At 54.8% G+C, this 48,754-nt stretch carries 46 protein-coding genes and 1 pseudogene; 15 read left to right on the top strand and 32 right to left on the bottom strand.

Features of this window, described 5'->3' with window-relative positions; all coding sequences use genetic code 11:
- Both Q363_RS38450 and Q363_RS40740 read right to left on the bottom strand, forming a co-directional pair.
- Positions 1-252 (bottom strand): phage integrase N-terminal SAM-like domain-containing protein (locus Q363_RS38450; RefSeq protein WP_211256241.1); only part of this gene is annotated, 252 nt, incomplete at its 3' end.
- A complete protein-coding gene (locus Q363_RS40740) occupies positions 242-379 on the bottom strand; it encodes a hypothetical protein (RefSeq protein ID WP_157467120.1) in 138 nt (45 codons plus the stop codon). The genes Q363_RS38450 and Q363_RS40740, both read right to left, overlap by 11 nt.
- Positions 380-915: 536 nt before the next feature.
- On the opposite strand from Q363_RS40740, the gene Q363_RS18335 reads away from it, so the two are divergent.
- Together Q363_RS18335 and Q363_RS40735 are read left to right on the top strand one after the other, a co-directional pair.
- On the top strand, positions 916-2,076 hold the full coding sequence (locus Q363_RS18335) for a carboxypeptidase-like regulatory domain-containing protein (RefSeq protein ID WP_157467117.1): 1,161 nt from the start codon (positions 916-918) through the stop codon (positions 2,074-2,076).
- Between the two features lie 191 nt (positions 2,077-2,267).
- Positions 2,268-2,453: a hypothetical protein gene (locus Q363_RS40735; protein WP_157467114.1), complete on the top strand. Its 186-nt coding sequence runs from the start codon at positions 2,268-2,270 to the stop codon at positions 2,451-2,453.
- A 309-nt stretch (positions 2,454-2,762) separates the two neighbouring features.
- On the opposite strand, the gene Q363_RS18330 is transcribed toward Q363_RS40735, so the two are convergent.
- Positions 2,763-3,992: an alkaline phosphatase family protein gene (locus Q363_RS18330; RefSeq protein ID WP_281176027.1), complete on the bottom strand. Its 1,230-nt coding sequence runs from the start codon at positions 3,990-3,992 to the stop codon at positions 2,763-2,765.
- An 846-nt stretch (positions 3,993-4,838) separates the two neighbouring features.
- Here Q363_RS18330 and Q363_RS18320 point away from each other — a divergent pair.
- Positions 4,839-5,234 carry a hypothetical protein gene (locus tag Q363_RS18320; RefSeq protein ID WP_157467111.1) on the top strand — a complete coding sequence of 132 codons (396 nt, stop codon included), beginning with the start codon at positions 4,839-4,841 and terminating at the stop codon, positions 5,232-5,234.
- Positions 5,235-5,627: 393 nt separating this feature from the next.
- Here Q363_RS18320 and mobF read toward each other — a convergent pair whose 3' ends face one another.
- The 16 genes from mobF to Q363_RS18245 form a co-directional block, all read right to left on the bottom strand.
- A complete protein-coding gene (mobF, locus tag Q363_RS18315) occupies positions 5,628-9,197 on the bottom strand; it encodes a MobF family relaxase (protein WP_035353043.1) in 3,570 nt (1,189 codons plus the stop codon).
- Between the two features lie 6 nt (positions 9,198-9,203).
- A complete protein-coding gene (locus Q363_RS18310; RefSeq protein ID WP_035353040.1) occupies positions 9,204-11,237 on the bottom strand; it encodes a type IV secretion system DNA-binding domain-containing protein in 2,034 nt (677 codons plus the stop codon).
- Positions 11,234-11,626, bottom strand: coding sequence for a plasmid mobilization protein (locus tag Q363_RS18305; RefSeq protein WP_035353037.1), 393 nt, complete (start codon positions 11,624-11,626; stop codon positions 11,234-11,236). Before Q363_RS18305 ends, Q363_RS18310 begins: the two co-directional genes overlap by 4 nt.
- A gap of 183 nt (positions 11,627-11,809) precedes the next feature.
- Positions 11,810-12,130, bottom strand: a complete 321-nt coding sequence (locus Q363_RS18300; protein WP_051978961.1) for a hypothetical protein — start codon at positions 12,128-12,130, stop codon at positions 11,810-11,812.
- 23 nt (positions 12,131-12,153) lie between these two features.
- Positions 12,154-13,185: a TadA family conjugal transfer-associated ATPase gene (locus Q363_RS18295; protein ID WP_084080507.1), complete on the bottom strand. Its 1,032-nt coding sequence runs from the start codon at positions 13,183-13,185 to the stop codon at positions 12,154-12,156.
- Entirely contained in the window at positions 13,182-14,027 is an 846-nt protein-coding gene (locus Q363_RS18290) for a VirB8/TrbF family protein (RefSeq protein ID WP_051978960.1), read from the bottom strand. The genes Q363_RS18295 and Q363_RS18290 overlap by 4 nt, the downstream gene beginning before the upstream one ends.
- A gap of 58 nt (positions 14,028-14,085) precedes the next feature.
- Positions 14,086-14,316 carry a hypothetical protein gene (locus tag Q363_RS18285; RefSeq protein ID WP_035353034.1) on the bottom strand — a complete coding sequence of 77 codons (231 nt, stop codon included), beginning with the start codon at positions 14,314-14,316 and terminating at the stop codon, positions 14,086-14,088.
- Positions 14,313-14,978: a type IV secretion system protein gene (locus tag Q363_RS18280; RefSeq protein ID WP_245632304.1), complete on the bottom strand. Its 666-nt coding sequence runs from the start codon at positions 14,976-14,978 to the stop codon at positions 14,313-14,315. Before Q363_RS18280 ends, Q363_RS18285 begins: the two co-directional genes overlap by 4 nt.
- A 13-nt stretch (positions 14,979-14,991) precedes the next feature.
- Positions 14,992-15,189 (bottom strand): hypothetical protein, encoded by a 198-nt coding sequence (locus Q363_RS44290; RefSeq protein WP_245632303.1) that lies wholly within the window; start codon positions 15,187-15,189, stop codon positions 14,992-14,994.
- A gap of 27 nt (positions 15,190-15,216) precedes the next feature.
- Complete coding sequence (locus tag Q363_RS18275) at positions 15,217-15,477, bottom strand: hypothetical protein (RefSeq protein ID WP_035353031.1); 261 nt, start codon at positions 15,475-15,477, stop codon at positions 15,217-15,219.
- A 62-nt stretch (positions 15,478-15,539) separates the two neighbouring features.
- On the bottom strand, positions 15,540-16,346 hold the full coding sequence (locus Q363_RS18270) for a hypothetical protein (RefSeq protein ID WP_035353028.1): 807 nt from the start codon (positions 16,344-16,346) through the stop codon (positions 15,540-15,542).
- A 21-nt stretch (positions 16,347-16,367) separates the two neighbouring features.
- Positions 16,368-17,666, bottom strand: coding sequence for a TraB/TrbI/VirB10 family type IV secretion system protein (locus tag Q363_RS18265; RefSeq protein ID WP_035353024.1), 1,299 nt, complete (start codon positions 17,664-17,666; stop codon positions 16,368-16,370).
- 4 nt (positions 17,667-17,670) lie between these two features.
- Positions 17,671-18,498, bottom strand: a complete 828-nt coding sequence (locus Q363_RS18260; protein WP_035353074.1) for a TrbG/VirB9 family P-type conjugative transfer protein — start codon at positions 18,496-18,498, stop codon at positions 17,671-17,673.
- A gap of 212 nt (positions 18,499-18,710) precedes the next feature.
- Positions 18,711-21,080: a VirB4 family type IV secretion system protein gene (locus Q363_RS18255; RefSeq protein ID WP_035353022.1), complete on the bottom strand. Its 2,370-nt coding sequence runs from the start codon at positions 21,078-21,080 to the stop codon at positions 18,711-18,713.
- Entirely contained in the window at positions 21,061-21,324 is a 264-nt protein-coding gene (locus Q363_RS18250; RefSeq protein ID WP_035353020.1) for a VirB3 family type IV secretion system protein, read from the bottom strand. Before Q363_RS18250 ends, Q363_RS18255 begins: the two co-directional genes overlap by 20 nt.
- A gap of 11 nt (positions 21,325-21,335) precedes the next feature.
- Positions 21,336-21,719 (bottom strand): hypothetical protein, encoded by a 384-nt coding sequence (locus Q363_RS18245; protein ID WP_157467105.1) that lies wholly within the window; start codon positions 21,717-21,719, stop codon positions 21,336-21,338.
- 354 nt (positions 21,720-22,073) lie between these two features.
- Between Q363_RS18245 and Q363_RS18240 the strand changes: the two genes are divergently transcribed.
- The 3 genes from Q363_RS18240 to Q363_RS18230 all read left to right on the top strand — a co-directional run bounded on the left by Q363_RS18240 (position 22,074) and on the right by Q363_RS18230 (position 23,855).
- Positions 22,074-22,382, top strand: coding sequence for a helix-turn-helix domain-containing protein (locus tag Q363_RS18240; RefSeq protein ID WP_169747032.1), 309 nt, complete (start codon positions 22,074-22,076; stop codon positions 22,380-22,382).
- Between the two features lie 125 nt (positions 22,383-22,507).
- Entirely contained in the window at positions 22,508-23,095 is a 588-nt protein-coding gene (locus tag Q363_RS18235; RefSeq protein WP_035353016.1) for a sigma factor-like helix-turn-helix DNA-binding protein, read from the top strand.
- 223 nt (positions 23,096-23,318) lie between these two features.
- A complete protein-coding gene (locus Q363_RS18230; protein WP_035353013.1) occupies positions 23,319-23,855 on the top strand; it encodes a hypothetical protein in 537 nt (178 codons plus the stop codon).
- Between the two features lie 124 nt (positions 23,856-23,979).
- Here the strand turns inward: Q363_RS18230 and Q363_RS18225 are convergent, their stop codons facing one another.
- The 3 genes from Q363_RS18225 to Q363_RS18215 form a co-directional block, all read right to left on the bottom strand.
- Positions 23,980-25,215, bottom strand: coding sequence for a S41 family peptidase (locus Q363_RS18225; RefSeq protein ID WP_035353010.1), 1,236 nt, complete (start codon positions 25,213-25,215; stop codon positions 23,980-23,982).
- 10 nt (positions 25,216-25,225) lie between these two features.
- Positions 25,226-27,814, bottom strand: a complete 2,589-nt coding sequence (locus Q363_RS18220; protein WP_035353007.1) for a CHAT domain-containing protein — start codon at positions 27,812-27,814, stop codon at positions 25,226-25,228.
- A gap of 441 nt (positions 27,815-28,255) precedes the next feature.
- Positions 28,256-29,797: a replication initiator protein A gene (locus Q363_RS18215; protein WP_035353004.1), complete on the bottom strand. Its 1,542-nt coding sequence runs from the start codon at positions 29,795-29,797 to the stop codon at positions 28,256-28,258.
- 1,471 nt (positions 29,798-31,268) lie between these two features.
- Here Q363_RS18215 and Q363_RS36290 point away from each other — a divergent pair.
- Both Q363_RS36290 and Q363_RS18205 read left to right on the top strand, forming a co-directional pair.
- Positions 31,269-32,003 (top strand): ParA family protein, encoded by a 735-nt coding sequence (locus Q363_RS36290; protein ID WP_084080505.1) that lies wholly within the window; start codon positions 31,269-31,271, stop codon positions 32,001-32,003.
- Positions 32,000-32,386 (top strand): hypothetical protein, encoded by a 387-nt coding sequence (locus Q363_RS18205; protein ID WP_035353001.1) that lies wholly within the window; start codon positions 32,000-32,002, stop codon positions 32,384-32,386. The genes Q363_RS36290 and Q363_RS18205 overlap by 4 nt, the downstream gene beginning before the upstream one ends.
- 92 nt (positions 32,387-32,478) lie before the next feature.
- On the opposite strand, the gene Q363_RS18200 is transcribed toward Q363_RS18205, so the two are convergent.
- Positions 32,479-33,069 carry a hypothetical protein gene (locus Q363_RS18200; RefSeq protein WP_035352997.1) on the bottom strand — a complete coding sequence of 197 codons (591 nt, stop codon included), beginning with the start codon at positions 33,067-33,069 and terminating at the stop codon, positions 32,479-32,481.
- 329 nt (positions 33,070-33,398) lie between these two features.
- Here Q363_RS18200 and Q363_RS44285 point away from each other — a divergent pair, with 329 nt between their 5' ends.
- The 4 genes from Q363_RS44285 to Q363_RS18185 all read left to right on the top strand — a co-directional run bounded on the left by Q363_RS44285 (position 33,399) and on the right by Q363_RS18185 (position 35,407).
- Positions 33,399-33,548 (top strand): hypothetical protein, encoded by a 150-nt coding sequence (locus Q363_RS44285; RefSeq protein WP_245632306.1) that lies wholly within the window; start codon positions 33,399-33,401, stop codon positions 33,546-33,548.
- Positions 33,488-34,114 carry a tyrosine-type recombinase/integrase gene (locus tag Q363_RS18195; RefSeq protein WP_245632305.1) on the top strand — a complete coding sequence of 209 codons (627 nt, stop codon included), beginning with the start codon at positions 33,488-33,490 and terminating at the stop codon, positions 34,112-34,114. The genes Q363_RS44285 and Q363_RS18195 overlap by 61 nt, the downstream gene beginning before the upstream one ends.
- 165 nt (positions 34,115-34,279) lie before the next feature.
- Positions 34,280-34,480: a cold-shock protein gene (locus tag Q363_RS18190; RefSeq protein ID WP_020711995.1), complete on the top strand. Its 201-nt coding sequence runs from the start codon at positions 34,280-34,282 to the stop codon at positions 34,478-34,480.
- A 324-nt stretch (positions 34,481-34,804) separates the two neighbouring features.
- Positions 34,805-35,407: a hypothetical protein gene (locus Q363_RS18185; RefSeq protein ID WP_035352996.1), complete on the top strand. Its 603-nt coding sequence runs from the start codon at positions 34,805-34,807 to the stop codon at positions 35,405-35,407.
- 55 nt (positions 35,408-35,462) lie between these two features.
- On the opposite strand, the pseudogene Q363_RS40730 reads toward Q363_RS18185, so the two are convergent.
- From Q363_RS40730 to Q363_RS44280, 5 genes and pseudogenes are all read right to left on the bottom strand, one after another.
- Positions 35,463-36,049: pseudogene (locus Q363_RS40730) on the bottom strand (IS3 family transposase); the annotation flags it as partial.
- Between the two features lie 26 nt (positions 36,050-36,075).
- Positions 36,076-36,288 carry a hypothetical protein gene (locus tag Q363_RS18170; protein ID WP_035352990.1) on the bottom strand — a complete coding sequence of 71 codons (213 nt, stop codon included), beginning with the start codon at positions 36,286-36,288 and terminating at the stop codon, positions 36,076-36,078.
- Positions 36,289-36,498: 210 nt separating this feature from the next.
- Positions 36,499-37,098, bottom strand: coding sequence for an ATP-binding protein (locus Q363_RS18165; protein ID WP_051978956.1), 600 nt, complete (start codon positions 37,096-37,098; stop codon positions 36,499-36,501).
- The gene (locus Q363_RS18160) at positions 37,095-37,532 is read right to left on the bottom strand and encodes a hypothetical protein (RefSeq protein ID WP_035352987.1); all 438 of its coding nucleotides are present in this window, start codon (positions 37,530-37,532) and stop codon (positions 37,095-37,097) included. Before Q363_RS18160 ends, Q363_RS18165 begins: the two co-directional genes overlap by 4 nt.
- Positions 37,533-37,741: 209 nt before the next feature.
- On the bottom strand, positions 37,742-38,746 hold the full coding sequence (locus Q363_RS44280; protein ID WP_245632302.1) for a DUF2130 domain-containing protein: 1,005 nt from the start codon (positions 38,744-38,746) through the stop codon (positions 37,742-37,744).
- Positions 38,747-38,986: 240 nt separating this feature from the next.
- On the opposite strand from Q363_RS44280, the gene Q363_RS44275 reads away from it, so the two are divergent.
- Entirely contained in the window at positions 38,987-39,487 is a 501-nt protein-coding gene (locus Q363_RS44275) for a hypothetical protein (RefSeq protein WP_245632301.1), read from the top strand.
- On the opposite strand, the gene Q363_RS18150 is transcribed toward Q363_RS44275, so the two are convergent.
- The 4 genes from Q363_RS18150 to Q363_RS18125 all read right to left on the bottom strand — a co-directional run bounded on the left by Q363_RS18150 (position 39,474) and on the right by Q363_RS18125 (position 45,815).
- Positions 39,474-41,210 (bottom strand): UvrD-helicase domain-containing protein, encoded by a 1,737-nt coding sequence (locus Q363_RS18150; RefSeq protein ID WP_035352984.1) that lies wholly within the window; start codon positions 41,208-41,210, stop codon positions 39,474-39,476. The genes Q363_RS44275 and Q363_RS18150 overlap by 14 nt on opposite strands.
- On the bottom strand, positions 41,211-43,283 hold the full coding sequence (locus tag Q363_RS18145; RefSeq protein WP_051978955.1) for an ATP-dependent nuclease: 2,073 nt from the start codon (positions 43,281-43,283) through the stop codon (positions 41,211-41,213).
- Between the two features lie 584 nt (positions 43,284-43,867).
- Entirely contained in the window at positions 43,868-44,320 is a 453-nt protein-coding gene (locus Q363_RS18140; protein ID WP_245632300.1) for a VOC family protein, read from the bottom strand.
- A gap of 1,000 nt (positions 44,321-45,320) precedes the next feature.
- Positions 45,321-45,815, bottom strand: a complete 495-nt coding sequence (locus Q363_RS18125) for a hypothetical protein (protein ID WP_035352972.1) — start codon at positions 45,813-45,815, stop codon at positions 45,321-45,323.
- A gap of 51 nt (positions 45,816-45,866) precedes the next feature.
- On the opposite strand from Q363_RS18125, the gene Q363_RS18120 reads away from it, so the two are divergent.
- Both Q363_RS18120 and Q363_RS18115 read left to right on the top strand, forming a co-directional pair.
- Positions 45,867-48,116, top strand: a complete 2,250-nt coding sequence (locus tag Q363_RS18120; RefSeq protein ID WP_051978954.1) for a Tn3 family transposase — start codon at positions 45,867-45,869, stop codon at positions 48,114-48,116.
- 350 nt (positions 48,117-48,466) lie between these two features.
- Positions 48,467-48,754, top strand: a 288-nt coding sequence (locus Q363_RS18115) for a hypothetical protein (RefSeq protein WP_035352969.1), incomplete at its 3' end; no start/stop codon positions are given.

Below are 48,754 nucleotides of genomic sequence, written 5' to 3'. Positions count from 1 at the left end.
TGTCATCACCATGGTGCGGCGCATCAGGTTCTCTGCTGAATCAATCAGCCGCTGGACCTCTTCTGGACTGAGTACAACGGGCAATTGCCTGGGGCGCTTGGGAAATGGGATGTGCTCGGGGAGATACGGGCGTCGCAGCGTCTTGACGTAGAGGAAACGCAAAGCTGCTGTGCAGCATGCAATCGTCCCTGCTTGGAGCTTGCGCTCTCGAAACAGATAGGCCTGATACTGCCGGATATGATCAGGTCCCAACCTGTCTGGCGAGCGGTGAAAATACCTGGAAAAAGTCTTCTACCGCGTGCAGGTAGGTGTAGACCGTGTTCTGTGAGTAGTTGCGACGCTGGAGCTCATCCAGCATCTTCTGCCGAAGATGGGTCACAAAAGCCTCCTTGTGACCCAAACCTTACACGGCCTAAAAGGCTGGGGGACACCAATGCCGCAGCGTCCGCCGCGACAGCGGCTTAGTTCAAACGGGGATTTCGGAAAGTTCGCAGGTTCAGACAGCCCGAACTTGCCGAACTTGCCGATAAGCTGACTTGCCCTAAGACTTTACGGGCGCGTCAGACCGATTGGTAAACAGAAGAGTTGCTGAAGGGAAGCTGAACCAGCAGGTTCCTGAAAGCGGGCTTGGGAAGCGATAAGGCCGTAGTTTCCCAAAACCCGACTTTCGAGGAACTTCGGTCGCAGCGCAATCACAGATCAGTGAAGCGCGTTCATGAGGACCAATCCGATATGCGCTTTCGAAGAAACAATCTGGCTTATGAAGTTTTCACCTTAAACTGATTGCCCGCCCCCGGCGCTCGGGTCATACTTGCACCTATGTTCTCGTCCAGATTCCTTTTCGCCGCTACTTTTGTCTTCTTGTGCTCCAATCGGGCGGCAGTCGCGCAGGAGATCACCCCGGGGAGCGGAACGGTGCAAGGCACGATTACGCTGGCCGATACTCAGAAGCCGGCACGGTTAGTGAAGGTCGTCCTTACTCCTGTAAAGAACGATAACGAACCGACTTTGAAAGCGCTGGGGAAGGCCGGCGCAGCGAATGACCCCGGCGCAGCGCTGGGCGCGCTGATGGGTAGCATGACAATGCTGTCGGCTCAGACGGACCTTGATGGCCACTATGAGCTGGCAGGCGTGACACCGGGTGACTACTACGTGCTCGCAAACATCTCGGGTTACATTTCGCCAGCTGCGGCTGCGGCGCTTAGTAAGGGCGCTACCTCGCTGGAAGGAGCTCCGAAGGTACACGTGGACGCAAACAAGGTTGCGCGCGGCGATCAAACCCTCGAGCGAGGCGCGGTGATCACCGGCACCGCAACCTATGACGACGGAACGCCGATACCGGATGCCGCCATAACGGTCGAAGCGTGGTCGAAGAGCGATGCTCCAAACGATCCGACCAAGGTGAACATCGGGCAGGCGATGACGATGGCCATGGCCGGCGGTGTGAAGGTAGCGGCTACTGACGATCTCGGCCACTATAGGGTCGCGGGGCTACCGGCGGGCGAGTACCGGGTTCATCTTGTACTGTCGACAGGAGGCTCCGTACGCATGCGCAACGGCGTAATGGACCTGAATAGCATGAAGGGCGTGTCTCCCATCATGATCTACTCTCCAGCTGCGATGCACGAGAGGGATGCCGAGAAGGTTGCTGTCAAGAGCGGCGATGATCGGAATGACGTAGACCTGCGGGTCGGTCTGACAGGCCTGCCTATCGTCAGCGGGCGCGTCACCTCCGCGACCGATCACCACGCTGTGAACTCAGGCCGTATCACCTTGACGGATACGTCGGACAAGAATCTTAAGCGAACCGGCGCTATCGCACCGGACGGGAGCTTCACAATTGCCTATGTACCAAGTGGCAGCTACACATTGACGGTCGCAGGCGCTGCCGACACGGAAGCAGGGCCGAAGCAGCAGGCATCGGGCCTGCTCAACTTTCAGCGTGAGAACGTGGTGCGTCGTTACGCAGAGTTCAGTCAGCCAGAGATCGTCGAAGCGAGTGACCTAAGCGGGCTAAACCTTGAGCTTAAAGAGATCCAGCCTGAGACGAAGTCAACCAGCCGCGGAAACCAGTAGCGGACGGCGTCGTCCCGCGGCTTACCTTAAGACATCTTCATGCTTGTTCAGTTGCGCCAGCCAGCCACCTCAGCCGGTATTCTTGAGGAGGCAAACGGCTCGATATTCCGTTGTCAGACGGCTGGGCGGTTCCCGCAAAAACGGGGCTATGGGCAACTTGGCCCCAATCTGGACGTCCGAGCACCCCGAAGTTGCCGCAAACGAGACTTCGCGGGAACTTTAGGGTAAGTACGCTGCGCTCACTATTTCGCCTCCGTGTTCTCGTCCAAGCGCGGTTCAAAAGCTTTGAGTTCAACCCCGACCCATCGAACTACGGCTACAACTCCAAGCTCACCACCGATGATGTCCCGTTCTCGGCGCAGACCCCGCGCCGCTGACCTTCGACCCCGCAGCGCACAACCCGCCCGTGGCTGGCTACCCTACTGGCTATCCGTCGGCGGCGGGTTCGGTGTACACAGGCAACACCCCCACAGAGGAAGCCCCCGCCACAACCGGAGAGGAGGAGTGATGCGCAACCCGCTCTGGAACCGCCCATCGCTCGTGCCGCGTTTTCATCCGCCCGTGCGGCCTGAGCTTGCCTACGAGGCACGCACCCGCGACAGCGTGGTCTGCGAGAGCAACACGCTCTATCGCCGACCGCTGAAGAACTGCACCGTCACCCCCAATGCAGCCGGCGCAAACCCAGTTCACTCGGAAACCGAGACATCGCATGGAGACTTCGCCCTTGGAACTACGACCGGAAGTACAGGCGACTCAGTTCGCGAACGTGCAAAATCAAGCGCGACAGCAAGGTTCCCGATTTCGGGTGAAGCATCTCGCGCTGTGAGGGGCGACAGATTCCAGCGCCATTCGATGAGCTTAAGCACCGAGGTATGGTCAAAAACCGTACTATTCACGCGAGGGAAAAGCGATGATCCCACGCTGAATGGAGACGCGATCACAGTTGGCACTCGAAGGCCTAAAAGAACGCGGCCGTCGATGACGTCGTTATCAGTTGTGTTCGGCGCAACGACTCTGGGCGGCGCCACATGATCAAAGAAGCCGCCCCACTCGTCAAAGGTAATGATCAGAACTGAGTTGCGCCAGCAGGGACTATTCACCAGAGCGTGATAAGTCTGCGACAAGAAGGCGTCCCCGTTTCGAATATCCGCGAATGGATGATCGTCGGTTGATCCTGTCACCGGAGAATACTGTGGATCGACGAATGATACCGCGGGCAACTGCCCGGCCGCAGCGTCATTGAGATAATCGTCGTAGCTGTACGTGTTGTCCGCATATTCCGAACCCCAGAGCGCTAACCATGGAGAGTAGCAGCGAGCGCTGACCCCCGCCTCCGAGAGACTGTCCCAAATCGTTTCCAGATGACATACGTCTGACGTATTACTGGTCCTGTCTGTCTGCCCTGAGTGCAGGAAGATGCGATTCGGGAATGTGGGCCCCTGGAAGGAGCAGAAGTATCGGTCTAGCGTCGTGTACTGACGCGCCAGTGCGCCGAAAAATGTCAAATCCTCTTCTTGGTAGTAGCCAAGCGAATAGGTGTCGTTTCCTGAACGCAGAAAACCATCCATCTTCCCTGCGTTGTATTGGATCCTTCCGCCTTCATAGGAATGATCGGGTTGAATGTGCCCGCAACCGGTGAAGTCGCCTGCCAGATGGTATGTCGAGCGAGTGACGCCAGTTTGGTCCACGTAACTCAGTCCTGCCTGCTTCCCGTCTGCGGTCGGCAACCAACCGAGAAAGTGGTCGAAACTGCGATTCTCCATCATGACAACAACAACATGCTCGATGCCGGAACGCTCCGGTGATGGTAGATCCCGAGTGACGGCAGATTGGAAGGAGCTATTGCAGGATGAAAGAAAAGTGGCTGCGCACGCACCAAAGGCGGAGCGAAGGAAGGTCCTTCGTTGAATCTTCAAGTATTCTCCAGGCGAGCAGGTTTAATGACTTGCGTCGTCAGCGCTCGCAACAACCGGGGAACTTTTCAAGGCTCTTCCCCTAGAGCTCAGGTTTTCATTGAATGCGAATTCAGTCGTTGTTCAATGGGGGGTATGTACTTGTTCTGAAGCAAGTAGTATCCTCCTAAATGCCTTATCCTGCTGGGATGCGAGAAGAAGAGCTTCGGCGGTACTTCTTAGGCCAGCGATCTGCCGCTGAGTTGAGCGAAGACTTGCGTGGTTCGGTTCTACAGATAGATCAGGTCCGCTCCTCAGTTCAGATTGTCGACATGCGAGAGTCATTCTCGGTGACACGGCCTCATCTCGTCAGCCTCTGTGACGCTTTCATCGAGGGAGCACTTCCCCCCGACGCTCTGAACACAGTCGCGTTCGCACTGATGGCTTCTGATGCTTTCGAGTGGGATGACGATGTGACCAGTGAGGTTCTATCGGACTGGTCAGCTCCCGAAATCAATTATGAGTTGAATGCGGAGACGATCAGCATGCATCGTGAATGGCTCCTTGGGACCGCAGAACCGCCTCGCCGAGAGTTCAGGGACGCCAAGGCGAGAACCGGTCATCTCATCTCAGTGAGAACGAAAACACCCTCCTAAATACTCGTTCCCGCAAAACGGGTTTGCGGCAACTTCGACCACCAGGCACCCGATCAGTCTCGAACTTGCCGGAAAGCCGGAACTTTTCGGGAGTCTGCCTCGGATAGGTAATAAGCTGGTGTGCATGAGCAAAGCACCACCCCCGATGCCACACCTCGATCCCTTCTTGCTTGCTTCACGTTGGACGTGTGGGGACCTTCTTCCAGAGAACATCGTGCAAACCGCTGTCGGACTCATCGAGGCGGGATATGAAGAGCCATCCGTGTACCGCCTTGCGGCTGAGGACAAGGTCTACAGCCGAGATCAGGTCGAAATTCTTGTGCAACGGATGTTCTCTGCGCTCAGAGTGCCGTACCCAATGTCACAAGAGGACGCTCGTCAGACCGTTGCACGGCAGATCGCAAGAGAAGTTACGGCGGGACTGAAGGACCCGTGGACCGCCGCAAAGCAATTAGACAGGGTAGTTCCGCATTGGGAGACAAAGGACGAAAGTATCTGGGCCATCTACGGCATTACAGATGAAGCTGAATGGGACCCCGGTGAAGGACGCATCGTCGCAACGCTAGAGCCGGAACTGATAAACGCTTTTGAGCAGCTCGCTTGCTTATAGGCGTCGACTTTTGTATTAGGACTGTGAAACGGGGTTTTCGGCAACTTCGCCTGACGGTCGTAGGCGTTGCGCAAACGAAGATTATTGCAACGGTGCTCCAATTTCAGAAAAGCCCCGTATTTTGCATTGCATAAAGGTATTGCGATTGGCTTCCTAAAGGCGATAGGTTTTCGCAACAAACCTAAACGTACGATTTTTTACTTTTGGTGTGGTGACCCCTTATTGCTAGGCCGTGGAAATGGCGTGACTATGGAAAGCTTGGAACGGTGAGGCTGTCCCACCCTTCCCACAGTCCCTTGGAAGACGCCGGTACTGCCGGCGTCTCCCACATTCCCACCGCCCTCGACGGCGACATTCTATTTATGTAAATACACAAAGACGTAAAGGAAGAGGCTAGAAGCCGATGCCAAAGTCGTTCTGCTGCTTGGCTGGTTGCGTGATTTCGGGTGCTGTAATTTCCTTGGAAGCTGTGAAGTCCTGTTGCGGCGAATTGGTGTATACAGTGAGATCCGCTTTACTGGAAATTGCCTGGAAGGTCTGCGGCGTAAGGCCGTCACCGGTCGCAATGACGCGTTCCGCATGGATGTTCTTCAATCCATCGACGGCGTAACCGTAGTCGATGTGACGGGCTTTCTCTGGAGAGAGTTCGGCGGTTCTGCCTGAATCCATCTTCACGGTCATGGAGTTGTTCTGGCCGATGCGGGTTACGGTGCCGAGGTCACCGGACCGCACGCCTAACTCTTTGTCGGAGGTGGTGAAGCGGATGCGCTCACCCTGCGCGACTTCGCGGGTTTCCTCTTGGAAAACTCTGCTTTCGCGCGTCTGGGTGCGAAGCTGGGCCGGATTGTAGGAAACCTCCTCGCGGCTGGTATCGAGCTGCACGGAAAGGACGTTGCCGCGCGGCTTAGTGGAAACAACGGTCGCTTGGCTATCGTGGGGAATACCGTCAAGGTTGGGGCTGCCGGTCTTGTACTGGATCTTGTCTCCCGGTTGGTAGCTCTCGACGCGCATCTTGCTTCTGCTCTCCTTCTCGATGAGGACGGGAATAGCGTGGGCGTCGCGGCCGAGTTTGCCTTGCGCGAAAAGGTCTACCCGAATGAGCTGTGTCAGTTCATCGCGTTCTGCGCGATCGGGCGCGACGATCACGGAGCGCTCTGGGCGGTTGACGAATTCGCTGGCGACGGCGGCAAGGCGGGAGTCCTGGTTGTTGTACTCGTGAATCTGAACGGGCTTTGATGCCTTGGTAGCTTGAGCGGGGGCGGCTTGTGCGGCCTGTTCTGACTTCGCAGTGAAGTCCAGCGCGGCGGTCTTGGTCACATCCGTCGCGAGGCGCTGGCCGAGTGTTTCAGCGTTGTTCGTGTAAATCCTCGCGTCTTGAGAGGCGCGGGAGATGGCGACATACGCGAGCCGGTTGTTGATGAGGCTGCGCGACGAATCGGTGTCGATATTGGCGATCACGCGATCTGCGGTGAGTCCTTGGGAGCTGTGAGACGTGACGGCGTAGCCGTGGTCGAACTGCCGGAACTCTGAAGGGTTGAAGCTGACAGAACGCTTCTCCTTCCCATCCATGAGGACGGTGAGGCGGTCGGCCTCCATCTTCGTGATGGTTCCCATGTCTCGGTTGGAAATTCCTAGTTCCTTATTCAGTGCTGAGAATTGGAGCCTGTCACCTGTGGCAAACTCGCGGCTCGTCTCGCGGTAGACATTCACGCCATAGATCCTCTTGGGGTCGTATTCGACGCGGGAGCCGTCGGCAAGCTCCACGGTCACGCGGTTGGTGGTCGCATCGCTGGAACGCACTACGCCGACGCTGCCGCGCTCGATGCCCTCGGCCTTGCTGCCTCGTTCATACTGGACAACATCTCCGGGGCGGTACATCGCCGCCCAGGTACGATCCGGGCCAGTCATATCGGAGCGGTGAGACAGCGTGAGGAAATGCTGGCCGTCTTGGGCCAACGTGCCTACTTTCAGCAGCTCTCCGCGCACTGCTTCATTGATCTGCTGACGGCTGCGATTGTCTGGAGAAACAATGATCGTGTTCTCTGGCTTGGAGGCGTAGTCTCGCGCGATGGCTGCGATGCGCTCTGGCGCACTGGCAAGCTGGGTGACGCGGCCCTGCTCGGAAAGTAGCGCAATTCCCTTCTCTGTTTCATTGGTGGCGAGATGCTGCACGGCACGCAACAGCTCAGGGTCTTTTTGCCGCATGATGGTTTCGAGCTTGGAAGTCTGCATGCCCGCTTCCTGCATCTGCTGGAACGGTCGGCCTGCGTCCACGCCCTGATGCTGGCGGGTGTCACCGATCACTAAGACGCGATCCTCTGGCCGTATCTTTTCAAGGAAGGCCCGCATCTGCCTGGTGCTGGCAAGACTCGACTCGTCCAGCATGTAGAGATGTTTGCTGGTAGGGTCTGCCTCTTTTTGTCGGGCGAGGAAGCTCTGAAGCGTGTTGGCCTCTATCCCCGCTTCGCGGAGCTGGCCTGCGGCTTTGGAAGTTGGGGCGAAGCCTTCGACCTTGTAACCGCCCTGCTCGGCACCTTCGCGGATAGCGGCAAGGGTCGTCGTTTTTCCGGTTCCCGCAAGCCCCTGGAATCCATGAACACGGTCGCTACTGGTCAGCACTTCACGAATCGCTGTGCGTTGTGCCTCATTCAGAAACTCGCGCGATTGTGACTGACGTTCGGCGGCCGCTTCACTCAACATAGGTGTAGCGGCTCCGCGTCCATTCAGAACGTGTTGGACGTTCGCGCGCTCGGCCGCAATCGTCTCCGGTGTCGTGAAGCTGCGGCCTGAGCTGTGTTTCTGGCCCTGGACGGAACGGAACTCGCCTTCTTCTCGTCTCCGCTGGAACTCGCTCTGAACTTCGGAAAAGCTGACTTCGCCCATGCCTCGGCGTAGCGCCTCGCGCATAATGACCCGCTCATCGGCGACGGCCTCTCGTTCGAAAACCTTCTCTTTCGCGAAGGCAACCGCTCCACGAGAATCCGGCCGCAGGCCGGTTCCCTGCACGTGGCTCAAGGCGCGTTCGCGTGCCGCGGCGATCACCCGTTCTGGCTGGTTTCCGAAGTCCGCGGCCATCGCCTTATGCGCGGCCAACCCTTCGGAAGGGGTGAGAGTCTGTTTGCGGTCGCGAGTGGAGTGCGCGGCAATCTGCGCGGCTTCCGGTCCTTGGAAACCGGCACGCTCCATCTGCTCTTTGATCTGTTGTGAGCGGGGGCTGGAAGCATCGAGGTACGCCTGTGAGTAGCCTTTGATTTCGGGTGCGCCGCTCTGTCCTGGCTCGATCTCATAACCCAGCTTGCGGAGCTGATGCGTGAGCACCGATTGGTATACGGCTGTGGCGTAGTTCTGCGATTCGAAGAAAGTCCGCTCCTGAATGGCGCGTGTAGAACCATCTTCCCGTTCCGTGACGTTGAAGATGATTGCGTGCGTGTGGAGCTGGGGTGCGGCGTAGCCGTCCACAGGGCGCGCCGTGTCATGTTCGAACTTGGCGGCGATCATCTTTCCGGTCTGCTCTGCGGGGTTGTTGCCGCCGATCCGCGCGTGAGTGTACTTCTCCAGCTCGTTCAAAGCCGTCGTGACGGCGGCGCGGTGTGCTTCTTTTACTCGGTCGTCGCCACCTACCAGGGCCGTCAAGGAAACAGACTTGGGCGCTGAGAAAGTTGCGTCCCATCCTGCCCGGTGCTCGACGGGCTTCGTCACGGAGCCGTCCGCATTGGTGTACTCCTTGCCTTCTCGATGCTTCACCATCTGAGCCTCGGTCTGCGGGTGCTTGCCCTCGGTCAGACGGGAGAACTCCAGCGGCGCAACCTCACCGGACAGACCCAAGGAAGCAGCAAGTTTTCCTTGCCACTCCCCTTTCACCGTGTCGTCCTGTTTGTAGTAGCTCTGCGCATCACTGGTGTATTCCAGCTTGTGATACGTCTGCGCCTGCGCGGGACTGATGGCTTTGGAAATAGTGAGCATGGCCGCCTATAGGTTGTGCGAGAGTGGGGGAGTCTGCGCCGCGAGAACAACCACCTTGGGCAGCTCCGGCTCTGGCTTCGGCACGATGGCTTCGGCTTCCTTGATAGGAGCGCCCTTGCTGGGTTTCTTCCGCGTGGTGGCTGCGTCGGGTTTCGGCTCGGTAGCATCACTGCCTACCGGCGCCAGTGGGTTGAACCACATCTTGTGTTCCGGTATCGCGCGGACCTTCAGAGCCTCTGCAATCTTTGGAAGATTCATGGGCGGGAACGAAAAGCGCGAGACATAGTTGTTGATCTTGACGAAGGTATGCAGGTCGGGCAAACCCTCCACCTCGGACTTCATGACAAGCGGCTCAATCTGCCGGTCAAGGGTGAAGCTCTTGCCCTGCCGCTTGCCGTCTGCAACCGTCTCGCGCAGACGCTCAATCTCAATCTCGCCGATCATCTCCGCTGCCCACTTTGCAGCGTTGGGCTCGGCGGTGCGGAGAATGAATTTGGTGGAAGGCTGAGACAACATTACCTCGGCGAGATGGCCGTAGATGGTTTCAAGCTGGGCCTTGCCCTGGTAGCCGAAGACGATGGGGTTGTCACTCTTGCGGCCTTTGGTCAGCGCCGTATGGAACTGCGGGAGCCGTTGCAGGCTGGCTAGCTCGTCGATCACAAGCCACACTTTTGTCTGTCCCGGCTTCGGCTTCGTCAGTAGGCGCAACACGAGCAGGTCGATCCATAGGGAGTGCAGCGGTCGCAACGCTTCCTGCTGTGCTTCCGTGGACGTAAGGAAGATCCATCCCTCGCGCTTCTCGGCCCAATCTGTGGCGCACCACTCGCGACCGTCTGCCTCTTCGCGGGTCGGTAGCAGACGCAAGCTGTCGGCCACGAGGCCCAGCGAAGCGAGCACGCCGCTCCGCTGCTGCGGCGCGTCCTTGGGAGCGAAGTTGGCAAGCTCGGTGCCCTTCAAGCGGCGGTCAATCTCGGCCTCGTCGGACATCCACGCAACCAATTCCTCCGGGGTAGGTTTGTACTTCAGGAGATGGGCGAATATCTTTTGCGGCGTGTCAGTAAAGAACTCGCCGCGCTTGTCTTCACGTGGCTGGTACATCGACGCCGCAATGGTTCTCGCTTCGGCGGGATTGCGCAGTTCACTCGATGGCGTCCAGTAAGGCGCACGCTCGTCCAGGGGATTCAGAATCCAATCTCCCCGGCCTTCTTTGTAAAAGCATTCGGTGAACTCGCCTGCCGGGTCATAAACGATAGCGGTTTCGCCACGGTCTGAAATCTGCTGGAGCATCTGTTTGATGAGGGTGCTCTTCCCCGCCCCGGTGTCTCCCATGATCTGGATGTGTTTGGCTTCCGCGCTCCGGGGTATTCGCAGGAGGGTTGCACGTCTGGAATACCACGGCTTTTGCGCTGTCGTAATGGCTAGACCGTCTGCCGCAAGAGCCTTGCTAAATTGTGTCGGTGTGAGCATCACTGGCCCCTTCAGTCGGCGTCCGTACTTCAATTCTCGGAAGCGTTTCAGGTCCGCTACACCCGCGAAAGCGAGAGCTATCACCAGGACAAGAAGACCCTCTACTAACGACGTCGCATAGACGTCGAAAAGTCCTTGGCCATCGAAGTACACGGCCCGGAGCCAACGACTCAGAACAGCATCATCGTAGTCCTTCTCCGGTCCGTCATAGAAAGCGGTGTAGCCCTGACGCCGGGTTACTTCGGACAGTGCGACCGGGGCAACAGCACCATTCGGAAGAGCGGTTTCACCGGGAACGAAATCGGCTGGCAGAGCCAGCCGGGGAGCAATCTTGCCGCCGCTGACATAAAGCAGGCGGTACTTTCCGCGTTGCTTGAACATGGCACCGACTAGAGACCGGACGTAAGTGGAGGTGTAGGTCCGGCGCAAGGGCGTTTCTCTGAAGTGGAGGAATTGCCATACGAAAAAGAGAGTCGCCATCAGACCAATAGCGAAGGCCCCGAGGGTGTAGATTGGCGCGTGCGGTGGCCACACGATGGTTTCTTTGCGGCCCCACTTCTGATTGCTGTTCATCGACTGGCCTCCGTTGGGGTGTACTGCTGCATAACTTCAACCGCTGCCTTGTGCTTGCTGGAGCGAATACCCTGCAACTCTGCTTGGAAATCCTCGGGGGTCATCACAGTCCCGCAGGCGACATGGCGCAGGGTCGAATTGAGGAGCTGTCGGATGGCCACAATTTCGGTAAACGTAGGCGTGATGACTTCGCCTCGGGCTGCTGCAAGAAGCGTCTCGCGGCACCACTCGCTGAGACTCTGGCCCTTCTGCTTGGCCGCGTCCTCCATTTCGATTTGTTCATCCCGAGTAACCCGCGCGGTCGCGCTGATGGTGCGACCTGTCCTGCCTTTGGAGCGCCTAATCCGGGTTTCGAGGTCTAGAAACGACGCTTGCGAGTGATCTTCCATCTTGGAAAATTCCTTTGTTGACTATCGTTGACCGCTGGTTGACGATAGCCAACCTATTTGCGGTATCTCTTTTGTTTGCAGTGAGGTTGACGATAGTCAACCCCACTCGCTCGTCACGACACCCTGGAAGGGATGGAGTGTCAACCATTCATGCGCAAAGCGCATCCCCACGACCTTTGCTGCCTACTTCGCACTTACGGGTGAGGCCGATGATGCTGAACCAGTGTGGCTGCCGGTGTTATTCGTCGCAGCCTTCACGCCTTTGACCGTGCCCGGAGTCTTCTTGATCCGCACGGACGCCGCTACTGCCTCGTTCGGGTTCTTCTGTAGGTGCTGCTGAAAATCTTTGTCGTGTTTGAAGATGTATTCCAGCGCTTCATTCACTACGTCATCAGCCGGACCTTTATGGAAGTGAGCATATCGGTCCAACATTTTTGCGGTTGACTCTTCAAGCCTGATGCTGGTTTCGACCTTCTTGGAAGCCTTCACTGTGAACAATGGCATGATGCATTTCCTCTCTTCTCTGGTTAGGCAAACTGCGCTGTTGATGTTTCAGCCGAGGCACCGCCAAGCAGAAGCTCGCGGTTCGCTTTAGGCTGGGAAGCGGTATAGATTTCTTCCACTTCGAACTGCTCGGAGCGGAAGTCATAGCCATTTACCAGCACGACCTCACGCACCTGACGGCGACCGCTGGCCGCACGTTCGCAGTACAGCGTGAAGTCGATTGCTTTTGCCGTCTCACTGCGCATGAATGCGTGATTGAGGTTCGACCTTGCGCTTAGAGCGAGATTGGAAAGGCGGTTCAGCGCATCGACGGCTGAGCTGGCGTGGATGGTGGACAACGTACCGCCGTGACCTGTGTTCATCGCTTGAAGCAGGTCATAGCCCGCTTCGTTGCGAATCTCGCCCATGATGATGCGGTCTGGACGGTGACGCAGAGCGGCGGCAAGAAGCTCACTCGGCGTGATGGCAACCTGACCAGGAATGGCATCAACCGCCTCCCACCGAATTGTGTTTGGCTGCAATATCTGCAATTCGGCTGGCTGTTCGATCACGCATAGGCGCTCCATCATAGGCACGTGATCTAGCAACGCCTTCATCAGCGTCGTTTTACCGCTGCCAGTACCGCCTGCAATGATGCCGTTCTTGCGTTGACCGATGAGAGACACGATGAGGTCACGCACATCGCGCGGCAGACTTCCACTCTCTACCAGCTCGTCGCTCGTGTACCACTTGTTGAACTTACGAATGGTGAGAGTCGGACCGCCTATAGAGGCTGGCGGTCCCACTACTGCAACGCGCGACCCATCGGGCAGACGTGTGTTCAAGATGGGGTTCTGCGTGGTCAAATCCTGCCCCAGCACGCGCGCCACCCGCTCAATCGCCGCTGTCAGACGCTCGTTGGTGTACACGTCCGACAAGTTCACGCGCTCGACCACACCAGCTCGATCGGCATACACCCCGCTCGTGCCGTTAATCATCAGGTCAGAGATGGACGGGTCAAGCAGTAGAGTCCGAATCTCTGTTGGAAAGAACGGGAGAATGAGGTCGTAGCTCATTGTGCGGCTCCTTCCTTCTGGTCGGGAAGGAACGGATTCGATGGCGTGACGGTTGTTGATACCGGGCGCTGCGGTGTTGGGAGTTTGGTGTCTCTTGCGATGGGATCTACACCGATACGATTCTCGTGATATTCGGTGATGGTGAGGCCAAGCGGGTTGATCGTTTCAAATTGTGGAAAGACTTTAGCCTGGTCGGATACCTGCTTGGGGTTCAGGTAGTACGTCACAGAAAGCATCCAGTGCTCGGTACGCGGCTCTCTGGAATTGCGAAGAGAGTAGAGCCGGTCGATGTTCACCAGCGCCGTTCCCTTCGCCATCACTATGCCCTGAACCTGCTCGGTTGACATGGAAGTGATGGTGACATTGCGTACTTCTACGTCGCTCTGCTCCATCTGTCCCGCTGTGACCTGGGAGATGGTGTGGTTGGCATTGTCCTCAGTCATAAGCTGCGACGCCAACTGCTGCGAGAGAAAGTAATAGTTCAACGGATATTTCTTCGCAACAGTGTCGCGATTCAGGGTGTACCGATAGTTCGCCCAATCCGTGAGGTACGTCCGGACTTCGCCCTCGCGTGGACTATAGCTGAGGTCGCTGTACTGGATGGCCTGGGCGCGGCCTATCTCATCAATGCGAATGTAACGATTGATGACGGGCTTGTGTGCGAGTGCGACTATCGACGCAAATGATCCTAGTAAAAGGACCGAAAGCCCCCCGATGATGATTCGGCTTGTCTTCCGCTCGTTGTAGTGAGCTGCGTAGACCTCGTTAGCGATGGTATCTGTGAGTACGGCCTGCTCTGGAGTGTATGCGGCATCAGTGAGAGGTGAGGTTTGCGTTGCCATGGGGTCGGCTCCTATCAGGAAGTGCAATCAACTGTGGTGGGCGGGGAAATTTTGCGAGTCATTGGTTCATGACCCGCGCAGCGATGCGGACGCACAGATACAACTGAAAAAGCGCTCCTGCGACACCGGCGACGGCAAGTACCGTGAGGATGAAGTGCAGGAAGATACCCACTATGGATCGTGGCAGGGGCGCGGCTGAGGGACCACGTAAACCATTGCTGCGGCCATCCTTCCAACCGTTGCCGTTAGACTCGTAATCCCATTCCTCGTTCCAATTCATGGCATTCACTTTTTCCCACTCCCGTAGCGGAGTGCCATACGGGTTACAAGGTTTTGCGCAGAAGCGGTTGCCCCAGCAGCGCCGCCGAAGATGGCCTGGGTAATCTGCGGAATGAAAAGCATGTTGATGATGAAGGCGACGAATACCATCGTGACCGGGAGAATATTTGCCATCCACATGGCGATGGAGTAATCGCCGTTGAACGTCTGCTGAAGAAAAGTCGTGTAGAAGCCGGACCACACGAAGATAAAGGCGGCGGCAACTGCGCGAATCATGGCAAAGCTGAGAAGCACATCAAGGAACTGAAAGAACTTGCCTCGAAAACTGTCCACCATGAAGAGAGGAATAAAAAGAGGACCAAAAAGAGCGGTGACGGCATAGAAGATGAAGCTGCTGACGTTGATAACGAAAATGATTGCTGCGGCAATCCCCATCAACACCTGAACGTAGACGTATTCGAAGATTTCGAGCGGTGAGAGAAGTGAAGGCAGGCCCGTTTTGTGCCATGCTTCGAGAATCGCGGAGGTTAGTTGCGCCTGCGTATTCTGATCGAGTACCTTCACAATCTCTTGCGCTATGGCTGAGAACAGTTTGTTGAAGCCCCAGCTTGCACCCGGTAGCGGATTGATCCAGTAGCTTTCGAGGATGCAGCAGAATCCAAGACGCAGCATGAATCGGACGATCTCACCCCCCTTCAAGTGGGGTCGGATCGAGGCTGAAACTCATGTTGGACATACTGAAGTTGACGACCATTTTCACTAGCTGCATGAACGCGATGAAGGTGAGCAGCGTAAGGCCGAAGTTTGTCAGCGCTCCCCCATTCGCGGTGGTGAGCGCCGTCAAGTTGTTTGTGAATTGATAAAGCCAGTCTGTGCCGGGCATCGTGGTCAGCCTCTTGGAAATGTCGCGTTAGGGTTGCTGGATGGTGCCTGGAGCATGTGTGACAACGGGACTTGCCTTACTCTTCTTCCGCTTCGCTTCCACTTCCGCTCTAAAGCGGCAATCCTCAGCAAGGGCAGGGTCGGTGATAGCTGCGCAGCCCTGCGGGGTGGGCGCGGCATTCGTGCTCTTGGGTGATTCCACCGTCGGCGTTTGCGGCGCGTTGGAGTGGCATCCCATGAGGGCTGCGAGGAAGAGAGAAAGCGTAAAGGATACTTTGGTCCTGGTCATGTATGGCTCCTTGTGGTTAGGAGAGCAGCGCCGCTGCGGAAAGCAGTGACGCTGCCCGGTTGTTATGGCAAATAATCGGTGTACGTTCCGCTGGAATTAACATAACCGGTGGGGTTGGCTTGGCGTTGTGCCTGAATATTTGCAGCAAGATTCAGGTCATGCGCCATAGCGTTACGTTGCTGCATATTTTGCACCGTCATTTGCTGAGCGATGCAGGCATGTAGAGCACCCTGGGCCTGTTGCTCGTTGAGCTGCTGGGCCTGTGATGCGTTCACAAGGTTTAACTGCTGGACCTCGCTGTTAGTGTCGCTGGAACCGTCAAGCTGGTTGTCTTGAAGGCTTTGGGTTGCGGTTGCCGATGCAGCCCGCGCCGCGCGGTATGATCCAACGGCATTGAGGCAGTCCGGCGATACAGTGTCCGATGTTTCAACGATGGCAAGCTGTGTGAGCTTGTCGCTGTTGCCAGTAGCTTCACCAGCGAGGTAAGTGTCAGTGTTTGAAGAGAGCGCAACGCCTGAATTTGTCCACGCCGTGGTTGCGGCGGTGGTGGAATTCTGGTCAAGGGCGGTAGTCATGCCGTTCGTTTCGCCGTAGCTGTTGCGGACCTGCACGTTTTTCATGCTGTTCAGGGCCGTTTGCCATTGCGTCTTGATACTGAAGTTGACGACGTTGTTTTTGAAGCTGTTGTACTGACTGTTGGCCGTGGTGTATAGCTTCGTGAGTTCGGATAGCTGGCTTGCCAGCGATCCGTAACTCGTTGGATCGAAGACGATATCGCCAACAAAGAGAGCGAAGCTCGGTGTTGCCGTGCAGAGCACTAACGCTCCCGCGACAACCCATTTCCTCTTTCGGGACAGCTTGAATTGCATACGTCCTCCGTGTGTGAAGCGTTAGAGAGACGGGTCTACGCGATGTTCTGCATAGCTCGGGATAAGTATGTCTTGGTTGATATAAACGCGCGCTCTTGAACCCTCCTTTACCGTGATGACGGGCAGACGATTGAGGAATCTGTTCAATATCTGCTCGCTCTCCTGCGCTGTTTGCGCGGAGATCCCGTTGCGGATTAGCGTGTTGGGGTCAAGCACGGTTCCGCTATTTCCTATCTGTGCCAGCCCGCCAATTCCTCCTACTGCGGCGGCGGCAGCAAACGAACTCAGGTAGTGGTTGTTCACATTGGTCGCAAGGCCAGTCGTTCCCAGCGGGTCCAAGCCGAGGTATTTGTTGAGGTCGATGGAAAACCCATCCGGACAGATGGCGCGATTAAAGGTGACAAAGAGTTTCCTCTGGCCTGCACCCGATACGCTCTGGACGTTGCCAATCAGCCTGGTTCCCTGCGGAAGAAGAAGCTGCTGATGGTCATGGGAGTAGTAGTCCGTCGTGAGCATCACGATCATGGGACCGGCGAAGCCGCCATCAATGTGATTGGTCAACACGCCCTCAAGAACCGTGCCCTCAAACACCCGATAGAGACGGCCTTGGAAACCATCAAAGTCGTACTTCGCCATGGGGTCTTTCTGGGCCTGCGTCCCTGCCGACACGGGGCGAGCGATCGGGCGTTCCTGGGCAATGTCCTCGCCTTGTGCCTTCCCTGCGGGCGCGTCTGCGGAGGCCGCTTCCACCGACGTGCTGTTATTGGCATTTCCGGAAGCGGGAGCCGTTCGCGCGAAGTCGATGGCTACGGTATCGCTGTTGAGTGCTTCCTGATGCTGCCTCTCTCGTTCAAGCTGGCGCTGCTTCGCCTCTGCCTGGGCCTGAGACGCACCGGAGGTCTTCTGCGGAGCGTTCGGATTGCCTGTGCCATACATGGCATTCCTCTGCGCTTGCGTCATCGGCACAGCGTTGGGCGACTCCGGGCCAGGAATGGCCTGCTCCTGCTGGAGCTGTGCATTTTGGGCGGCAAGCATTGCCTGTCGTTGCCGCTCCTCAGCATCGCGCTGCTGGATGAGGCGCTGTTGTGCCTCAAAGCTGTTAACCTGCGTCGCGTTGGGCGAAGCGGGCTTCACCAGCGCGCTATTCGCTATGGGGGCCTGCTTGGTGCCATTGTGAAGGTTCGCAAGGCCGATCACGAGGATGACGGCGGCGATGCCGCCGACAATCTTCAGATTGAATCGCTTGCTGTCCTGCGCTTCGGGCTGGCCTGGAACAGATCCTACTTCTGCGGATTCGATATCGCGTGGTGTCTCTGCCATGGCCTTAGTTCCCTTCCTTGCGGAAATCGACCCGCTGTTTGCCGATGGTTAGATATCCCTGCAAAACGGTCTTAGGAACCGTGTACAGGCCATCGCTGTAATCCCAGTTGATAAGGCTGCCCTTGCCGTCCTTCAGCTCATACAGGACCGGCGTTTCTTGGAATTTGCCGCGTAGGTACGTGAACTTGTCGTCACGCCATACCTCTTGCAATCCCAGCGTGCCGGCCTTTTTGCGGTCCCAGGTGTAATCGAAGTGGAGTTGGCCGGGGTACTGACTGCGGTATGCTTCTGCCTTTGACTCCGCGGCCTTGCGCTCCGTGGTTTCCTTTGCGGTGGCCTCTGCTGCTTCTCGTTTGGCACGGTCTAACTCAGCGGCGGGGACGAAGACCGGCATCGCTGCCAACTTGTCTTTCCCGGCCTGGTCGCCCGGCGTCACAAAGACCTTGGAATCAAAGTGGGCGTCTGGATCGGTGCTTATTTCACGTAGCTGCAAGGTGTACTCGTTGCCGTGATCCGAAACGATATGCACGTCTGTACTGCTCCCCGCAATCTTCGGCTTGATGGAGATGAACCGGCTAGCGACGTGGCCACCGTCGAACACCCAGCTCGAAGTGTCGCCACCAAATACGGTCGCAACCTTCTCCTCGGCCGGCAGCAGAATCAGCGTGGATTGAAGAAGGCCCGCACGAACGACGGGCGGCGTCTCGGAGTCCATGACAACAACCGTGCGAGGGGCGCTTGGAAAAAGCGGGTGCTTGGCGTCGGCGGGTTCTGAAGCGTGGCTAACAGCGACAAATGCGAGACTGGCTGCGAGATATAGGGGTGCTTTCATAACGAGTCCTCGTGGCGTGAGTTTTGTAAATCGAACTGCGGTTGGCTGGAAGAAGCCCACCAGAAGCAACACCGCAAAGCCTGCCGCCACGAGACGAGCACTCGTACTCAGCCAATGCGGGATCGTTTCAAGGCAAGCGTTGAACGCCTGGAAGCATAGGGGAGGTAGAGGCACCGGGAGAGTGTTCGAAAAAAAGCTGTGACCGCAAAGGATCATGCGTTCTCTCCTTGTGCGAAGCGCTCGATACCCTCGGCCAGTCCGTACTTTTCGACAAGCTTTGCGCGGCGAGAGCGGTCCTTTGGCTTGGTGGAGAACTTGGCATAGCTCCGTTTGTCGAGATTCAGGATGATGACTTTGGTGAGGCCATCTCTTCGCACATACAGGGCTTCACGCTGCTGAAGGCTCTCGAAAAGGTCGAGCTGTTGGTCACTCAACTTGAACAGTTCACTGTAGAATTGCCGGTTAAACGTGGCATCTGGCAAGAACAAGAAAGACGAGCAGGAGTTCACAATGCTGTCCGCGTTCTCGCCCAGATCGTTGGCCGATTGGCCGATGAGGGTCACACCGCCCAGGTTTTTGCGTACCGTCTTGATCGAAGCCAGAGCAGCATCGAGAAGCTGCTTATTCTTCATGGAAGAAAACAACTCTTCAATCACAACGTGCTTGGGAACGCCGAGGTTTTTCGGGTCGTATAGGACCGCGTTGATACGCCGCAGTAGCCAAACCATCAACGGTTCTATGAGGTCGGAGTCCTGCTGGTTGCTGATGCCCTGGAAATCAAAGCACTGTACGCGGCCCAGCTCCAGCTCATCATGCACGTTATCGAAGACAGCGGCGTAAACGCCATTCCCTGTCCACTTCGAGAGAAAACGGTTGAGATGCTTGGGCAACATAAGGTTGGAAAGACGACGATTCGGAGCGTCGAGCTGGTACATGCCCCTCACGGCGCTAAAGATCACGTCCTCGTCTTCCGGCGACAACTCAGCTCCGCTGTTAGTGAGCAGCAGCTTGATAAAGCTGTAGAGGAATTTCAGATTGTCTTCTGTCGGCTCCAGTGAGAATGGATTCACTCGGGGGCCGTTCTTGCCTACCTTGTCCACCTTTCCGCCGTACAGCTCCACCACGCTTTCATAGCTGCCGCCGATGTCGAAGATGTAGGTAAAGCCGTTGTATTTGCGTTCCATCGCTACGTGCTGGTTGTTGTGCACGCTCTTACCAGATCCAGGGGGACCGAGGATCATGGCGACCTTCAAGCCATTGACATAGCTGTCTTGGAAAAATGGCGTCTTCGTGCGGGTCTCGAAAACATTCAAGTATTCGTTGTCGAGATCTTCCGAGTAAGGATGACCGATGCTGGGGGCGTAGACGTTGGCGAGGCGGGCATTGTGATCTTCCGAGAGCCATAACGGAAAGATGTTGAACTTTCCATTTCCGGGGAACATTGTGTAGAACGCCGAGAGGTTTCCTAGTGACTCTTCCATCACCTGAGCGCGTGCATCTACAAACAAGCGATGCACTGTAGGCGCGGTTTCGTGTAACTGCTCCTTACTCTTCGCAGCCAAGAGAAGGCGCATGGAGAATTCGCCCTGGCCGGTTTTGTCTAGCGCCCGAATGACCTCACTGAGATCATCTACGTTAGCGTTTGCCGCCCTTGCTCCTGCGCCTGTCTCCAGTGCGGCGGTGTCCTTGCCGCTCATGACTCGTTGCAGCACACCAACACTGAAAAAGTTGATGAACTTCTCCTGCTGCGAGATTTCAGCCCGTGCCTTTGCTGATGATTTTGGCCTCCAAGTCGTGCACAGCACACTATCGCAATCGAGGGTCATGAGTCCGGCGAACTGGCAGGGCCGGGAAATCTCAGGATTGTTCATAAGGGAGAACATCTGCACGTACCGCTTCCCTACGCGCAAGTGGTCGCCTTCGATGCTTACTGGGCTTTGCACAATCTGACGATCCAGCCCGGAATCTGAACGGAGAACAGCATGGTCCGCCCACGGTTCGAGGTTGAATAGGTACGAGAAGAATGGAAACGCTTCGGCTTTGTCGAGCACGCGAAGCCCGATGATTGGAGCTAACTGCGATTCAAGAATGCTGGCTGTCTTGCGCAGCGTAGCGAGTCTGCGGGCGTTGTCGGCTTCAGCGTCCTTGGGCTTGCGATCTAAGGGGTTGGATTGAACCGACTCAAACGTGAGGCACCAGAACAGGTCAATACGTCTAAATTCGGCATTGGAATTTAGATACTCAAGCCGGTCATTCACAAAGGATTCAAGTACCGGATCATCGTAGCTCTTCTTGCGTGGAATCTCATAGCCAGACAACACGCGGCTGTACTGGTACAGGCAAGAGCCTTCAGGAAGACCGCGCAATGCACCTTCCAAGGCGCGCGTGCGGCCTTCAAGCTCCTGGTCGGTAAGGCTCTCCTCGTCAACGCCCGATACGGAAGCGGCGATGCCATATCCGCCGTTCTTGAGCGCAAAGATGTTGGGTGATACCCACCGGGAAAGGGGGATAATGCTCGACGCCGCGCCAGCTTTCGCATACCACGGCAACAAACGGGATTGCTCAGAATTTACGCGGGTCATAATAGCTCTTCTGCTGTAGGCTGTGCCCCCAAAGCTGAAACATCTTGGGGTGCTTGCGGACAATGAGCCATGCCGTGCCGACGAGAACTGGAAAGCTCCCGACGGCCAGCAAGCGAAAGCCAACGAGGAACACCGTGATCGAGAAAAAAACGATCACCATCCACGTTCCGAGGTCCAAGCCCAGCTTGGTTCGAGAACGGTTCAGTGCTCCGTTGATTGGTAGCGGTGTTCCCCGTTTGCGCATGGTTGTGATCCCTAATTCCCTGTGACCGACTGGCCGGTGAGAGAGGAGATCCATCCAGCGCCCCAACCCAGGACACCGGCACCAAATAGAGCGCCGAACAAGCCGGGCACCGCGCGAGCGAAGTCGCCGCTCATCATCTTGATTCCGGCAAAGATGAGGCCACCGAGGCAGATGACGGCTCCGGCGTACATGGCGAACGTCTTGAAGGTGTTCATTACGGTAGTTGCACCGCTCATATCAATAGAACCCTGAGCGTGAGCCACGCTCGAAGCGGCGAAAGCTAAAACGACAGGGGCGGCAGAGCGAGCGACAAGCGCGGCCTGGTGCTTGACCTGCTGTCGGGTGATTGTGATGTTGCGAAGACGGGCGAGACGAGACTGAAGCGACGTTTTCAAGGGAATCTCCTATTGATCCGCAAGTTGGAGGGACGGTTTGCTCTCTTCTGGAGAGCCTTCGGCGCTTTTTATAGCTCCTCCTTTCGTCAAGGTTTTGCGGTCACTGCCCTGACGGATACGCGGTCACTTTGCCGCCGTATGCACGATGCAGTGTTATCGCAAACTTAGGTAGAACACGGTTGCAACAACACACATATATCTGTATTCCTATATTCGTGTCAATCTGTTTTTGTGTATACCTATTTTTAGGTATTCAGACGCAAAGGAGCGTTGACACGTTTGTGTGTGTGTTGTGGAGTTGCTATGATCCGTAGGTACAGGCTTGCAAGCTTGTTTAGGAAGTGCTCGATTAAGGTGAAGGCAAAAGAAACCAGCACCCCGAGCGGCCCTGCGCTGCGCTACGACTACAAGGCGTTCGCGACCGAACTCGGCGCGCGGCTTCGAGAAATTCGCAAGGCGAGCGGGCTAACGCTTCGCGCACTCCAGATCGACCACAATTACCACTTAAGCCAGATACAGCGGGTCGAAAAAGGAGATGGTATTTCCTTGCCGACTCTCCTGCGTATGGCCGAGACCTATCAGGTGCCTGTTGAGCGCTTGGTTGAGGGATTGGGGATAGTAAGTGAAGGTGTCGAGCCTCACTCCAAAACGTCAAAGAAATAACCTTTGTTTCAGAGCGGAGGCAAATGCGTGGACTAGGGGGAGTGTGTGGCATCTACTACCCAAGCGCGGTGAGCGAGAGGGTTTGTGACAATCTTGCATCCTGTTTTTGAAAGAATTGTTGTCCGATGACCGACAGGCCTCAATTACATCTGGTGAACGCTGAAGGAGCAGAGGTCAGTCCTGTAATCCGGGAAGCTGCTGAAGCGGCTTTTCGCTGGGTCTCAAGGGACTATCCGAACGTCGATAAGGCGCAATTGGCAGATTGGGCCGAGGCGGTAGGAAGGTCAATGCAGACACGCGGAAGTGCTATTGAGTGGCCTGAGCGGTACGCATACGCTGCCTTGAAGGGTAAGGTGCGCGACTGGCTCAGAACGGGCACCGCGCAGGAAGAAACCTCCGGTGTGAGACGGGACATGGAGCGCATTGGTGGGGCAAATAGCTCCTTCCAAGGGTCGGTCGATCGGAGAATCCTGTTCGATCAGCTTCGAAAGGCTCTGCGAGAGCGCGATCGCGATATTCTTCTTTTGCTTCTCAATGAAAAATCGGCCCAGGAAGTGGCGGGGGAGCTGCAAACTAGCTACCCCGCTGCAAGGAAAGCAATCCAGCGAGTCAAGAAACGCATCGGAGCAATCCTTGACGGTGGCTCTAAACAAACGGATGGGGTCGTGAACGAACGCGGCTCTGTAGATCAACGAGGTTTGACAGTTGAATGACGATCTTCTGAATGACTTTCTCCTAGAGGCATTTCCGAACCCAGAGAGGAAAGGCTGTCCAGACGAGAAGACCTTACGTGCTTTCGCAGAAGATCGGTTGCCACCGGGTAACCCGACACTTCAGCATGTAGCGTCATGCTCTGAGTGTTACGCCGAGTACAGACACTATCGGCAGGATTGGAAGGAAGCGAGCAGCAATGAGCATGGCCCGAAGCCCGTTCGAATGAACGAGCCGACTCCTGCTTCAAATCCACAGCGTCCACTTGCTTTCGTTCCGTCAGCAGGTTGGAAAGCGCATCCCTGGGCCTTAGCCGCTGGACTTCTGATTGTTCTCGGGAGCGGCCTGTTCGTAGCCAAGCAATACCATACGCCGCCTTCTGCAGGCGCCCCTGTTGCCTCGAGCGCGGGGCAGGTTACGGCCAACGTCGATCTCTTCAATGCAGTAACGGTTCGTGGCGGTGGGAACGAAGACGCCGCCCCTATGCCTCTGGAAGAGGTGTCTCTTCCCTCCTCCATCGTCAATCTCCACGTTATTCTGCCGCGGTTTAGTGAAAGCGGCCCATATAGGATCGTCGTCGCAAAGGACCGGACAGGGAGCAACATTGTCGCGCGCGGCCTTGGAAACGCTGTCGATGTGGATGGAAGGGTGAGTGTCATGGTGACGCTCGATCTGAGGAATGCCAAGCCTGGCATGTACTTCCTTGCCACCGTTCGCGGCTCGGACAATGGAACGTATTACTACCCTCTAAAGGTGAACTGAAAGTTGGCCGGCAGGAGCGGGCCACTTCCAGATCGCAGCCCGCGCGCGCTTTGGATATGTCTTTATATAAATACATAAATACGTAACGTTAGAAGCTACGATGAGACTGAAGTAGGCGCGCAATTTACCGCAAGACCTGCTCGATGCCGGCGGCGAGCTGGTTATCCTTCCCCTCTCCAGCGTCCGCGAACGACCACGGCACCGCAACATCAGGCTCAATACCATTCCCTTCGATCTGGTTCCCTCTTGCGCTCACGTAAGCGGCGACCGGAATGATCAACCTGTAACCCGCGTCCAGTTTCGTCGCGCTGCGTGAAACAAGACGACCAGATGTTTTGCTGCCGACAATGGTTGCAAGCCTATTCTCCTGGGCAAACTGCGTCAGCATCTCGGCCGCTCCAGACGTGTGTTCATTGACGAGGATTACTGCGCGTCCACGGAATGCTTTAGAGCCCTGAGCTTCGGTGTATAAGAACACGGAGGTTTTCTTCATAAACTTGAGCGCGAGTCCGGGAATTGCCAGCTTCGAACGCGGAACCCTATCGAATACAGGGAGGGTGGACGGGTGAATGCCTCCCTGAGCCATTTTGCGATTCTTGCTGTAACCGATGGGAAGTCGGTCTGGTGTCAAGTAGCTCATAAGCGTGAGGCCACCGATGCCACCACCTGGGTTGCCGCGTAGGTCGACGATGAGCCGATCTAACAAAGCCAATGGGCCTTGGAAAATGCGGTCAAGCTCGTTTGCAAAGTCGATACCGATTTTGCCTGGAAACAGGCTGACTCTGAGGTAAGCGATGCCACCGTCCAGCGTAGATGCTGTAAGGGCCTTTAGGTCGGAATATGGATTGTCCTTATACTTTGGGTCACCTGTCCGAAGTGAGTACTGAATATCCGAAGATCCGCGGCGCACGGTCATGGAGATTTCGTGCGACATCTCGAAGGGTGGCTCTCCGGCCGTCTGCGATGCGGGCCGCATTTCTTTTCCTATGGCAGTGAGCAAAATATCGCCACTCTTAGCACCTGCCTGAGCTGCTACACCTTCGGGGAGAATGTCTTGGAAAACCCACCGAAGCCCGTCGTCCACCCGTTGCACGGAAAAGCTCGCGTTGATCGCGTTGCGCGGATTTATCGGCGTTCTTTTGGACAGCAGTCCAAGGGTCTTCGGAGAAAGCTCGTGGAGCATGTCTGCTACAGACTTCTCGAAGGCTTCGGTGCTGGCGGCATTAACGATGCGCTCGCGATTCCGCGCTACGATTTGTTCCCACAGTCCTTGGTTGAATGCCGGGTCATAAAACTTCTCGGATACGGCCTTCTCTATCTTTGAAAGAAGCGCCTCGCGCTGTGCTTTGTTGAGATCCATTCGTGACCTTTCACAGATTTCCGTTCGCATTCCCTACAAGCTGAAAACTTGCCCAGTAATAGGGAGGCATACCTTCGTTTAGCAGCTCCAGTTGCGCAGTCCGAAGTGCGTCCACCTTGCGGCTGTGCGTAGCTAGTGCTGCATAGAAATTCGTCATCAACTTGCTGGTTGGCTGGTCGGCTAATTCCCAAAGAGTTGAGACTACAGAGTCGGCTCCAGCTTCTATGAACGCATTCACAAGGTTCACAATACCCGTCTCTCCGACCGGCCCAACGCCTGTGTCACACGCTGACAGCGTAACGAGTTTCGAGTTCAGATGCATTTGCCGGATTTCCCGGACTTGCAGGAGTCCATCATTTACGCCGGAGGCCTCAGGCGAGAAGACAAGCGCCGAGCGATCCGGATAATCCAGGTCAGCATATCCGTGAAGTGCCAAATGAATTACTCCGGTGTTCTGCAGCGGGAGCTGCTTGAAGTGAGTTTCTGTCGCGTCAGCTCCCTCCAAGATCGTGCTTGGCCGGGGAAGGTCATGAGCAATCGTCTCCACTTCTTGCTTGCTATCTGGAAGAGCTACAAGGTCGCTCCTCTTCGGTCCTGACACGGCCCGGAGTATCGGGTTTCGCGTGTCTGCTGGTTGCGTCCAGGCCGCGACGCCTACATAGGGCATCGCGGAACTATGTGCTTCATTTGATCGCTTTTGAAGCAAGGCATAGACAGTCGCTGAAGGATCTACATCCACTGTGTGCGTTGCGAGAACATAGCCCTTCCCATCCTGCAACGCGGAGAACGGGAGCAAATGAAGGGAGCCATCTGGGATGACGATGAGGTCGCTCTTTACTTTGTACTCGGGGATCGGCTCAAGGAGTTCAGCGAAAAGTTTTTTTGCGAGAGGACTATCACTCTTCTGAGAACGGATCTCTTTTCGATAGAGAGTCGCGTCGGACTCGATCTGCAGCTTGGCCGGAAGCTGGTAATGCTTCACCGAATCGTGTGTGATCGCGAGTGCGTATGAAGCGGGTTCGGCAAGGACGTAGTCGACTAGTAGTGCGTTCGGTCCTAATGCTTTTTGAAGTATTGCGAGGCCTACCGGATGCGTCACGCTTTCCATGGCTATCGTGCTCGGCGTCATGAAAAGCTCTGTGTTGTAGATCGCGCTGGAAATAGCAGCTCGGGCGTCTGGATCGTCTGTATTGATGAGCGAGAGATTCAGTTGCGTAAGCTTCTTCTCCTCGGCAGTGGCCTCATGAACAGGCTGCGACTCATGGTGCTGGAGAGCCTGGGCCTCCATGCGGCCACGAACATTATCGAGAATCTGAAGAGCTTCGCTGTAGCGATGTTGTGCGCAAAGAGCCGCAAAATAACCGGAATACACGTCGCTCATCTCCGCCAGGAGCAGACGCTGCACACCCGTGGTAGGTGCGTTCTTAATCATCCGGTTCACAAGGGTTATGCCCTTTTGGTACAGATCATCAGCCTGCCGTATCTGTCCCATCTTCATCACGATATAGGCCTTGATGGAGAGATTGCGCGGCACCAGGTACAGCTCATCGGGGATCTTTGTGTTGGCAGCGATCGCAGAATCGATGGCGCTCAGAGCGTCTGGTAACTTCTGTTGCTGTTCATAAACGATCGCGAGCTGGCCGCCGGCATCCACGATGCCGCGGTAGTTGTCGATCCGCTGCGAAATGAAAACGGCTCTTTGAAAATCTGCAATGGCTGTAATTAGATTTCCTTGCTGTCGCTCGATAGACCCGCGAGAGATGAGTACCTGAGACTTATGGCCGTCATAGGGGGTTCCTTCCAAGCGTTTCAGAGACTCGTCGGCGAGTTGGAGCGCCTGAGAATACTCATGCAGCCCCGCCAGAGCGTCGATTTTTGCGTAGATTGCAATCGTTGGATACGCAATGTTGGGGTTGTTTTTTGCTATAGAAATTGCTTTATCGAGAGGCATTAAAGCCTCTTTATAGCGACGAATCTGAACCAGACCAGCGCCATAAATAGACGCATACCGCACTGTTGCGGTGGGGTCATGTTCGACTTCCGACAAGGCCCACGCTTTAAGGACCTTGTTTTTTGCGGATACCGTGTCGCCGAGGATGAAGGCCGCAATTCCCTGCTCCCCCCCAGCACGGGACGACAACCTTATCTGACCTTGCCTGAGTGCCATCCGCTCAACCTCGCGCCACGTGGTGAGCGCTTCACCGGCGTCATAGTTGATTTCCAGCGTGCCCCGAATAGTGAGGATTCGAAGTCTGGTAGCAGGGTCCTTTCCTTCTGGCCACGTAAGCGCCTGGTTTAGGTGCAGGATGTTTGCGAGGCTACTTGTAGACTCATCGGCAGGGATCTCGCTGACCTCGGCATAAAGCGCCTTCGCCGGCTGACCTTCTTTGTGAAACAGTTTTGCTGCTTCTCCGTAGTATGGCCTTGCCTCGGGCCATCGATTCTCCCAGGAGAGCGAATCCGCTTTATCAAGTAAGCCCTGAGCTGACTGCGGCGGCGCAAAGGAATGATGAGGCATGATTGCTATCCCGTATGCCACCGCTAGACTCACAACGGTGGCTCCGAGCACGACGAAATTCCTCTTGGTCGTTGAAGCCATCCCCTATTCTCGCCCGATATACCCCTTTCTGAGTAGCCCCACAAGTGTGGGGTTTATGGAATGGTCGTCATTTCCAGCCCCAGGAGCCTCCCAGCCATTGTTTAGTTAGACCCTTTCCCCCAAGAACTCGGCTTTTAGGAAAAACGGCAAAACGGCTGGGCGTCTGTCCAACGATTCCCCCACGCCAGCGTATCGGCTTTGTCTAGCAGTCCGACAGCGGACTCAGGGGGGAGCGGAACTGTGATGAGGCGAAATCAGGTATAGATAAGTGACGCCCAAAACCACGGATGCAACACCCAAAACAAGGAGAGCCCTTTTGACCCAACTGGCTCGCGACAGGGACTCATCTTAGTGGACACTACACACTTTTGAGGGTATGTGAATTGTTAGCGTTTTTTGGCGTCCAACAAAACGGCGCAGATTAGCGAGTTGAACCCTTTGTTAATGGAAAAGCTCTGCCTGTGGGCGTTCTGCCTTCCAATCTTCAAATTCCGGCAAAGCGAGGTCTTCCAATAATTCCTTGCGAAGTAAGGCCAAAGCAGCTTGCTCGAGTGCAGAGCGTGTCCATGTGGATGCCTTGAACTTCGGATCCTTGCGGATGCGGTTTTTAATAATTCCCTCCAGAACATTGGGGAGTTGTTCCGAAGGATATCGGGCGGTGACCTCGGCGTTCAATAGCTCATCTTTCCATTCACCGTACTTCGTACGGAGGGTCCATTCGATTTCGTCTGCCTGTTGCTTCTGTTTCTTTTGTGCCTCGAATTCCTTCCGCTTCCGCTCCGTGATGAACGTCGTAGGAACGGGAAGACCGTTCTCAATCTGATAAACGATGAAGCCGGGCGGATTAGCAATCTTCTGACGACCGTTGGTTGGATCGAAGAGCTGACTCAGACAGACCTCTACTTGGTCAAGAATCAATTCGGGGTCGTACTGCATGACGAGCATTCTTGCTTTTTGTGGAAGCACCCCGTGATCAACAAGAACATCGAATGCTTTCTGCTGAATCTGGTTTAGTCCGTACGACGTTGGAGCCTTGTCCGTAATTTGCTTCTTTTGTGAGTGCTGGATAACCCGCAATAGAACTTCTCCGGGCAGCATGACGATTTTGTATCCCCTCTTCGTCGCCATTGGTTGAACCTGCCAGCTAGAGAGATATTTGATTTTTGTGAGTTCATCGAGAGAAGCTCCCATCGTTGACTTTATCTTCGATAGGTGCTGGTAAGGTGTGACATTGAGATAATTGCACAGCTCCACATAGTCTTTCTCTACCGATTTTCCCTGGCTTGCGTGGAACCATAAATGGAGATTTCCAAAGATCCCTTTAGCAGTGGGCCTCGATAGAAGCTTGTATGCGTTAAAGTCTTCCGGAACCACATAGCCGTGGTTGAGATTCTCGAGTAGCCAGTCCTCTAGCTCAATCTCGAAAAGATCGACACGATCCGAGCCATCATTGTTGCTTTCTCCAACGCGCTGGAAGGAACGGAAGACGTGAACCGTACGATCTGAGTATTTCTTTCGAGAAGGAAGATATATCACCTTTTCTGAAGTAATGGTCGTCTGAGCGAGCCTTCTTCCCCACTCGTATATGTCATCGTAATTTCTTCCCGATCTAGAAATTCCGAGTTCTTTCAGAAGACGGCTGCCACGGAAACGAATTTTGTTTCCAATAAATCCTTCCCGTGCCCTTTCTTCATTGACAATTTTCATGAAAGCGAGAAACTTATCTCGGTCAGCTGTAGAGGGTAGACCAAGCACTTCAGATGACTGAAACTCAACACTGACACGGATTCTCTTGCCGTCCTGGTTAACGGTCTGTTCCATCCGACGGGAGGATCGATTTTGATTTTTGGTGCGGGGGTCATGACTAGAAAAGAAGCCGATGTTCAAAAGGTTCTTTTCAAATCTAATCAGATCGACATCAACATCAACATCAACGGGCAGCGGCAAGAGAGCCGTGATCTTTGCGTGATTGTTTGCCGCCATTCAACCTCCCACCGAATACGAATGATGCTGTTGTTAATATCCTGTAGAAAGCAAATACTGTGAAGCAAAAAGAATTGCTATAGCATTTTGGACTCCACAGAAAACAAATAAGTTAGATGGCAAAAATTGCCAGCCAAGTCCGCGCGTTTTCCAGCCAAGTCCGCATCTTTTCCAGCCAAGTCCGCGCACTTTTGCCAGCCCCGTTCGCACTGGCTGCCAACCAAGTTCGCATAATTACCAGCTGAGTCCGCGCGCCAGCCATTGATGTTTCACAATTTTTCGCTGCCAGCCAAGTCCGCTGCGAGTGGTATTGAATGACAAACGAGCATCCTGCGTGACCAAATATCATCAAGAATTGCCGCTTTCGATTTATCTAACCTGTTTTCTGCCAGCGAAGTCCGCGGGACTCTCCATTCTTTCCTGTCTATGGACGTCATATTGCCAGCCAAGTCCGCGGGATCGAAGGATGGATGCGGTGAAGCCCTTCCCCGTAAAGTACTGATAATAAGAGGCACATGCATGGATTGCCAGCCAAGTCCGCAATGCTACTGCCAGCCGAGTCCGTTAAGGTAGACGGCTCCGCCGTGCTGTTACTTCTGTCTCCTGGGCAAGTAGACTCTATAAAGGCGATACATAACTGAAAAGTAAGAAGATGTGTGTATTTGTGCCAGCCAAGTCCGCACCACATACGCTGCCAGCCAAGTCCGCACCACATACGCTGCCAGCCAAGTCCGCGTTCCTAAGGTCGATTCGCGGACCCGGCTGGCAAGTTTTTCTTCGAGAATAATTCCCTAAACATTGAATCTAAAAGAGAAAAAGCCTTCGTTGCCAGCTAAGTCCGCATATTCTCGACGATCCGGACCCTTATGATGCTGCGGACTTGGCTGGTAATGAGTCCGCTTCCCTGTTTTCTGTACGAGTCAACGAGTTTCCGGTCGTCCCGGGTTACCAGCTACCAATAAGATACCTGGTGCTATTCGGAATAGGAGGCAGATCGATACTAGAGATCCTTTCTGCCGAGCTAGTCTAGATAGAACTCGTGAGATGCCCGTATAGATACCCGGTATCTGAAAGCTACCAGGGGCAATTTGAAATAGCCGATAGCGAAAAGGTATCGGGTAGCTACCCGATATCAATCGGTACTGGTATAAAGTGGTCGGCTGAACCTGGTGTGGGTTTCGAGGATAGTTCGAGGTAACGTGTCTATTATCCGTGAATCGCCGGGTACGACGGGAGTTTAATATCAGTGCGGAAAGCCAAGTACCGGGTACCATTTAGCTACCCGGTACCATAATGCTACTAATCGGCTACTTGGTAGCTACCGGATACTGGATGGGTATCCAGTACTCATTAGGTACCGGATACGTAAAAGTAACCAATGTGTCCTACCCCCGATACATAATCTTTTTAAGGAATGGATAGCAGGTACCTACCGGGTATCCGGTAGCTAGCCGGTATCTATGGAGGATTCATGCCGGTAATTGTTCTCGCTTCTAGCAAAGGTGGGGTAGGGAAGACCACTGCAACTTTAACAATGGCAAGTGTGCTCACCCATCACGGTGCTGCAACAAGAATTATTGACGCAGATCCGAATTCGCCAATCAATCGATGGGCAGAGCGATTCCCTGAACTAGTGCCAAAGAATTTATCGATCGTGCCTGTTCATCGAACGGATGTTGCTGATCATATTGATAATGCACCGGATCCTTATGTTCTTGTGGATCTAGAAGGTAGCAAAAACGAGGAGGTGTCCGTTGCGATTGGAAGGGCCGATCTCGTTCTCATTCCCATGCAGGGAAATCAACTCGATGCCGATGAAGCGGTAAGTGTAATCAAAGTAATACGAAAGCAAGAGAGTATCTTCAAGAGAAAAATTCCCTTTTGTGTATTTCTATCAATGACTTCGCCCGTCATTAGAGACAGGGCCATGAAGCGCATTTTAGATCAACTAAGAGAGAATGATATTCCTATTCTGCGGGTGAACATGTTCCAACGAGCGGCCTTCAAGGTCACGTTTAACATCGGTGGAACTATTTACCAATTGACGGCTGCCGACGCATCCAGCCCAAGCGCTGCCATCAAAAACGCAGAAGAATTTATGAAGGAAGTTACGGCTTTCATTAAGGGAGACTGGCCTCTGAAGGACGTTGAAGCGGAAGAGGAAGTCAAGGAAGAATTCGCAGAGATGGAGGCGGCTGGGAAATGACTGTACGAACGGGAACGAAATTGGATTTTTCGATCGACGATTCGGAGCTTAGGGCGAGGAAAGACAGGGGAGGCCCATCAGCCACCGCCGGTTCCATTGCTGTCGCTCAGGAAATGGGGTTCACGAAGAGCGCTCCCCAGTCGGCACCTATTGTGGCCCCGATAAAGAAGATCGATGGACGGACACTTCGAAAAAAAGAGGTTACTCAGCTTAACCTTAAGGTTGCCCCAGAAGAGCATGCGCTTGTGATGCTCCAATGGAAAGAATATGAAAGGAACCGGGGCGTAAGGCTAACTGTCGCAGAATTCGTGATGAATGCCTTCAGGTTCTATCTCGAACACTCGCCTTCAATCGAAAGCAAAGTGTCAAGTCGAAGCGCCTAGCATCTCCGCGGAAACGATACCGGGTATCTGATAGGTAGCCGGTATCACCAGTTGCAGTACTTGATGAGGATCACTATTCCCAATCCAGACTGTCAAGCCTTCTGCTTTTCAGTTTGAGCTGCTTGGTATGCCGCTTCTCGAGCTCGCAGATCGTTGAACATGGTCATAAGTTCATAATCGATTGAGGGGGTGCGGTTTTTTGGGGGATCGATTAGTTGAGCCGCAGTCTCGGTGTCGTTTTGAAGAACTCGGGCCAAGATCAGGAGGTTCTCCATGACATGCTTGAAGTCGTTGCCGGTGACCTCGATTCCGCCCCGCTTAAGTACGATGTTAGGGGGAAGGGAACTGACCATAACGGAGTGAAGATCGTTCGGGACGGCCCCCTGGATTTTACGGTGACGCGGTGCGGGCTCGAGATTCTGCAATCGCCAAAGGTGGGCCTTGGTAGGGTCTTCTGCTTCGATTAGGTGTTCCAAATAGGTAATCACCGAATCTCGCGATATGGCATGGGTTCCACCGATGTTATCGATGTTCCCGATAGCGCGCATGATTCGCTGAGCTGCAGGGCGGCTGACATTGAAGGCGATTTCTAGATCAACTCTTCGCCAGGTTTCGGTCTTCGAGTTCTCCACGTGCTTCATAATGTTGTGAAGGTCATGCCTCCATTTCAGCTTTCGCGCCATAAAGTTCCTCTTATTATGATCGGGGATAATGAGCCGACTTGCTCATAATTATCTTCAACAGATCGTCATTTTACCCACGACAAGGTCGCTTGTCAGGGGTAATATGGTGGCATGACCAACCAGCTCGTTTTGGCGGTCCCATCGCCCGAAAGCAGGGCAGGGGAGCCCCTGGCCCTCACCCCGGCCCAGGCCCGGCTGCGCAAGCTGGTCCTCGACACCGTCCCGTCGCCGCACTCCAAGCGCAACTACGCCAAGGCGCTCGACGACCTCTTCCAATTCTTGCCAGCCGGCCTCTCTCCCCGTCCTTATTCATGGAATGGCGGACGGGTATGGAGTCGCTCTCCCCTTCGACGATAAACGTCCGGCTCTCCGCCGTGCGGAAGATGGTCAGCGAGGCCAGGCGCGCCGGCATGATCGGATCGGAGGAAGCGGCCAGCCTGACCGACATCCCCAACATCACCAGAAGGGAACCAGGCTAGGGAACTGGCTGACCCGCGAGCAGGCCAAGGAGCTGCTGGCCGTTCCCGATAGGTCGACGCTCAAAGGCAAACGCGATTACGTGATCCTGGCGCTGTTGGTCGGCTGCGCCCTGCGCCGGAACGAGCTGGCCGAGCTCGACGTCGAGACCATCCAGCAAAGGGAAGGCCGCTGGGTCCTGGCCGACCTCGAGGGCAAAGGCCGGCGCATCCGCACCGTCGCCATCCCCATCTGGGTCAAGCAGGGCATCGACGCCTGGAGGACCGCGGCCGGAATCGAAGACGGCCGGCTGCTGCGCTCGGTCTCGAAATCGGGAAAAGTCAATCGCGACACCCTGAGCGACTGGGCGGTCTGGTCGGTAGTTGAACAGTCATCGAAGCAAATCGGGATCGAGCACTTCGGCGCCCATGACCTGCGCCGCACTTGCGCCAAGCTCTGCCGCAAGAACGGCGGGGATCTGGAGCAGATCAAATTCCTCCTCGGCCATTCCTCGATCCAGACCACCGAACGCTATCTCGGGTCGGAGCAGGACATCGAGATCGCGGTTAACGACAACCTGGGACTGTAGTGGAGAGTGCGGCTCCTCCGCGGGATTTTGGGGACGCCACAATTTTGACGAGCGGGTGCTACTATGCAAACACCTTGCACGGGAACAAGTTTGGTTTCAGCAAAGATGCGACCCGAACCCCAATTTGACTGAGCATGGCAACAGATGAGAACCGAGGAAAACACTATGGAACAGGGAACAGTGAAGTGGTTTAACGATGCCAAGGGGTTTGGCTTCATCAGCCGTCAAAACGGCGAAGACGTTTTCGCACATTACTCCGCAATCACCTCGAGCGGCTTCAAGAGCCTCCAAGAGGGTCAGGCTGTGCAATTCAATGTGATTAAGGGGCCTAAAGGCTGGCAGGCAGCCGACATTCAACCTCTTTAAATTGCTTACTTCTTTGTGAAAGGGACCGGCTTAGCAGACTCGCGGTGAACGGTCGAAGATGCCGCTTGTGGTCTGGAAGCTTGGACTTGGAATATAATTGATAGGACTATGGGCGCGTACACAGTTCGTAACGGAGTGCCTACTGCTGAGCAGATGGGAGAGTTCTTGGGTCTCAGCTCAAAGCGTGTATCAGCCGTTCGCTCAATCATTGAAGCGCCGGTGAAATCGCGGTCTTCCAAAACTTCAAGCTATCGGGGAGTCGCTCGCAAAGCCGCCGCGAAAAAAACGGCTGCGAGAAAAACGGCTGCGAAAAAATAGAACCGCATGCCAAGGACGAAAAAACCAGAACCTGTTTTTCTCAACATTCCTTACGACAATCACTTTCAGGATCTCTACGTCGCCTACGTTGTAGGCCTCACACAGCTGGGTTTGGACGTCACGGCGACTTTGGCCCACCCTAACCAAGATCGCCTCGCAAAAATCATTGAACTGATTGAAAAGAGCAAGTTCTCGATTCATGACCTTTCTCGTATCGAGGCATCCCATGGGATTCCTCGATTCAATATGCCGCTTGAGCTGGGAATCGCGCTTTACCGTTCAGCCAAGGCAACTCATGAAGTTTTCGTCTTTGAGAGCAAAGCCTTCCGAGCTCAACGCTCGACTAGCGATATCAACAAAATGGACGCTCGAATTCATAACGGTCGACCAAAAGGTGTGATGTCTGCGTTGCGTTCTCTCTTCAGGCAGGCCGATGATCCAATGACTGTACCTGAGATGCAAAGAAGCTTTCGTTCTGTTAGAGCCAAACTACCACTACTTCTAAAGAACGCAGGCTCAAAGTCACCCTTCGAGAAGACAGTCTTCGAGGATCTGAAAGTCGCCGCCCTTGTTGAACGAGAAGTGATCAAGCGGGAGGGTGCACGTTAGAAGGCGTCTACCAGGCTTATTACTCCCAAGATGCTCGCTTGAAGGAAGAGCGTGACAACCGTCCTCTTGGCTTTTGTCTCTTTGGCACCTTCAGCCCTTTCGCTACGCCAGATGCGTTCGACTCGGTCCTTGCCCACCTGCCAGCCGGCTCGCTGGAGCAGCGCCGTGATCCGGCGATACCCATAGCGGCCATACTGGCTGGCAAGGGTAACGATGTCCTGAGTCAGAGCTTCCTCGTCTTCACGCTGTGTCGGCCGGTAGCGCTGCGTACCCCTGGGTTGCCCCAACAGCAGGCACGCATGCCGCTCACGGACGCCATGCTCACAGGCATGGCTGACCGCACTGCGCCGTCGCTCAGGGCTTAGAAGTTTCCCGAGGCGATGTCTTTCAACACGAGCTTGTCCAGGCTCAACTCACGGACCAACCTCTTCAGCTTCGCGTTCTCCTGCTCAAGCTCCTTCAACCGCTTCGCCTGATCCACCTGCAGACCGCCATACTCCTTGCGCCAACGGAAGTACGTCTGCTCCACGATCTCCGCCTCCTTGCATGCCGCGCCGTCGTCTTCCGGTTCCCCACTGCCACTTCAATCTGACGCAGCAGGTTCACCACCTGCTCTGGCTGATACCTCTTGCCTCGTGCCATATGCTCTCCTCGTTCCAGTGTGTCTCTTAGTCACTGGCACAAAGCAAGCCGGGCACTCCAGCCGGCCATGCCTGCACGTTCGAGTCCATGCGGAACTTCTCGGCAGCGTCGTAAAGCTCATCTGGCAGTTTCTGCGGGCCTGACATGCTGTGCAGGCGTTCGTGGACGTAGGCTGATTTGCGCACACGGTGATCGACGATCCTGCCGTCAAGTCCGACTTCCGGGCTGTCACGCTGCACTCAAATCCCGGAATATGTTCTGCAGGGCTGTTTAACGGCATTTAAATCCCGGAATCTGCAGGGCTGTTTGTACTCAAATCCCGGACCGAAACTGGTGCACGGAAAGAGGATAGTGTCATCTTTGTACTTATATCCCGGACAAACTTCAGCAGGAACTTCGTCCGGGTTTTACGTGCAACAGTCCGGGATTTCAGTGCAGCGACAATGCACTCAAATCCCGGAAAAGGATTGAAAACAAACAAGCGTGATTCCGGGATTTGAGTGCAGCGTGACAGCGGTCAGCGGCAGCTTGCGCATTCCCAGGTCGTCGATGATCAGCAGCGGCACGGTGGTCAGCAGGTCCATAAACTCCTTGCGCTTGCCATCGAGCGTGGCATCAGCCAGTTCTTCCAACAGTGTGTGGGCTTCGCGATACAGCACACGGTAGCCCTGCTGGATGACGGCGTGTCCGATGGCTTGTGCGCAGTGACCTTTCCCGCTCCCAGGCGGACCAAGGAACAAGGCATCTTCGCGCTTTCCGACCCAGTTCGTTGTGGCCAGTTCGAAGACCAGGTTGCGATTCATCCGGGCGTTGAACTGGAAGTCGAAGTTGTCCAGGCGCTTATCCGCATCGCGGAACTGCGCCTGTTTGTGGCGTCTCTCCAGGAGCCGCGTGCTGCGGCAGGCCAGTTCGTCAGAGACCAGCGTGGAGATCAGGTCGATGGGCGCCATGTTCTCCGATTGCGCCTGGAGCAGACGCGTCTCCAGCACGGCAGCCATGCCGCTCAGGCGTAGTTGGACCAGGGAGCGATTGAGTTCGATCAGGTTCATGATTGGGATTCCTCGAAGTTGATGCGTTGTTGGATCAGGTCGCGATACTGGGTCAGTTCGCGGATGAGTGGATCGACTTGCCGCAGGCTCAGAGGAGCTTGCGGACTACGCTCCAGATAGCGGCGCACGAAGCGATACTCAGGAACGCGCAGCTCCAGCGCCGCCGCACAGGCATCGTCGCAAGCCGCGCTGCCATATTGCTTGACCAGTTGAAGAACGCCCTGGATGCGACGCATTCCGAGTTCGCCCTGGCGAGCATGTATGGCGTCGCAGACAGCGCCGATGTTGGGTCCTGCCTTGTGTGCACGTGCCAGCAGTTGAAGCAACTGCGGCGGCGTACGATCCGCATCGCAGATGCGATGCCCGCCGCGCTTGCCGCTCAGATGCTCGCGCAGCAACTCACCGGTTTTGGGATCAAGCAGACGCACGAACATCGCGTCCCACTGCACATGCACCTGGCGTCCACCAGTTCGCAACGCTCACCGACCCGGATCACAGCTAACCTTCACGGCAGGCCCGCAAATCCGCGACGCAATGCGTCCTGAATCTGCCGTCGACTGTTGTGGTCGAAAGGCAGGCGAGGTCGCCGAGATCCTATAAACGACAGCCACCCTAGATCCGACCCGGAGATCGATGATCCACCTCATCCAGCATCGGAAGGAATACTATTCGTGAGATCTGAAAAATTAGCAGCCATGGTTGGATTGCCACGAGTCAACTTTCTGATCGTTAGGTCCTGAGCTTTGTCGTTTGCGAGACGAAGATTATTATTAGTGCCGAGCAATGCTGCCTTCGTTTTTTGTAGGTGATCAATTGACTTGTCTATCTCATCAATCGCAGTTTGGAAATGCCTGGAGGCCAGGTCATAATTCCTCGCAAATGCGGTCTGGAACGTCAGCAGTCGGTTTTCGAAGTTCGAGATATCGATGTTTTGCGCTCTAACGAGCGCCAACTCTGACTTGTATTGAATTGAATTCATCGCAGCATTTCGAAGCAGTGTAATCATGGGAATGAAAAACTGCGGTCGGACGACGTACATCTTCGGGTATCGGTAGGACATATCAGCGATTCCCGTGTTGTAGAACTCACTATCAGGCTCGAGCAGGGAGACAAGGACCGCATACTCGCATCCCTTCTCGGTGCGATCTTTGTCGAGTTGCTTCAGGAAGTCCTCGTTCCTTTTCTTCGTAGCGGTACGATCATCCTCGTTCTTCATCTCGAACATGATCGAGACAATCTCTGTTCCAACCTCATCCGCGTCGCGGAAGATGTAGTCGCCCTTGCTTCCCGTTCGCACATCGTTGTCCTTCTCGAAATATGCCTGTGGAAACGCCGCCGCTCGGATTCGGTTGAATTCAGTTTCGCAGTGCTGCTCAAGGGTCTCACCAACCATTTTTGTTGATAGGCGAGCCTTCAAGTCACGAAGACGCTCGATCGCATCATCGCGATCCTTGATTTGCGTCTCGTACTTGTCCTTTAAGGACTTTTCGGCAAGCTGCTTCTCAAGTTCAGCTTTTTCGAGGTCTCCTTGAAGCTTGTTACGATCCTTCTCCACCGCACTGACTGCCTCGCTAATCGCGAGCTTCTGCGCAGCCTTGATGGCGTCGAGCTTGGCTTGCAGGCCCTGGATTTCAGCAGCTTTCGACATGGCGGACTTCTGCAACTCGTTCGCTAACTTCGCCTCAGCTAGATTGGAAGCGGACTGCCTCTCCTGCTTTGCCAGCTCAAGTTCGTTCGCAAGAGCATCACGTTCTTTTTCGACAGCGCTTAGGGCCTCGGTCACGGCGAGCTTACGCGTGGCCTCTTCGGCATCGAGCTTCGCCTTCAGTTCCTGGATCTCAGCGTCCTTGGCTGCGGCATCCTTTTGCGATTCGCTGGCGGCCTTTGTTTGGGCGAGTTCGACGGCATTCCGCTTATCTTGCTTTGCCAGCTCAAGTTCGTTTGCAAGTGCATCGCGCTCTTTCTCTACGGCGCTCAGCGCCTCCGTTACAGCGAGTTTCCGCTCGACTTCTCCGGCGTCAAGCTTGGCCTTCAATTCCTGAATCTCAGCGTCCTTAGCCGCGGCATCCTTCTGCGATTCGCTGGAAGCCCTTGCTTTGGCGAGTTCGACGGCGTTCTGTTTATCCTGTTCAGCCAACTCAAGGCGCTCGTGCAACTGGCGCTCGAAGTCGCCGTCTCGCACCTGCTTCAAAATGTTCGCGTACCCAGCCTCGTCAATCTTGAATGCTTTCCCGCAGTGCGGGCAGCTAATTTCATGCATGTTCATTTACCTGTACCTATCAGCGTCATCACAAAGTGCGGATACCAGCCCTGTTTCAGGGAAAGTAGCAGTGGTAGCTCTGGTCATCAATTAAGTGGAATTACAGACAAACCTCTTAGACTTCCATAGGCAAAGCGATCACATTTGTCTGTCCGAATAGCCTGGTCGCTGTCGCCAACGCATTTCGACTCAGGGCCTGAGTCGCCAATACTGCGAGGCGTCTCTGCGGCCGCGACACTGCAACATATAGTAAGTTTCTGGCGCGGTAATAACCTGCCTCGTCCTTGGCAGGAATGTTTCCCGTCGTGTTGTAGTCAAGAAATCTGGGCCAGTTGTATTGATTCCAGCCGCCGCTAAGAATAACCAAAACGTTTTCAAATTGGGCGCCTTTTACGCTGTGTTGTGTTGCGAAAGGCGTGAAACCATTGACGAAATCAACGAGTTCTACCAGTTCGCTGTATTGCACGCTCCTTAGTTTCCGATGGCGTTTTAGTGAGTTGGGCTCGTCTTCGGTCGCCTCATCACCTAGGCGTGCAATTTCACTTTCGCGTTCAGCGACACGATCTCTCAAGCGAGGCCGTTTGGTTGACTTCAAATAATCTATGACTTGCCCGATTGTTCCCGATTCACGAAGCGCTAGCAGCGCGTCCATATCTGCACGCCACGCAGCTTTATCGGCTGATTTCCGTATTGTTGGAATGCCACCGATTTGGTTGAACATCGTGCCATAGTTTCCTGCGGCATATGCCACACACACCGGTTCAACCATGTCGGCAAGAAAAGCTATAGTTGCATCCTCCTTCTTGGCAAATGCTTCATTGGAATCGAAAATTTTTGCCAGATTCGGGTATCCTCTTTCGGCTGCAATCGCGCTATGTGTCAACATCAAGATCTTCGTCCGCTGGGGATCGAAGTCCCAGCCGTCCTCCTTGAGCTGATCCTTTACTCGCTCGGTTGACTGCGCAAGGGCTTCCCTAGGTAGTTCTTGCTTGGCGTGAGTGGAGTCTTCTCGCTGCCCAGTAAATGCGTTGCAATGAAAGAAACGCGCTTCTCCCGTCGTCTCTTCGTCATCGACTTCCTGTTTGAGCTCCGGACGCAACAGGTTAAGAACATCCACAATTGGCTTAACTGAACGAAAGTTTGAACCTTTATCGATGCCTTCAACATTGGGGTAGTCAACCAGAAGGTAGTCTCTCCGATAAATAGTCTGCCAGTGATCGCCGAACAGCCCAACCACCGGGCCCTTTGCGGGCTTGAAAAAGTGTTCGGTAAATGCGTTCATCACGTGTGGGTCTGTATCTTGATATTCATCGATAAAGAGGATGGGGTAAGAGCTCTTGAATATCCGTTGGAACTTCTCATTAGCGAGCATTTCGGCAAAGAACCTTGGAACATCGTCGTGATGAAGCGTGATTCGTTTCTCGTCGATGCCAAAGAACCCATAGCTGTATTCAACGTTCTGTTCATGCATGCCCCCTGCGGCCTCAACGGCCTCTCTCCGAGAGACATGGTTGGCGACGAGTTCACGCAGCGTCTTCTGGAATTTCGAGATGAACGCCCAAGCGAAGCCGTGAATAGTGTTCACCAGAATGGCAGGGTGTTCTTCGATATCGTTTGCAATTTCTTTTCGCGCCACCTCGGTGTACGTGATGCAAGCGACCTGTTGCCCCGCGTGCATCAGTGCAGCCCCTTTCTCGGTAATTATTGTTTTCAGCGCTTCAACTAAGGAGTAGGTCTTGCCAGCGCCGGCCCCCGCCTCAAGTCGGAAATGCCTCCCTTCGGCTAAACACAGCGCAAGCCTAGCTTGGGCCTTCCGCGCCGCTTTTACTGCGGGTGAGGGTTCGCTACTCATTCAGGCCTCCATCGCATACTCTTCTGCAGGTGTCCCTGTCGTTAGTGATATATCGGGTACGATTGGTGGCGGTGCTTCCGGCGGCGGCGGCGGATCCGAAAGCCACACCAAGCCTTGCCTGATGTATTTCGGAATGTTCCAATCTGCTTCGATGATGGCAAAGCGGATCGCCTCCTCAGACTTCCCGAAGCCTTGGGCTAACTCCCAGGCATTCTTTGCGGCTTCTCCATCGTCCGCGATCGCAAAGCGGGTGAGGTTAGCGAGAATCAACGCATCCTCGTAGCTCCTAGCGCAATGAGTAGAGTCATCTTCCGGTACCTGATAAGCGATGCGAACAAATTTTTTTATTTTGTCGCCATCCTTTTTTGCCAGCAAAGCCGCGACAGAAATGTCCTTGTTGTCGAACCAAGTTTTGAGTGCTCCATTCGAGGTAAATTCGGCTTCAGCGCAAGGACATTTCTTGCGCTTGCCATCAATCAGTCGGACGGCATCGATGTCGGAAATGACTAGGGTCTTGAGTTCGAGAAAATCCAGAAGTGGATAGAATATTTGGGCATGTGCACCGCCAGCTTCGATCGTCGTGATGTACTGCCGACAGAGTTTCGTTTCCTCAGGCAAAGTTTGGTCGACAAGCTTTAAAATGCGCGGCATGAGGATCTTCTCAGTTGCGCCTTCAACTAAGATCACTTTATCGGCAAAATAGAGATCGCATTTCGTCAGCGTCATGTACTGCTGAAGAAACTCTCTGTCTTTGGGATCGATCGCCTCCCCGCCTTTTCGGAAATCCTTTACCTTGGTCCTTCGGATGCCCGCAGTAGTTGTGGCGTCATTTAAGAAGTACCGGATCGCATCGAATTGCGCTGCGTTCGCGAGATGCGAAGAATGAGTGGAAACGACGAACTGCACTTGCCACACAGGCTGATCGGGATATTTCTTCGATAGTGTGGCGATTGCTTCATTCAACTGTGCAATGAACACTTCCTGCATTTGCGGATGCAAATGCGCCTCTGGTTCTTCAATGAAGACGAGATGTGTTCCGGGTCGTGTTGGCGTACTGCGGTACACCTTGTGTAGCGCTTCCAGTTGCAGCAGGATGTAAATTAGGTTGCGGGTACCAAGTCCGTTATATCCCTCCGGAAGATGAACACCGTCTGTCCCTGTGTAAAGGATGGAAGTGTTGTCTGTCAAAATGCTCTCAATGTCGATATTGGTTTGCGGCCTTAATTCCGTATCATTCAGACTCGGGAAACCGAACGAATTTAGAGCGGGTAGTAATTCCTTCAGCCGTGTATCGAAATCACCCTGCATATCCTGCTCGAGCTGAGCAACTGATTCTTTCAGTGCATCAGCGATTTTTTGATCGCCTGGCGATGCCGTGAGGGTATTCGCTGTTCTGAACAACTTGCCCAGGAGCTTCCCGATAACGTTTGGGTCTCCTCGCTTTCCATGGTCGAGCGTGCGTTGCGCCTTAACAAGGCCAGTCTGGATCAGCGCTGTGAGCGTCGACAGTTTGTCGAATTCCCTCCGATTGGAGTCGTCTGTTGGATCGATCGCAAATGTCTTTATTGTGTAAGCGTTCGGCACTGCTTCCCGCAGATGACGAAATAGTGCCTCATTTGCTGTCGATTCATCTTCCGGGGCCGGGATGTCAAGGAGAGCTGCAACATTTGCAAGTATGGCGGAATATTCAACCCGAGCTATAGCGCTCGTGCAGGACGGATCGAGATCGATAATGAAAGGGGACAGTGGCCCTAGATCGGGAGAGTTTTGGTCGTAAGAAAACGTCAGCGTGATGGAAATCACTGGAAGCGCGTCTAGAACCTGTTGTGGTGTCGACTTTCCCCCAGTCCGAAGAGCCTTGGCCGTAATGAATTTTTCCCGTACGGCAGCGGAAAAATCCTCAAGGCGAAACTTACCACTCTGCTCTCCCAGAAATTTCTCGAATACTTCGGCAAGTGAGGTCTTTCCGCTATTGTTGCGGCCAACGACTACCGTAGTCTCGGCCTCTATGGCAAGTTCGATCAGCTCGAGAAGTCGGAATCCTTCAACGCAGATATTGGTGAGTTTGATCATGCTGCCACTCCAGTGGCTAACACCGGGCAACATGCCCTTCCCCTAAGGTTCCTGGAAATACATTTCCCAGAGGAGAAGTTCCTTTGACGGATAAATTTGGCGGGAACGCATAAAGCGAAAGCGCAGAAAGCTAAGACGAACATTTGGACAGTCATTTACAGGGCCTTAATGTTAGGACAGAACAAACAACTTGTATTCTAGGTCGTAGCAATGAAGATGGCACTAGTTATCTCTTCCAAAAGAATGCTGCGTTATACGACCAGCCATTTTTCTTTTGCCTCCAGACGTAGGCGAGATCGTTACTAGAAGGTTAATGTGCTCTTGAGAGAGCTGGCTCCGCGAAGTATCGGCAGTCGAGCTGCGCGAATGTCACTGAGTTCGCCGATGGTAACCAAGAACGTCAATTGGAGCGGACGAAGAAGGCCTAATCACCCGGAGAAAGCTCCTATCTAACCCGCCAAGATGTCAGACATCTGCACCATTGATCCTGATAAGCGCTCTCCGTCAGCTATGGATTCCTGACCAGAAGTCGATTTCTGAGGACCGATCCGGCCCAACTTTCGAATAGCCGAGTCCCATCGCGCTCAGTTGAGTTCCTGAGCGAGTCCGATGAGAAGCCCTTCAGGCCCGCGGATGTAGCAAAGCCGATACCAGTCCTGATACCGGACTACTTCGCCTACGAGCTGTGCGCCGCGCTTGCGAAGCCTGCCAAGCGTCTCGTCGATGTCGTCCACGGCGAACATGACGCGGAGGTAGCCTAAAGCGTTCACTGGGGCATTGCGGTGATCCGCGACGACAGGCGGCGTGAGGAAGCGGGAGAGCTCAAGACGGCTGTGGCCGTCCGGTGTGCGCAACATGGCAATCTCGACGCGCTGGTCGGCAAGTCCGGTGACACGTCCTGCCCATTCTCCTTCGATCGTGGCCCGCCCTTCTAGCTCAAGGCCGAGTTCTCGGAAGAAATCAATCGTCTCTCCGAGGTCATCGACGACGATTCCTACGTTATCCATCCGTTTGAGCGCCATGCGTCGACTGTACAAGATGTCGCCTAGATGCAACAACGGACGCTTTGCAACGCCGAAGCAGAATCCGCGCGGAGTCTGCCAGATCGCTCCCGAAGCTCAGAAATTCGAAGAGTCAATCACAATGCACTGGGAAGAACGACCACGGGACTTGAAGCACCGATGCTGCTGCGACCGATCACACCGCCCGGTCGCTCAGACCGTTCACGACCTATCAGCAAACGCTGCCTGTGAGCGTTTCGCATCGCTGCTCTGCTTGGATCTATTCGACACGGGTCAGTCGAATAGGTAGATGTCAGCCCGTTCCAGGGCCTCAAAGGGAATCTGTACATTTTCGGCGATCTCGACGAAACGCTTCACGGATAGAGGATCCTCAAGAGCTCGCTTGGCCTTTGTTAGGACTTCTGTCCTGGCGCCGAGTCTCTCCAGGTCTTTGAGCGAAGCTTCCGCGGTTGGGTATTCCTTGGTATCTTTCCCACCCGTGCCGGATGTATCCGATGCTTCATCCGCAGGTAGAGACGAAAGACTAACCGCGAGTGAGGGATAAGCAGCCGTGATCTCATCTAAGATTCGCGACATATCGCGTGATGATAGCAGGAAGCATAGGCAGTCTAGGCCAGAGCGTGAGAAAAAACGAAGTTCCCTGACGCAGAGGAGGCCTCCTACAGGGGAGCATTCCACACGGGCTGATCTGAGAGGATGCCGACTACTTTCCTATGAGACGCTTGCGTGCACGGACAGCAGACATGATCATCAGGCCGTTTGCTCCTGCAATGAAGAGGCCAGCGATGCTCCAAAACGTCCTTGCAGGGGTGCTCCCGGGAACCAAATAGAAAGCAATGAGAATCCCTATCAACAGGCCAGCCTCTGCAGAAATCACGAACGTTCGGCTCATACGCTTAAAGTATCAATAAGTAGCAACTCTGGGAACGCCAACTTCCCTGAAACGAGGATTCGCAGGTCCAGACGGCCCGAACTTGCCGCAAAGCGGACTTTGCGGGCGGTTTGACCTCTAAAACTAAGCACCCCTTGGCGCGTATATCCAAGTGCCATCCACGCTCCTGATCGCTCCAGCGAGCAGGGATGGGTCACTCCAAGGAAACGAGTCTTGAGCGATTGTCTCGTCAGTGAGTTCAATCCCCTCATCTACTGCAGCGCAGGCCAGTTCAAGATTCGGGGAAGCGAGAATCTGTTCCCAAATCGTCTGCCAATCCAAGCTACTAATCTCAATGGTCCCCATCCAGCGAGAGAGGTTCTGACCGTTGAAGTGAGGGCATGTGATGAGACCGTATCTGATCTCCCCAGTTGAGAACATGACTATGGAGCAAGCAACGCCGTCTTTGAGCTGGGATAGCAGATCATCTGGGGCACCTGAGAAGTCTTGATACAAGAGAGAATCTCGGTCTGAGCAGGCCATCACACGCACTTTCTGAACAGGCACTATGACCGCTTGGATCAAGCGGAAAAGGTGTTCTACAGCTTCTGCGGCAAACTCGAAAACTATCTGTGGCATCCACTTCCTCCCGTTTTGCGGTCGCTCAACGATAGTTGATCGGCGTGATCTGTGCCCATTCGGACGTCCCGCAATGCTTATCATCGCTTCCGCCAGATCAACGACAACCTGATCGAGGCATTCATCCATCTCGTCGACCAATACGAGCAGCAGGCCAAGGTGGAGGCTGAGGCCGCCGCCATGAAGTCCATGACAGAGGTGAGCACCAATCTGAAGTCGGCTGGTCAGGTTCTGAATCTGTTTATGGACCAGTCGATACCGGGCAAAACGCCATTCTCGAAGGTTAAGCAGAGGGCGTTTTCTTTACTCGAACCTGAACGGTTCGCCATGGTCTCCGACTACATGCGCAACATCGAGTTCGACAGGACCGCGTTTGAGTGGGCCTACTATGGCACGCTTCAATCCAAGTTCAAGCTTAACCTGCGTCATCTGTTCTGCAACCTGGATTTTGCTGGCCTGATTGAAGATGCGCCACTCCTGGAAGCTGTTGCGTTCTTGCAGGAACTCTTGCGCCAGGGCAAGTCGCTTCGCCAAGCCAAGGTGGCGGACTTCCCCACTGGCATCCTTGCCAAAGGGGTGCAACGCTACATGTACACCGCCGCTGAAAAGCGCAAAGACAAGCGTCTGGAGGTTGATCGCTACGAGTTCCTGGTCTATCGGCAGCTACGCAATGCACTGGAGGCGGGCAACGTGTACGTCCGCGACAGCAACGATTTTCGCAGCTTCGAGGACGATCTGATCAGCGCCGAGCGCTGGAAGGACAAAGACGCCGTGCTGCGCGAGATTGGCGCGCCGATTCTGTTGGCGACAATAGAGGAAACACTCGCGGCATTCCGCGCAGAACTGGAAGCCAAGTTTGAGCGTGTAAATAAGCGCATCGAGAACGGCGACAACAAACATATCAAGATCACCGGCACCGAGGACAAACGACGCTGGTCTCTGATCTATCCCACAGATGAGGAACCCATCAACAGTCCCTTCTACGGTCAGTTGCCGGGCATTGGCATCGCCAAACTGCTGTGGTTCGTGGCCGAAAAGACGAACTTTCTCAACGCCTTCACGCACGTTCTCGAACGTTATATCAAGCAGGAAGTTGATTCGCGCCTCCTCCTTGCCTGCATCGTCGCCATGGGCACCAATATGGGCTTGTGGAAGATGGCAGAGGTTTCCGGACTCAGCTACTCATCACTGCTGACGACGGCTCGCAACTTCCTGCGGGCGGAAACGCTGCACGCCAGCAACGACGGAATCGCCAACGCCACTGCCGCGCTTTCCATGTTCGATCAGTACGACATTGATGACCTGAAGCACTCCAGCAGCGACGGTCAGCGCATCGAAACCCAGATCCACACCATCAATGCCCGGTATGGCAGCAAATACTTTGGACTGAAGAAAGGCGTGAGCGCCTATACGCTGGTAGCCAACCATGTGCCCTGCAACGCACGCATCATCGGCACCAACGAGCACGAGTCCCACTTCGTCTTCGACATCCTTCACAACAACACGACCGACATCCATCCGGAGCGGCATTCCACTGACACCCACGGCACCAACCAGGTAAATTTCTTCTTGCTGTTATTCGACGGCTACCAGTTCGCGCCGCGGTATCGCGACCTGCACAAGAGAATAGCCAGCTTGGTCGGATTTCAGCATCCAAACCACTATTCCCATTACCTCATCAAGCCGGCGCGCAAGACCTTCGACGCGTTGATCGTCAAAGAGTGGCCGAACATCCAGCGTATCCTGGCATCACTTGCGCAAAAGGATGTGACCCAGGCGACGGTCGTGCGCAAACTGAGTTCCTATGCCCGTCAAAACCAGACCAAGAAGGCGCTCTGGGAGCTGGACAACATCTGCAGAAGCATCTATATCCTCGACTTCATCGACGATCCCACCTTGAGGCAGAGCGTGCAGAAGGCACTCAACCGCGGCGAGGCCTACCACCGGATGCGACGCGCGATCTCCTACGTCAACTCCGGTAAATTTCGCGTGAAGACCGAAGCGGAGCAGAAAATCTGGAACGAATGCTCCCGGCTGATCGCCAACGCGATCATCTACTACAACACCCTGCTCCTCTCGCGAGTATATGAGCAAAAACTGGCAGCAGAAGATCTGGAAGCCATCACGATTCTCAAAGGCACCTCGCCCGTTGCTTGGCGCAACGTCAATCTGATAGGCAATTTCGACTTCACGATCAGTTCGATGCCGGTCGACATCGAAGCCCTGGCGGCGCGTTATCAAAATGAAGATTTCTGGCGTCGCTCTATGCAGGAAGGCGATGAGGAGGGTCCAGAACAATAAATGCGGCCACTTTTACCTTTTCGAAGGGTTAGGCAAGAACAGGGCTGATTTTACTTTCGCGGGGGTTGGACAATAATAGCCTCAGTTGTCCGAAGTTGTACCGAAAATCTTCCGCACTCAATCCACGAGTCGTACGGCACACACGGAAGGTGTTTTGCTGTTAACTATAGACCGCCCGACAACAGACCGCCCGACAACGTGGAGTCCGTGAAAAGTCGGGGGTCTGCGAAAAGCGAGTAGCCTTTGGAACCTGCCGGAGTCTCCGAGAATGACCAAAGTTCAATCACCCGAAACGCCCGCCCGAACCTCCAGAAAAAATCGGATAATCTCCTCTGGGAAGGATACCGATCATGTCGCTACGCAAAGGGTTGCTGTTCGCAATGCTGTTCGCGATCGTTGCCTTGGCGGAGCCCGGAAGGGTCAACGTTTACAAGGCGGAATTTGATGTGCCGAAGCCGAATACGTTGTTGCGCGCTCCTGCGCCTGCCACTCCGGCATTGTCTTGGTACGGCAGCTGGCCGGCAAACAAGCCAAGTCGATGGCTCAAGGCATTCCGCAGGAAAGGCGAATTGCTGCCGGCGTCACTTCTTCCGATTCAATTCAAGAACCCCAAAGATTTAGGTACTGGAAAGGTGCTC

It is taken from the genome of Edaphobacter aggregans DSM 19364 (genome assembly GCF_000745965.1).
Classification (GTDB): domain Bacteria; phylum Acidobacteriota; class Terriglobia; order Terriglobales; family Acidobacteriaceae; genus Edaphobacter; species Edaphobacter aggregans.
This window is presented reverse-complemented; position numbering and strand designations above follow the sequence as displayed.

What these genes read in the sequence shown, in the direction of transcription:
- mobF (WP_035353043.1), bottom strand. Translation starts at nt 9,197, where the DNA reads ATGCTCACTATTTCCAAAGCCATCAGTCCCGCGCAGGCGCAGACGTAT.
- Q363_RS18310 (WP_035353040.1), bottom strand. Translation starts at nt 11,237, where the DNA reads ATGAACAGCAATCAGAAGTGGGGCCGCAAAGAAACCATCGTGTGGCCA.
- Q363_RS18305 (WP_035353037.1), bottom strand. Translation starts at nt 11,626, where the DNA reads ATGGAAGATCACTCGCAAGCGTCGTTTCTAGACCTCGAAACCCGGATT.
- Q363_RS18300 (WP_051978961.1), bottom strand. Translation starts at nt 12,130, where the DNA reads ATGCCATTGTTCACAGTGAAGGCTTCCAAGAAGGTCGAAACCAGCATC.
- Q363_RS18295 (WP_084080507.1), bottom strand. Translation starts at nt 13,185, where the DNA reads ATGAGCTACGACCTCATTCTCCCGTTCTTTCCAACAGAGATTCGGACT.
- Q363_RS18290 (WP_051978960.1), bottom strand. Translation starts at nt 14,027, where the DNA reads ATGGCAACGCAAACCTCACCTCTCACTGATGCCGCATACACTCCAGAG.
- Q363_RS18280 (WP_245632304.1), bottom strand. Translation starts at nt 14,978, where the DNA reads ATGCTGCGTCTTGGATTCTGCTGCATCCTCGAAAGCTACTGGATCAAT.
- Q363_RS44290 (WP_245632303.1), bottom strand. Translation starts at nt 15,189, where the DNA reads ATGCCCGGCACAGACTGGCTTTATCAATTCACAAACAACTTGACGGCG.
- Q363_RS18275 (WP_035353031.1), bottom strand. Translation starts at nt 15,477, where the DNA reads ATGACCAGGACCAAAGTATCCTTTACGCTTTCTCTCTTCCTCGCAGCC.
- Q363_RS18270 (WP_035353028.1), bottom strand. Translation starts at nt 16,346, where the DNA reads ATGCAATTCAAGCTGTCCCGAAAGAGGAAATGGGTTGTCGCGGGAGCG.
- Q363_RS18265 (WP_035353024.1), bottom strand. Translation starts at nt 17,666, where the DNA reads ATGGCAGAGACACCACGCGATATCGAATCCGCAGAAGTAGGATCTGTT.
- Q363_RS18260 (WP_035353074.1), bottom strand. Translation starts at nt 18,498, where the DNA reads ATGAAAGCACCCCTATATCTCGCAGCCAGTCTCGCATTTGTCGCTGTT.
- Q363_RS18255 (WP_035353022.1), bottom strand. Translation starts at nt 21,080, where the DNA reads ATGACCCGCGTAAATTCTGAGCAATCCCGTTTGTTGCCGTGGTATGCG.
- Q363_RS18250 (WP_035353020.1), bottom strand. Translation starts at nt 21,324, where the DNA reads ATGCGCAAACGGGGAACACCGCTACCAATCAACGGAGCACTGAACCGT.
- Q363_RS18235 (WP_035353016.1), top strand. Translation starts at nt 22,508, where the DNA reads ATGACCGACAGGCCTCAATTACATCTGGTGAACGCTGAAGGAGCAGAG.
- Q363_RS18230 (WP_035353013.1), top strand. Translation starts at nt 23,319, where the DNA reads ATGAACGAGCCGACTCCTGCTTCAAATCCACAGCGTCCACTTGCTTTC.
- Q363_RS18225 (WP_035353010.1), bottom strand. Translation starts at nt 25,215, where the DNA reads ATGGATCTCAACAAAGCACAGCGCGAGGCGCTTCTTTCAAAGATAGAG.
- Q363_RS18220 (WP_035353007.1), bottom strand. Translation starts at nt 27,814, where the DNA reads ATGGCTTCAACGACCAAGAGGAATTTCGTCGTGCTCGGAGCCACCGTT.
- Q363_RS18215 (WP_035353004.1), bottom strand. Translation starts at nt 29,797, where the DNA reads ATGGCGGCAAACAATCACGCAAAGATCACGGCTCTCTTGCCGCTGCCC.
- Q363_RS36290 (WP_084080505.1), top strand. Translation starts at nt 31,269, where the DNA reads ATGCCGGTAATTGTTCTCGCTTCTAGCAAAGGTGGGGTAGGGAAGACC.
- Q363_RS18205 (WP_035353001.1), top strand. Translation starts at nt 32,000, where the DNA reads ATGACTGTACGAACGGGAACGAAATTGGATTTTTCGATCGACGATTCG.
- Q363_RS18200 (WP_035352997.1), bottom strand. Translation starts at nt 33,069, where the DNA reads ATGGCGCGAAAGCTGAAATGGAGGCATGACCTTCACAACATTATGAAG.
- Q363_RS44285 (WP_245632306.1), top strand. Translation starts at nt 33,399, where the DNA reads ATGGAGTCGCTCTCCCCTTCGACGATAAACGTCCGGCTCTCCGCCGTG.
- Q363_RS18190 (WP_020711995.1), top strand. Translation starts at nt 34,280, where the DNA reads ATGGAACAGGGAACAGTGAAGTGGTTTAACGATGCCAAGGGGTTTGGC.
- Q363_RS18185 (WP_035352996.1), top strand. Translation starts at nt 34,805, where the DNA reads ATGCCAAGGACGAAAAAACCAGAACCTGTTTTTCTCAACATTCCTTAC.
- Q363_RS18165 (WP_051978956.1), bottom strand. Translation starts at nt 37,098, where the DNA reads ATGAACCTGATCGAACTCAATCGCTCCCTGGTCCAACTACGCCTGAGC.
- Q363_RS18160 (WP_035352987.1), bottom strand. Translation starts at nt 37,532, where the DNA reads ATGTTCGTGCGTCTGCTTGATCCCAAAACCGGTGAGTTGCTGCGCGAG.
- Q363_RS44280 (WP_245632302.1), bottom strand. Translation starts at nt 38,746, where the DNA reads ATGTCGAAAGCTGCTGAAATCCAGGGCCTGCAAGCCAAGCTCGACGCC.
- Q363_RS18150 (WP_035352984.1), bottom strand. Translation starts at nt 41,210, where the DNA reads ATGAGTAGCGAACCCTCACCCGCAGTAAAAGCGGCGCGGAAGGCCCAA.
- Q363_RS18145 (WP_051978955.1), bottom strand. Translation starts at nt 43,283, where the DNA reads ATGATCAAACTCACCAATATCTGCGTTGAAGGATTCCGACTTCTCGAG.
- Q363_RS18125 (WP_035352972.1), bottom strand. Translation starts at nt 45,815, where the DNA reads ATGCCACAGATAGTTTTCGAGTTTGCCGCAGAAGCTGTAGAACACCTT.